42 protein-coding genes, 1 rRNA gene and 4 pseudogenes (1 of these 47 running past the window's edge) are annotated in these 57671 nt (G+C 61.2%); 27 read left to right on the top strand and 20 right to left on the bottom strand.

The genetic code is table 11. From position 1 onward, the window contains the following. The 4 genes and pseudogenes from VSR72_RS38255 to VSR72_RS38240 form a co-directional block, all read left to right on the top strand. Positions 1 to 235, top strand: a pseudogene (locus tag VSR72_RS38255) (transporter substrate-binding domain-containing protein) (its annotated part extends 58 nt beyond the left edge of the window); the annotation flags it as partial. Between the two features lie 79 nt (positions 236 to 314). Then, positions 315 to 1238: a LysR family transcriptional regulator gene (locus VSR72_RS38250; RefSeq protein WP_342957403.1), complete on the top strand. Its 924-nt coding sequence runs from the start codon at positions 315 to 317 to the stop codon at positions 1236 to 1238. A gap of 144 nt (positions 1239 to 1382) precedes the next feature. Next, positions 1383 to 1943, top strand: a complete 561-nt coding sequence (locus VSR72_RS38245) for a flavodoxin family protein (protein WP_342957402.1) — start codon at positions 1383 to 1385, stop codon at positions 1941 to 1943. Further along, the gene (locus VSR72_RS38240) at positions 1940 to 2239 is read left to right on the top strand and encodes a superoxide dismutase (RefSeq protein WP_342957401.1); all 300 of its coding nucleotides are present in this window, start codon (positions 1940 to 1942) and stop codon (positions 2237 to 2239) included. The genes VSR72_RS38245 and VSR72_RS38240 overlap by 4 nt, the downstream gene beginning before the upstream one ends. A 303-nt stretch (positions 2240 to 2542) precedes the next feature. Here VSR72_RS38240 and VSR72_RS38235 read toward each other — a convergent pair whose 3' ends face one another. After that, on the bottom strand, positions 2543 to 2794 hold the full coding sequence (locus VSR72_RS38235; RefSeq protein ID WP_342957400.1) for a hypothetical protein: 252 nt from the start codon (positions 2792 to 2794) through the stop codon (positions 2543 to 2545). Between the two features lie 85 nt (positions 2795 to 2879). Here VSR72_RS38235 and VSR72_RS38230 point away from each other — a divergent pair. Together VSR72_RS38230 and VSR72_RS38225 are read left to right on the top strand one after the other, a co-directional pair. After that, positions 2880 to 4324 (top strand): annotated as a pseudogene (locus VSR72_RS38230) (IS1182 family transposase). Between the two features lie 1273 nt (positions 4325 to 5597). Continuing rightward, positions 5598 to 6863: a leucine-rich repeat domain-containing protein gene (locus tag VSR72_RS38225; protein ID WP_342957399.1), complete on the top strand. Its 1266-nt coding sequence runs from the start codon at positions 5598 to 5600 to the stop codon at positions 6861 to 6863. A 159-nt stretch (positions 6864 to 7022) separates the two neighbouring features. Here VSR72_RS38225 and VSR72_RS38220 read toward each other — a convergent pair whose 3' ends face one another. Together VSR72_RS38220 and VSR72_RS38215 are read right to left on the bottom strand one after the other, a co-directional pair. Further along, positions 7023 to 7544: a hypothetical protein gene (locus VSR72_RS38220; RefSeq protein WP_342957398.1), complete on the bottom strand. Its 522-nt coding sequence runs from the start codon at positions 7542 to 7544 to the stop codon at positions 7023 to 7025. A gap of 64 nt (positions 7545 to 7608) precedes the next feature. Beyond that, positions 7609 to 8151: a hypothetical protein gene (locus VSR72_RS38215; RefSeq protein WP_342957397.1), complete on the bottom strand. Its 543-nt coding sequence runs from the start codon at positions 8149 to 8151 to the stop codon at positions 7609 to 7611. A 1305-nt stretch (positions 8152 to 9456) separates the two neighbouring features. On the opposite strand from VSR72_RS38215, the gene VSR72_RS38210 reads away from it, so the two are divergent. From VSR72_RS38210 to VSR72_RS38200, 3 genes are read left to right on the top strand one after another with little or no spacing between them, the layout of a single operon-like run. Beyond that, a complete protein-coding gene (locus VSR72_RS38210; RefSeq protein ID WP_342957396.1) occupies positions 9457 to 10659 on the top strand; it encodes a hypothetical protein in 1203 nt (400 codons plus the stop codon). Then, positions 10656 to 11789: a caspase family protein gene (locus VSR72_RS38205; protein ID WP_342957395.1), complete on the top strand. Its 1134-nt coding sequence runs from the start codon at positions 10656 to 10658 to the stop codon at positions 11787 to 11789. The genes VSR72_RS38210 and VSR72_RS38205 overlap by 4 nt, the downstream gene beginning before the upstream one ends. Further along, on the top strand, positions 11786 to 13309 hold the full coding sequence (locus VSR72_RS38200; protein ID WP_342957394.1) for a hypothetical protein: 1524 nt from the start codon (positions 11786 to 11788) through the stop codon (positions 13307 to 13309). The genes VSR72_RS38205 and VSR72_RS38200 overlap by 4 nt, the downstream gene beginning before the upstream one ends. A 10-nt stretch (positions 13310 to 13319) precedes the next feature. On the opposite strand, the gene VSR72_RS38195 is transcribed toward VSR72_RS38200, so the two are convergent. Next, positions 13320 to 17108 carry a hypothetical protein gene (locus VSR72_RS38195; RefSeq protein WP_342957393.1) on the bottom strand — a complete coding sequence of 1263 codons (3789 nt, stop codon included), beginning with the start codon at positions 17106 to 17108 and terminating at the stop codon, positions 13320 to 13322. A gap of 384 nt (positions 17109 to 17492) precedes the next feature. Here VSR72_RS38195 and VSR72_RS38190 point away from each other — a divergent pair, with 384 nt between their 5' ends. Further along, the gene (locus tag VSR72_RS38190; protein ID WP_342957423.1) at positions 17493 to 18206 is read left to right on the top strand and encodes a basic amino acid ABC transporter substrate-binding protein; all 714 of its coding nucleotides are present in this window, start codon (positions 17493 to 17495) and stop codon (positions 18204 to 18206) included. 102 nt (positions 18207 to 18308) lie between these two features. Next, complete coding sequence (locus VSR72_RS38185) at positions 18309 to 19091, top strand: amino acid ABC transporter permease (RefSeq protein ID WP_342957392.1); 783 nt, start codon at positions 18309 to 18311, stop codon at positions 19089 to 19091. A gap of 442 nt (positions 19092 to 19533) precedes the next feature. On the opposite strand, the gene katG is transcribed toward VSR72_RS38185, so the two are convergent. Beyond that, positions 19534 to 21714: a catalase/peroxidase HPI gene (gene katG, locus VSR72_RS38180; protein ID WP_342957391.1), complete on the bottom strand. Its 2181-nt coding sequence runs from the start codon at positions 21712 to 21714 to the stop codon at positions 19534 to 19536. A gap of 901 nt (positions 21715 to 22615) precedes the next feature. Here katG and VSR72_RS38175 point away from each other — a divergent pair. After that, positions 22616 to 24082 carry an amidohydrolase family protein gene (locus VSR72_RS38175; protein ID WP_342957390.1) on the top strand — a complete coding sequence of 489 codons (1467 nt, stop codon included), beginning with the start codon at positions 22616 to 22618 and terminating at the stop codon, positions 24080 to 24082. Between the two features lie 236 nt (positions 24083 to 24318). Here VSR72_RS38175 and VSR72_RS38170 read toward each other — a convergent pair whose 3' ends face one another. Next, complete coding sequence (locus VSR72_RS38170) at positions 24319 to 24630, bottom strand: hypothetical protein (protein ID WP_342957389.1); 312 nt, start codon at positions 24628 to 24630, stop codon at positions 24319 to 24321. 68 nt (positions 24631 to 24698) lie between these two features. On the opposite strand from VSR72_RS38170, the gene VSR72_RS38165 reads away from it, so the two are divergent. The 3 genes from VSR72_RS38165 to VSR72_RS38155 all read left to right on the top strand — a co-directional run bounded on the left by VSR72_RS38165 (position 24699) and on the right by VSR72_RS38155 (position 26130). Further along, positions 24699 to 25247, top strand: a complete 549-nt coding sequence (locus tag VSR72_RS38165; RefSeq protein WP_342957388.1) for a carboxymuconolactone decarboxylase family protein — start codon at positions 24699 to 24701, stop codon at positions 25245 to 25247. 240 nt (positions 25248 to 25487) lie between these two features. Then, a complete protein-coding gene (locus VSR72_RS38160) occupies positions 25488 to 25655 on the top strand; it encodes a hypothetical protein (RefSeq protein WP_342957387.1) in 168 nt (55 codons plus the stop codon). Positions 25656 to 25827: 172 nt separating this feature from the next. Next, positions 25828 to 26130: a hypothetical protein gene (locus VSR72_RS38155; protein ID WP_342957386.1), complete on the top strand. Its 303-nt coding sequence runs from the start codon at positions 25828 to 25830 to the stop codon at positions 26128 to 26130. Between the two features lie 171 nt (positions 26131 to 26301). Here the strand turns inward: VSR72_RS38155 and VSR72_RS38150 are convergent, their stop codons facing one another. Together VSR72_RS38150 and VSR72_RS38145 are read right to left on the bottom strand one after the other, a co-directional pair. Continuing rightward, on the bottom strand, positions 26302 to 26901 hold the full coding sequence (locus tag VSR72_RS38150; protein WP_342957385.1) for an NADPH-dependent F420 reductase: 600 nt from the start codon (positions 26899 to 26901) through the stop codon (positions 26302 to 26304). Between the two features lie 71 nt (positions 26902 to 26972). Then, positions 26973 to 27707 carry an SDR family oxidoreductase gene (locus VSR72_RS38145; protein WP_342957384.1) on the bottom strand — a complete coding sequence of 245 codons (735 nt, stop codon included), beginning with the start codon at positions 27705 to 27707 and terminating at the stop codon, positions 26973 to 26975. 106 nt (positions 27708 to 27813) lie between these two features. On the opposite strand from VSR72_RS38145, the gene VSR72_RS38140 reads away from it, so the two are divergent. Continuing rightward, the gene (locus VSR72_RS38140) at positions 27814 to 28779 is read left to right on the top strand and encodes a LysR family transcriptional regulator (protein ID WP_342957383.1); all 966 of its coding nucleotides are present in this window, start codon (positions 27814 to 27816) and stop codon (positions 28777 to 28779) included. Between the two features lie 7 nt (positions 28780 to 28786). Here the strand turns inward: VSR72_RS38140 and VSR72_RS38135 are convergent, their stop codons facing one another. Next, entirely contained in the window at positions 28787 to 29638 is an 852-nt protein-coding gene (locus tag VSR72_RS38135) for a hypothetical protein (RefSeq protein WP_342957382.1), read from the bottom strand. Positions 29639 to 30518: 880 nt separating this feature from the next. On the opposite strand from VSR72_RS38135, the gene VSR72_RS38130 reads away from it, so the two are divergent. After that, positions 30519 to 31118, top strand: coding sequence for a LemA family protein (locus VSR72_RS38130; protein ID WP_342957381.1), 600 nt, complete (start codon positions 30519 to 30521; stop codon positions 31116 to 31118). Between the two features lie 52 nt (positions 31119 to 31170). After that, positions 31171 to 33120 (top strand): M48 family metallopeptidase, encoded by a 1950-nt coding sequence (locus VSR72_RS38125; RefSeq protein ID WP_342957380.1) that lies wholly within the window; start codon positions 31171 to 31173, stop codon positions 33118 to 33120. A gap of 156 nt (positions 33121 to 33276) precedes the next feature. Here the strand turns inward: VSR72_RS38125 and VSR72_RS38120 are convergent, their stop codons facing one another. After that, positions 33277 to 34068 carry a hypothetical protein gene (locus tag VSR72_RS38120; protein ID WP_342957379.1) on the bottom strand — a complete coding sequence of 264 codons (792 nt, stop codon included), beginning with the start codon at positions 34066 to 34068 and terminating at the stop codon, positions 33277 to 33279. A 32-nt stretch (positions 34069 to 34100) separates the two neighbouring features. On the opposite strand from VSR72_RS38120, the gene VSR72_RS38115 reads away from it, so the two are divergent. The 3 genes from VSR72_RS38115 (at position 34101) to VSR72_RS38105 (ending at position 36498) form a co-directional block, all read left to right on the top strand. Then, positions 34101 to 34415 (top strand): hypothetical protein, encoded by a 315-nt coding sequence (locus VSR72_RS38115; RefSeq protein ID WP_342957378.1) that lies wholly within the window; start codon positions 34101 to 34103, stop codon positions 34413 to 34415. Positions 34416 to 34855: 440 nt separating this feature from the next. After that, entirely contained in the window at positions 34856 to 35467 is a 612-nt protein-coding gene (locus VSR72_RS38110; RefSeq protein ID WP_342957377.1) for a 3'-5' exonuclease, read from the top strand. A 335-nt stretch (positions 35468 to 35802) separates the two neighbouring features. Further along, positions 35803 to 36498, top strand: coding sequence for a response regulator transcription factor (locus tag VSR72_RS38105; RefSeq protein ID WP_342957376.1), 696 nt, complete (start codon positions 35803 to 35805; stop codon positions 36496 to 36498). A 79-nt stretch (positions 36499 to 36577) separates the two neighbouring features. Here VSR72_RS38105 and VSR72_RS38100 read toward each other — a convergent pair whose 3' ends face one another. The 4 genes from VSR72_RS38100 to VSR72_RS38085 form a co-directional block, all read right to left on the bottom strand. After that, positions 36578 to 41356: a GMC oxidoreductase gene (locus VSR72_RS38100; protein ID WP_342957375.1), complete on the bottom strand. Its 4779-nt coding sequence runs from the start codon at positions 41354 to 41356 to the stop codon at positions 36578 to 36580. A 28-nt stretch (positions 41357 to 41384) separates the two neighbouring features. Further along, a complete protein-coding gene (locus VSR72_RS38095; RefSeq protein WP_342957374.1) occupies positions 41385 to 44273 on the bottom strand; it encodes a hypothetical protein in 2889 nt (962 codons plus the stop codon). A gap of 962 nt (positions 44274 to 45235) precedes the next feature. Further along, positions 45236 to 45700 carry a (2Fe-2S)-binding protein gene (locus VSR72_RS38090; RefSeq protein WP_342957373.1) on the bottom strand — a complete coding sequence of 155 codons (465 nt, stop codon included), beginning with the start codon at positions 45698 to 45700 and terminating at the stop codon, positions 45236 to 45238. Beyond that, the gene (locus tag VSR72_RS38085; RefSeq protein ID WP_342957422.1) at positions 45601 to 48003 is read right to left on the bottom strand and encodes a molybdopterin cofactor-binding domain-containing protein; all 2403 of its coding nucleotides are present in this window, start codon (positions 48001 to 48003) and stop codon (positions 45601 to 45603) included. Before VSR72_RS38085 ends, VSR72_RS38090 begins: the two co-directional genes overlap by 100 nt. 332 nt (positions 48004 to 48335) lie before the next feature. Between VSR72_RS38085 and VSR72_RS38080 the strand changes: the two genes are divergently transcribed. Beyond that, the gene (locus VSR72_RS38080) at positions 48336 to 48833 is read left to right on the top strand and encodes a hypothetical protein (RefSeq protein ID WP_342957372.1); all 498 of its coding nucleotides are present in this window, start codon (positions 48336 to 48338) and stop codon (positions 48831 to 48833) included. A 761-nt stretch (positions 48834 to 49594) separates the two neighbouring features. On the opposite strand, the gene VSR72_RS38075 is transcribed toward VSR72_RS38080, so the two are convergent. After that, on the bottom strand, positions 49595 to 49837 hold the full coding sequence (locus VSR72_RS38075; protein ID WP_342957371.1) for a tyrosine-type recombinase/integrase: 243 nt from the start codon (positions 49835 to 49837) through the stop codon (positions 49595 to 49597). Positions 49838 to 50665: 828 nt separating this feature from the next. Between VSR72_RS38075 and VSR72_RS38070 the strand changes: the two genes are divergently transcribed. After that, entirely contained in the window at positions 50666 to 52210 is a 1545-nt protein-coding gene (locus VSR72_RS38070) for a methyl-accepting chemotaxis protein (protein WP_342957370.1), read from the top strand. Between the two features lie 46 nt (positions 52211 to 52256). Here VSR72_RS38070 and VSR72_RS38065 read toward each other — a convergent pair. The 3 genes and pseudogenes from VSR72_RS38065 to flhD all read right to left on the bottom strand — a co-directional run. Then, a pseudogene (locus tag VSR72_RS38065) lies at positions 52257 to 52373 on the bottom strand (SAM-dependent methyltransferase); the annotation flags it as partial. Between the two features lie 172 nt (positions 52374 to 52545). After that, complete coding sequence (flhC, locus tag VSR72_RS38060; RefSeq protein WP_342957421.1) at positions 52546 to 53151, bottom strand: flagellar transcriptional regulator FlhC; 606 nt, start codon at positions 53149 to 53151, stop codon at positions 52546 to 52548. 21 nt (positions 53152 to 53172) lie between these two features. Then, positions 53173 to 53490, bottom strand: coding sequence for a flagellar transcriptional regulator FlhD (flhD, locus tag VSR72_RS38055; RefSeq protein WP_342957369.1), 318 nt, complete (start codon positions 53488 to 53490; stop codon positions 53173 to 53175). Positions 53491 to 54067: 577 nt separating this feature from the next. Here flhD and VSR72_RS38050 point away from each other — a divergent pair. From VSR72_RS38050 to VSR72_RS38035, 4 genes are all read left to right on the top strand, one after another. After that, entirely contained in the window at positions 54068 to 54247 is a 180-nt protein-coding gene (locus VSR72_RS38050) for a hypothetical protein (RefSeq protein WP_342957368.1), read from the top strand. Positions 54248 to 54398: 151 nt separating this feature from the next. Next, positions 54399 to 55082 (top strand): hypothetical protein, encoded by a 684-nt coding sequence (locus VSR72_RS38045; protein WP_342957367.1) that lies wholly within the window; start codon positions 54399 to 54401, stop codon positions 55080 to 55082. 406 nt (positions 55083 to 55488) lie between these two features. Beyond that, positions 55489 to 55860, top strand: coding sequence for a YciI family protein (locus VSR72_RS38040; RefSeq protein ID WP_233889371.1), 372 nt, complete (start codon positions 55489 to 55491; stop codon positions 55858 to 55860). Continuing rightward, positions 55857 to 57125: a DUF6596 domain-containing protein gene (locus VSR72_RS38035; RefSeq protein ID WP_342957366.1), complete on the top strand. Its 1269-nt coding sequence runs from the start codon at positions 55857 to 55859 to the stop codon at positions 57123 to 57125. The genes VSR72_RS38040 and VSR72_RS38035 overlap by 4 nt, the downstream gene beginning before the upstream one ends. Positions 57126 to 57167: 42 nt before the next feature. Here the strand turns inward: VSR72_RS38035 and VSR72_RS38030 are convergent. Together VSR72_RS38030 and rrf are read right to left on the bottom strand one after the other, a co-directional pair. Beyond that, positions 57168 to 57281, bottom strand: a pseudogene (locus VSR72_RS38030) (LysR family transcriptional regulator); the annotation flags it as partial. 266 nt (positions 57282 to 57547) lie between these two features. Further along, positions 57548 to 57661: ribosomal RNA gene (rrf, locus tag VSR72_RS38025) — 5S ribosomal RNA — on the bottom strand. Positions 57662 to 57671 lie beyond the last annotated feature (10 nt).

The following is a 57671-nucleotide window of genomic DNA, read 5'->3' as shown; positions in this document are numbered from 1 at the left end:
TGGCGCAACTAGCGTGGACATTGACCTCGCGGAAGTGGTTCTGCGGGCAATCGGAGTCACCCGGATCGAGCATCGCCTGACGACGTTCAGTGAACTTTTGCGCGGCGTTGAAGCAGGCCGCTAGGATATGAATGTTCCGTTGTTCGTTACGCCTGTACGTCCCAATCTGGTCGCGTTCAGCGTGCCAGTATGGGCGATGGGGGACGGGTTTTTGATCAGGGCTGGAAATCCGAAAGTGCCCAACAGCTAGCCGCCCGAAAAGGACGGTGCGAAAGTTCCCCGCGTCGAGCCATGAATGAAGAGTCCAATACAAAATGAAGCCACTGGATCTGACGCGCTTCGATCTCAACCTTCTGGTTGTCCTTGAGGCGCTTTGGGCCGAAAGGCACGTCGGCCGCGCGGCCGAAAGATTGCATTTGTCCCAGTCCGCAACCAGCCACGCCTTGTCGAGGCTGCGTACAGCCTTTGATGATCAGCTTTTCATTCGTAACCCCCGCGGGATCGTGCCGACGCCGCTGACCGCGGAGTTAATGCCGAGAGTGGCTGCGGTGCTCGAGTCGGTGAGGCTCGTTGCCAGCCCACGTGGCCCGTTCGATCCAGGCCGTTTGCAGGCGACACTCTCGGTGGCGGCCACCGATCACGCCATATTGACCGTCATCGCCCCAGTTCTAGCGAGGATCCAGGCCGCTGCACCGGACGTCGTGCTGAAGCTCAGGCCGGCCGATATCGAATCCTCTTTGCGCATGCTGGACGCTGGCGAACTCGACATCGTGCTGGGGTCCGGCTCGTTCGCCCAGATCCCGCAGCGCTTCGATTGCCAGCTTGTCCACAAGGAGCGTTTCGTCGGCATCGCGCGCAAGGGTCACCCGGCCCTGATCAAGCGGGGCAAGAAACTGCACATGAATCTGGATGACTTCGCTCGACTGCCCCACATTCTGGTTTCGCCGCGCGGCGACACACGGGGTGCTGTCGACGATGCGCTGGAGAGCCTCGGACGTACCCGCAGCGTAAGCGTCACCTGCGCTAACTTTCTGGCTGTTCCGTTCATGGTCGGTGCTTCACACTCGATTGCCGTGGTTGCCGAGCGAATCGCATTGCGGATGCAGGAGACCGCGCAGTTGAGCCTGTTTGAATTGCCCCTGGCGCTACCGACCTGGGAGGTACTAGTTATCCGGGCCAGAGGGCGCGCGAACGAGCCGGCCGTCGAGTGGATCACAAACATGATGATCTCCGGCTAAGCATCGACTGCGGCCTGCCTCGGCCAGAGCGGCGCGGGATCATGAATCTCGTGCATCGACATGATGTGTAGATGCCATTGGATCGATTGTCGCGGTCCTCCTAGAGTTGGGTCGTCGATTATTCAACCTGCCAGGAGAATCCAGATGCTCATCACCATCATTTACGACAGTGGCTACGGCCACACAGCAAAACAGGCTCAGGCGGTCGCTGACGGCGTTCGGCGCGTGCCCGGAGTCGAAGCAACGTTGATCGCGGTTGCCGACGGCGACACCCCTTGGGAAACACTGGCGGCGAGTGATGCCATCATCTTCGGCTCGCCGACCTACAATGGCTCGCTCTCGTCCAGACTTAAGAAGTTTATGGAAGACTCCACGCGCCCCGCATGGCTTCCGCAAACCTGGCGCAACAAGATCGCAGCCGGTTTCACGAATTCCGGCGCAATGCACGGCGACAAGCTCGGCTCGCTCATCTCCATGGCCTTGTTTGCCGCCCAGCACGGCATGATCTGGGTTGGCCTGGATCTCTTCGCCAGCAACAACAAGAACGACATGAACCGGATTGGAGGCTGGCTCGGTGCCATGGCCCAATCGGATAACGAGTCGCCTGACGTGACCCCCATCGAAAGCGATTTGCTGACTGCCGCCCACCTTGGCCAGCGTGTGGCCGAAGTGGCAAGCCAGTTCAAGGCCGGAGCCGGGCGATGAGATTGCTTTGCCTCGACATTCCGTTGCCGGGTACCACTCTGGAAACGTACCAACCGCATCTTCAGGAAGAGACGCGTCATGCCTGGGAACTCTACAAATCTGGCTTTGTGCGCGACATTTACTTCCGCCACGATCGTCCCGGTGTCGCCATCATGGCAGAGAGTGATTCGGTCGATACCGCCAGGCGGATCCTAGCCGAGCTTCCATTCTCCAAGGTTGGCCTGATTGACTGGCAGGTTATTCCGCTCGGCGCGTTCGCTGGCTGGGAATCGCTTTTCGCGTCTGGAGACGCTTGAGCGGCAGCGCATCGTCCGAAGCGACGTCGACTCGTCAGCTTGGCGAGTCGGTCTCGTCTGGATGAGACGGGTGCTTTATTCAGCCGGCACTTGCAGCCGTCTCACTTCGATTTGGTTAGATGTGGCGGCGGAAATTTAGTGAACAATCGAAACGGCTATGGCCTGATCCGGCCATAGCGGCCAGCGAAAAGAAGTTGCCGGAGGCACAGTCCAGCATTCAAGGCGAGCGATCCATGTGGTTGAATGTCCGGTGTCGAGAAGCGGTAACGACCGCTCAGGGTCGAGGCTGTGTGAAAACACGAGCTAGGCGCTCGGCCCGAATTTGAGTTCGATGATGGGATCGGCAGAGGCCAATAGTGTGGCGACCTGTTCGGCCGCACTCGGGTCGAGCCCAAGATGCTCGCAGCCGAGGTATGCAACCGTATCCTCGGGCGACCAAGGGCCCAGCGAGGTCACGTAATCAGCGATCTCGTCTTGGATCTGTCGCCACGATTCATATCGGCGGCGCGAGAGAAGAATTCGATCACCTCGTGTATAGATCACATGGACATCCACGTGCGTTCTCGTCGATGAAAATGAGCCTTCATTCTCTCACGTGATCTCCTAAACTTCGGTCAGCACTTCAAGGGCGGAGGAACAATTGAAGCGATTCGTTGAAGGTGACGACCGGAAGCAGGTGACGTTGTTGCCCGAATGCCTGGACGATTTCGTTGCCGAGGACAACCCGGTCAGAATCGTCGAGGCCTTTGTCGAAGAACTGGCGCTAGAAGCGCTTGGATTCGTTGGCGTTACGCCATCGTCAACGGGCCGCCCCTCTTACCATCCGGCAGTGCTGCTGAAGATATACATCTACGGCTACTTGAACCGGATTTAATCGAGCCGGCGCCTGGAACGCGAATGCCAACGCAATATCGAGTTGATGTGGCTGACTGGCCGTCTGGCACCGGACTTCAAGACGATAGCCGACTTTCGACGGAACAACGGCGCGGGCATTCGCAACGTCTGTAGCAGGTTTGTCGTCTTATGCCGGGATCTCAAGCTGTTCTCTCAAGCGCTAGTCGCCATCGACGGAAGCAAGTTCAAGGCATCCAATACGCGTGACCGCAACTTTACGACTGGCAAGATCGATAAGCGTCAGCAGCAAATTGAGGAAAGTATCCAACGCTATTTGAGCGCGCTGGAAACGGCGGACCGGACCCAACCGCCCGAGGTGGAAGCAAAGACCACTCGACTGCGAGAGAAGATTGCTCAATTGCAAGGGCAAATGCGCCACCTCGAGCAGGTCAAGGAAGAGTTGAAGACACTACCTGATGGACAGATCTCATTGACTGATCCCGATGCTCGCTCCATGGCGACGAGCGGCCGTGGCTCGGGGATGGTGGGCTACAACGTGCAGGTAGCCGTAGATGCCAAACACCACCTCATCGTTGCCCATGAGGTCACAAATGCAGGTAGTGATCGTGCACAGCTCAGCCCGATGGCACAAGCTGCTCGTGATGCCATGGGCAGAACCAGATTGAAGGCTATCGCTGATCGAGGGTATTACAGCGGTCCGCAGATCAAGGCGTGCGAGGATGCAGGCATTGCAGCCATCCTGCCCAGGACCACGACGTCAAATGCAAAGGCTCATGGTCGCTTTGACAGGGCGGACTTCATCTACATTGCCCGGGATGACGAATACCTGTGCCCTGCCGGACAACGCGCTATTTACCGCTTTACCGGTCTGGAACATGGCATGTATCTGCGCCGCTATTGGAGCAGTGCCTGCATTGGTTGCGCAATGAAACCGCAATGTACGCCAAGCGATTACCGGCGGATACGCGCTGGGAACACGAATCAGTATTGGAAGCCGCGCAGCGAAGGCTGGACAGAATGCCGGATGCGATGACGACGCGAAGGCGGACTGTTGAGCACGTGTTTGGAACGTTCAAACACTGGATGGGCTACACGCACTTCCTGACTCGCCGGTTCGCCAATGTGAGTACCGAAATGAGCTTGCATGTGCTGGCATACAACCTCAAGCGCGTAATAGCGATACTGGGGTTCTCGAAAATGATGAGGGCCATGAGGCTGGTGGGTGCGTGAAGCACCCAAGGTTCCCTGTAAAAGCTAGACTCGGTCCGCAACGGGGCATCGAAATTACGCCACTGCTCCTGGCCTGCTGACGGGCTGCGACAATGCAGCACGGAATCTGCGTCCGCCGACTCCGCGTTTCGTGTTTCCACACAGGCTCGGTCGAGAGCACTCATACGACCGCGGCGACAGCTGCCATTCGTGGTCGAGCGAGTGTGGATGGCTGAAGAGTGCCCTGAAGCTGCCTGACGAACGGCGACATCTGAACGTCTGCACTGGCCGGCGGATTCAACCGGTCGATGCAACACAATGAGCGCTGCATGAGCAGCGGGAGTGTTGCAAATGAAACAGAGGCGCCGGTTCTACTACAGCGAGAACCAGAAAGCGTTGATGTGGGAGCGTTGGCGCGAGGCTCCGTCGCTTGGCGTGGGCCTGTAATATCCACCTGCAACACCCGCCCGCCACGCCCTCCCGCGAGGACCGGCGGGTTTCTGTTGGTGCTCCCAACCGGACAATTTGCCCTGGTCAATCAGTGACAGTTTCGGCCCGGAACTGAATACTCAGCGACACCATCGCTTAGCCGCTTCGCGGGGCGTGTCGGATACGACAGTCCCGTCGTGATGCCACCATTCGATCGCTATAGCTGCCTCGCTCTCCGAGCGAGCTGGCGACCACATTGCGAACGTCGTCTGCAACCTGATTCCACCACGGCGCCCCGTCTCCGTCGCTTGCGCGCGGATCAATCGCCTGGCGATAGATAGCCTTTTGCCCTATCAAGGGTGCTTTGCGTCCCGTTTTCAGTGGCAATAAATTTGTCAACACGTACGGGCTCTGATCGCATCACCACGGGGCTGGGCCTGTGCCAATATTATTGAGTTCTACGTCGCCGGAACATGAGCGCGAAAGTCAACCATGCTGCTCTTTCTAGACCCTGGGTACACTGGATACCTCCAGGCCGCGTCGATACTCATAGGTCTCTCACTCGTCGCTGGAGATGGAAGGCATGGGTGCCTCTTGCTGCTCACTGAAGATCACTCGACGTCATGGATGCAGCCTGGGAGTCCCCCTGATGATCGCAGTTCGCAACATCGCGGTAGCGCGTAAGCAGTCACTCAATTGAGTGATAAAGCTGCAGCGATGGACATCGCTTACGGATGGATGCGCGTTTGGCGCTCGCCAGCCTTCGTTGCGATCTTGTGCCATGGCGTGGGGTCGCAATTGACGGGGAATCGCGCCCTCGGTCTTCGTGTATAAATGAGGCTACTCAAGACAAACGGAGGCCACCGTGGCCGAAACCCCACCGTCCAACTCAAAGCCGGTTACCGAAGGCGCGCGCACTTCGGTCTCGCGTCCCGTCAGGCTTTGGGCCCTCTGCGGCGGCATCGGCCTTTTGCTCGTGAGCCTGTTGGTGGTCTTCGCCCCTGATCGGGAAAAACTGGATGAACGGGCGCTGAGCGGTCTGGGATTTTTCACGGCCGCGTGCGATGACGGTGGCGATTCAACTGCCACACCCGCGTCGGGATGCCTGGCATTGCGGGCAAAACCGACAGTGACAACGTCTCAGCTCGCCGCCGCGGTCACCCACCTAGCCAAACTTCATCTGAAACTCGAATTGAGTCTGGCGGGCAGTTCTGTTGATAACATCGACTCGCTGAAAGAGCTGGATGATGTGCAATCACTCGACCTCACGGGCACTCCGGTCTGGAACATCGACGTGCTGAAGGGAAAACGTTCCCTGAAAAGACTCGTGATACACCGCACCCAGGTCCAGAACATCGATGCGCTTCAAGAATCGACCGGTCTCCAATTGCTCAATCTCTGGGACACCCGCGTTTCGAATCTCGAAGCGCTGAGGGACTTGACTGAGTTGCGCCAACTCGATCTTCGGGATACGCAGGTTCGGGACCTCGAAGCGCTGGCGAAGCTACCTCGTCTGGAAGCACTCAAACTGGGTGGCGCGAGAAATGTCAGGGACATTGAGCCACTCGGTCAATTGACCACGTTGACAACACTCGATCTCAACGAGACGCAAGTCGAGCGCCTCGATCCTTTGAAGAATCTTCACGATCTTCAGGCGCTCTATCTCGCGAACACGTCTGTTCGGGACATCGATGTGCTGATGGGCATGCCACACCTGAAGACGCTCGTGCTCGACGGTTCCAAAGTCGAGAATATCGAGGCGATACGGGGATTGCGCGAGTTGGAAACACTCGTTCTTGCCCGCACGCAAGTCACGAACATCGACGCACTGAAAGGCCTGACTGGCCTGCAAAGGCTCAATCTCTCCGACACCCGCGTCGAGAACATTGATGCGCTGAGCGATCTTACTGCCCTTCGAACACTCAATCTCTTTCGCACCGACGTTCAAGACATCGACGCGCTGAAGAAACTGAAGGGGCTGCAAGAGCTCTATCTCGCGAACACACCAGTCAGAGACGTCGACGTACTGAAAGGCCTGACCGGGCTGCGGGAGCTCGTTCTCTATGGCACCAAGGCCCGGAACGTCGATGATCTCAAAGCGGCGTTACCAAATACTCGAGTTGTATGGTGACTCCGGGTCTGGCCCGCTCGCACGACTAACTGCCACTGGCCCTCCCTCCCCCGTGCCGCGTGCGGCTTCGGAAAAGACGACGACTTCGGTCGCCGTCACCTTGCCAGTTGCGCGGCGAGCCTTTTGCCCTGGAGACCGGTCGATCAGTACGGCACTGGACTACGACGGGCCGCCCGCGACCGCTTTGGCCCTGCGTGATGTGGTGCGCTCCAGTCTCATGTACAGGTTCGCTGCCACGATACCGAAGACGATGTGAACGAACACGCTCGCCAAATTGCGCGCTTCTGCGAACCACGGAAAAAGCCGTGTCATGCCGTAGAAATTAATAAGGTAAACGGCTACAGCGAATGCGCCACCCGCCAGTGAAGCCATCCCCATGCTCCAGTCCAGGTCGAACGACGCCATGACCAGACCGAGGGCAAGCGCGAATACGATGGCAAGGCCAAAATGCACCACAAAGGCCGCGAGCACGATGCCAGGCGAGAATGCTTGCGCCGATTGCAATGCGCCTCGTCCCAGAATGATCGCGGCGACCATGCGTGGGGGCTCCAGCAGACTGCCGCCAGTCGTCAGTGCCATCAGGACGACCCCTAACACCAGGAACACGGTGCCGGCAATGACGCCTGCCAGCACGGCGGCCCGACAGTCGAGTTGGCCGTGTGTGAAATGATGGAAATCCATGTGAAGTTGCACAATTTGTCTCCCGATTGATTCGGAGAAAATTTCAGCGAAAAACACCCTCAAATCAGGCGTGCTTCTCACTGAATTCGTTGAGCGGCACAGGCTGCTTGAGCGGATCGAAGTCGGCCCACCGCCCTTGTTGCCAGTTGCCGGTCGCGCGTTCGATCGCTGCGCCTCCCGCATCGCGCAGCACCCGTGCGGCGCTCAACAGGCTGTCCGGCGACACGTGTACGGCCACCAGCACGCCGGATTCACGGGTTTCTTCGTTGCTGGCTTCGCGCGTGCGCACCATCGCGCCGACCAATGAGCCGACATACGCACTCACCCCAATCGCGATCAGCGACACGATAAGTGGCGGCGAAAACACTGCGAAGACCCCGACGCCGACCAGGGCGCCAACCACTGCGCCAATCGTGACGCCTATCTCGGCACCCGCCGGCGCCTCCCTCGCGTTTGCATCGGTAATGGTTTCGAATCCATGCTGGCCGGACGGATTGACGAAGAACAGTGTGACGTCCTCCTCGACGAAACCGGCAGTGATGAGCCGTTGTGCCGCATCTTCAGCGGCGGGGAATGTCGTAAAGCGTGCTGCGACGATGAGTGACATGTGGCCTCCTTCCATCGTTGAGTGGTGGTTGCAGGCGTACCACCCCACCTCACCCGCGCCGACATATATGCATGCGATGGCACGCGCCGGGACTATGCCGAGTTGCCGAGATCGGGTTCCATACCGTCCACTCTGAACAGTCCGCTATGTACCACTACTCCTTGCGGCTGTGGCGCAAATTGCCGCTCGCGCGCGCAAAAGCGGTTGATTCACCGTGTCTCGTCGGTACGGCTGTCCTCTTCATTGTGCAAACGCGCAATCAGAATCACGATGGGTCAACCTCCTCTATTTGAGGTAGGTGCCTCGCCAGGTGTCGCGGTGCAGCGGAATGACTGTTCGTCGCTTGTACGTAACATCGAGCGGCATGATTTCTTCAGGACGACGCAATGTGACCGTTCAATGGCAGTCTGCTTGCACGCTCGTTCGTCCGTAGATGCCCTACGCATTCCCGGCGCCCTGTTCCGCTGGCTTATCGAACTGCGTGAAGTCCTTATTAATTCGTTCGCCGGCGTGGAGGTTTGTGATGAATCGTGCACATTGCCTGGCATATCCAGTCGACACCTCATGCGAGAACAATCAACCAGATCCTCAATGACGAGGTCACGCAGCCACAGCGTAGCCTTGCTTCGTACGACTCGCGTCGTGATAAAACGAAATAGGGCTTCGAATATTCCCGGCGTGTTGTGTGGTCCGCGAGAATGAGATGAGGTTGACCGCGCCGTCGAACGCACAAGCGTCGACGTCCGTCATCCCGCTGACAACGTGCTTTCACTTTGCAATCGCAACGTTTGCGAAAGAACGCGTGAAAAATGAGCGGAGTTCAGAGCAGAGGGGTCTGGGCGCGTTTTGATATTCCGACGTTTTGATAATAAATGATGTCTGCTCCTGTCTACGTTCTCGCGCCTGTTATCTGCCCTGATGCATCCGCGCGGCACCGCATAGGACGCGATGCCCCTGTCACATGGCAACGGACAAGCGTGATGGCGGCGGAACATGAACCGGTACGTGCGGAAGACCACAGACGAGCGCAGTGCTCATAGATTAAATCACTCGCAAAGATCACAAGAATCCGCTCACCACGCCCCGGCATCTCACATGCCGCCACGAACTCAAGGCCACAGTCGCGCATCGTATCGATGAAGACTGTCATCGCTGTTCGTAGCGTCGCCACCCGTTATCACAGCACATGTGAGCCCTTATATTTCGAGCCGCGATTGCCTAGACTGGGCTCAAGCGTTCAGCCCCATTGCGCCCAAATCGTGCACCGTTTCCACTGTTCAACCGATCTGCAGGGGAATAGCGAAGATGAACCAACTGGTCTATGTGCATGGCGTCGATGGTCCGCGTTCCGCCGCCGCGGACGACGCGCAATTCATCCAGTATGAAATGGCGCGCCTGGCCCGCAACCGATTGTTCCAGAACGAGGCGTTCGAAAAAGCGGTGACGATCAGCAATCCGCTCTGGAGTGTCCATGCCGCCCATCCCGCGTGGAATCTCGCCTGCGTTCCGGGACATGTGCTGAAGGCCGAAGCGGGCAGCGCGCCGCTCTCCATCGGCGGCATCCTGGGCGGTACGGCCGCGGCGTCCCCGCTCGAGCCCCCCGGCGATGCGCTCGCCCAGGCCGCCAGGAGCGATCTGGACGCCGTCGTGGGCTCGCTCTCATCCATCGCCATCGAGCAAGCTCAAGGCGTCGACCCCGCCGCCGTGGAAAACGCCGTGCGTTTCTGGAGCGCGGCGGCAACGGCGCTCGATAATCCCGACGCGCGCAGAAGCCTGACCACCGCGGCCGACGACAAGGAATTTCTCGACCGCTTGCAGGTTGCCGCGCATCCCTACCTGCAGAACCAGTCGCTCTCGTTCTTCGACAGCCTGCGCAGCGCGGCCACGCAGATCAAGGGCGCGACCACGGACCTCGTGAACAGTCCGGCCGTACTCGCGGTACGCGGCAAGCTCACCCCGGAACTGGCCATCTTCATTGGCGACGTGTTTACGTATCTCAAGGCGGGCATGGCGCGCGACGCTATCCGTGCGGAAATCCGCGGGTATCTGATCGCGGCGGCGAGCGCCGCGAACGCCGTGCACAGCCGGCTCGTCGTGTGCGGGCACAGCATGGGCGGGGTCATTTTGTACGATCTTTTGACGGACGTGCCCTTCGTGCAGGGGCTCACCGACGAGCTGGGCGCACCCTTCAAGATCGATCTCTTTGTCACCGTCGGTTCCCAGGTGGCATTGTTCGAAGAACTGAAGGTCTTCACGGCGTCGAGCGCCGGCTATAGCGCCAGTCAGGGCAACAAGGTGCCGAAGCCCGGCTGCGCGGAACGTTGGTGGAACGTCTATAACCGACTCGACGTGCTGTCGTTCCTGGCAAAGCCGGTCTTCGAAGACGTCGACGATCTCGAAGCGAACACCACGGCCGGCATAGCTGACGCCCACAGCGCCTACTTCACGAACCTCGTTTTCTACAAGCGGCTCAACGCGCGCATGAAAGCAGCGGGGCTGCTGCCATGACCCAGATCTTCCAGCGCGTGCCCACGACGCCGGTCGCGACGCACGCTTTCGTGATCGGCTGCGGCCGATTCCCCAAGCTCGGCGATGCCGCAACACGGCAATCGACCGTGGCCGGCGCGCGCGCGGTGGTCCGCTATCTGCTCGATCATCAGGACGAGTTGACCGCGCCGCTCGGCTCGATCGAATGCTTGCTGTCCGATCCGGATGCCGACGCCGGCGCCGATCAACTGGACATCGGCAAGTTCGCCAACGATCCACGCGCCGATGACGGCGTGGGCGCCGCCACGCGCACCAACGTCGAAGCCGCCGGCAAGGCGTGGCTTGCCCGTTGCCACCCCGGCGACACCATGTTCTTTTACATGTCGTCGCACGGCGTCGCCGAGCGCGATCTCACCGCGTCCGCACTGCTCGAAGACGTGCTCACCAATCCGTTCAACCAGTGGGACGCCTCGCTGAACGTTGCCGGCCTCGCGACCAATCTGCCGGTGATCGGCGCGGGCGCGTGCTGGATCTTTCTCGACGCGTGCCAGGAACTGGTCGATAGCGTGATGGACGAGTACGACGGTCTCGACGGCGTCGTACTGATCAAGGCGAGCATCAAGAAGATCATGGCAACGCGTGTGAGGTCGCTCGCGCTTGCGGGTTCGCGTTTCGGCCAGCTCGCCTGGGGCCCGGACAGCCGCGACCCGCCCTACTTCACGCAGGCCTTGCTGCGCAGCTTCGAAGCGTGCGTCGACCGTGACAGTACCGGCGCATGGGTCGTTACCGGCGAACGGTTGCTCAGCAACGTGCCAATCGTCGCGGACGCGGCCTTCGGCTATTCGACGCTGGCCGTGGAGGCGCTCGCGAAATTTGCGAACCAGGCAACGCTCGTCACCGTGCCGAACGCCCGCATTCCCGTAGTCGTGCGCACCGACAATCTCGCCGACATGGCGTATCTCACGCTGATCGAGGCGTCGGATGGCTTCACGTCCATAAAGTCCACGCCACTGCAAACGAACTGCTTTCTCGAAGTCGCGCCAACCGGCGCCGAGTTCGAGGCAACGCCCACCTTCAGTGGTGCACAGGCCTATCGCCCGGCGAAGTTTCACGCCAATCCCTGTGCCCAGATAGTCAGGTTACTGCCATGAACGATGAATCGGCGCGCACCGTCGTGATCCAGCCGCCGGGCCAGGGCGCTTACCGCATCACCGTCGTCGGCGCGCAGTCGCAAACGGTGAACCGCGTTTTTTCCGCGGCGGGCGAGCCCGTCGAGATCGCGCTCGGGCCGGACAGTTACAACGCCACCATCGAAAGCGCCAGCAGCGGCGGAACCACCTCCCAAGCGTTTACGGTGGAGCCGGCGGACGACGACGGCGCGTCCGCCTCGGTCCAGCTTGGCGCCGACCCGGACTTTGCGCCGAGCAGCGCGCTGGCCTCGCTGCCAAGACCGCACCGGAGCGGGCTACCGAGCGTACTGGGCGCGCTGGGCGATTTGACAGCGGAACAGAATTGGGCCGGGCTCCCGGGCGCCTCGCCGGAGAGTGCGCCCAGCCGCGGCTTGCCGGAAGGCGACTTGCCGCTCTCCTCGCCGGATCGCCCAACGCGATTTTTTCAGACGCCCGCGCCGTCGCCGGCCGACTTCGCGTTCCTGCCGCAAGCGGATCTGGAACAGCGCGCCTTCACGGTCAGCCTGTCAAGCGCAGATCTCGCGGACATGGCGCAGCCCGACATGGCCGAATGGCGTGCGGCGCAAGCGCAGATCGAAGTCGTGCAGTCCTGCGACAGCGAATTCATGTTGAAGCTCGTGGACGGCCACTGGCCGAGCCGCGCGGCGCTGCGTCTGACGATCGCCGTGGAAGGCCGTACGCCCTGGCGTGTCGGCGTGCCCGTGGTGGACGAAGGCGTCTGGCTGACGCTGCGACCCGCCATTGCTGCGGCGCGCCCCGATCTCGTCGTAACGATGCGCCCCGTGAACGAACTCACGGCCACGCTGATCGGCGCCGTGCAGCGCGCGTTACCGAGCGAGGTCGATTCGCTGCTCGTTGCGTCCGCGAGGGCAATCGCCGGCAACGATTGGCACAGCGGCAGCGCGGACACGGCGGCCGCACTCGAGGCGTTGATGACGCACGGCGCCGCGCCGTGGGCAAGTGTCGCGGCGGCGTTGCTCATGGTGCGCACCGGTCAGATCGCCGACGCGGCGCCGATCGCGCAAGCGCTGGGTTCCGAGTACGACTGGATCGCCGACGCCTTTATTGCCGCGGCGTGGGCCTTCGCTGCCGCCGCGGATAACGACGCGGATGGTGACTCGGCTAGCGACGCTGATCAAGGGAGCGACGACCCCGGCATCGCGGCGCACTGCCTCTCGCTGCTCGCGCATGCGCGCAGAATCGGACCACCCTGCCTCGCGGCCAGCAATACGCTGGCGCTTCAGATGCTCGCCTCCATGGCGATGAACGCCACGCGGGAAGCCGACGCCAAGGCGTGGCGCGAAGAACGCCGGCTTTGGACCACCCGAAGCCGGCGCGCGGTGCCCATCGGCGCCTTCTTCGGCTGGGAACTCGAAGCCGGTTCGCCGCCGCTCGAACTCCTGGCGTCGAGCGACAACATAATCGCGCATGGCAGCGTCACCGGCAAAGATCTGCGGTGCACGGTGGCAACGACGGCATAAGCGCACGCCATCATCCTGCGAGCGCGGCCGCGATGATCGACTTCATGAGGATGCCCTCGCGCCCCAGTGCGAGGCGCGCCATCAACGCACGAAAAGTCACGCCGTCTATCGACTCGACGATCGCGCACAGCGCGTCGAAATCGCTGGCCAGTACGGCGCTCGCCTGTCCACCGCCTTGGGCGAGGTGCTCTTTCAGCGTCGCCGCGTAGTACCCGGCACGATCGGGATCGTTGGCGGCCCGGATGAGCGCCGCGGCCAGGCGATGCGCCACGCCGATCTCGAACTCCGCGTCCGCGGGGAGATAGCGGTTGGCGAGATTGAAATGGCTGATGGCGATATGCCGCGCGTCGCCACCCTGGTATTTGTAGCGCAGCGCCCTGGCCTCGAATTCGCGCGCCTGCTTCATGTGCCTACGCTTCTGTTCGAGGGTGCCGAGCGCCGAATAAAGGTCACCGAGTTCGGCAACTGCATTTTCCGACTCGAACACGTTCTTGCATTCGAGAAGCATCGCGTACGCCTCGGCGTAGCGCCCCAGATCGATCAGCGGGCCATTGTCGTTGAATCGGTTGCGCGCCAATTCGAGCGGCAAGGCGCCACGCCGGCGATGGGCGGCGCGCGCCTTGCCGTTGTACTTCAGGGAAGCGCGCCACGCGGCGCGCGCGCGGGTCTCCCAGTCGAGCGCTTCGGTGCCCTCGTGGCTCATTGCCGCAGCGAGGCAAGCTCTGCCGTATTGAGACGCGGCGTCGCTCGCCGTATCGAAGATCACGTTGCGCACGTTCCAGTCCAGCATGACTTCCAGCGGCCCCGGCTTGCCCGCCGCGATCATTCGCCGGCGCAATTCGGGCAGGTGCGTCAACACCTCGCCGTACTGTGCCTTTTGCGCGAGCAACTGAAGCTGCTGCCCGAGCGCGGACAACTCGCTCCACGTGCCGGCCCCGGCCAGGCTCGCATAGCGGTGATGCAGCTTCGCATAAGCCCGCGCTTTCTCCATGTCTACGGACTGCCAGGCATTCGCAAGATCTTTGCACACCGACGCCGCCACCGCGAAGTTGTCCGCGCGCTCGGCCGCATCGAGCACGGCCTCCCAGCGCTCCACGGCTTCGCGCCAAAAGCCGGCCCGATCCAGCACGCTTGCCAGCAGAGTCTGGGTGATCAACGCCTTCGGTGTTTGCGCGGTGGCGGCCGCCATGCGCGTGACGACGGGAAGCAACATCGCGGTCGCGCGCGGCGAGTCGTCCACGCGCATCACCCGCTCGATCATCTGCGAGGCAAGATCCCATTCGCCATTGCGCAGCAGATAGGGAAACGCGGACCAGCCTGCAAGCGCGACCGTGGCGCCTGCATTCGCCACCCGCGCCGCTTTGTCCATGGTCACGCGCATGAGGTGATACCAGTAATTCACCATCACCTCGTCAACGCGTGTCTGGAATTGCACGCCCGCCTCGGCCCGCCCGGCGCGCGCCACCTCCGGGTGAATCGCGAAGGCGGCGGTGGCGCGTTGCCGCGCGGCGGCCCGCAGTTCGACGAGCCCGCAGCTTACTAGCCGTGCGATCGCCGCGCGCATGTCCACATGCTGTGCGCCGAGCGATGTCTCGCGCCAGAGCGCCGGCCAATTGGCTTCGACGACCGCGCTGCGCCGGTCGTCCGGCTCCATTGCGCAAAGCAGATGGAACACCGTTCTCACGGACTTCGAGAGCGCGCGAGACAGCGCGCGCGTCCAGCTATCGAGCTGATCGAGGAACGCCTGAACGTCGCGGTGGGGTTCGCCGCGAACCAGGTAAGCGTCGGCTGCGTCCGCATCGGCCTGCCCGGGACCGCCGATGTCTCGCAACCGCCGTGCGAGGCGTTCCGGCTCGGCGGCGAGCCGCTCCGCGAACTCGATCAGCTTCGGGTGGCCCTGGACCGCCCGCAAGGTATCGCGCAACAATTCGCGGCCGCGCGCGGCACGGACAGTGGGCGAACGGCCTTCGAGCAGCGCCCCCAGATTGGGTAGCTCGCGGATCAGCAGCAAGGTTTCGTCGAGCGGCAAGGCATGCACGGTCAGCAGAACGAAGGAAGCGGGCATGCCGGCGGGGACGATGCGGCTCGACATCGCCACGCGCGACGTACCGCCGTGATCGTGGAAGGCGCGCATCAGCATCGACCAACGCTGGTCACACCAATGACCACTGGCCGTCAATAGCGTTTCCACGTTGTCGATCACGATCAGAACGGCGCTCGTCTCCAGCGTTTGCCGAAGCACCGGCAGCCATTGGGCCAGCGCGGCCTCGCCCGCGACGGCATGAAGCATGGCGATGCCGGGCAACTGCGTTTCCATCGCGAGCGCGAGCGCGCTCAAGGTCATCGAAGCGTCGGCGTTCAATTCGGGCGCCCTGTACCAGACGACCCGTTCGAAGCGAGCCGCCCGGAGATGATGCCAGGCCAGCTCCACCACGCAGGCGGTCTTTCCCGCTCCCGCCATGCCGTGAAACAGCACGCCCCGGCTGGCGGCATGCTCCGCGAGCGCTTCGCTCGCTTGCGTCATCGCCCGCACGCGGCCAACGAAGTGCCGGGGCTCCGCCGCAAACGGCGGCACCGCAGGCACCGCATCGCGAGCCTCCGGACTCGCGTGCGGGTGCATGGCAAACCTCAAGTCGGCAGCGTGCCTGCCGAGCAACATCGGCATGGTCATGGATAACGGACGGTCCGGCGCAGAGCCGCTCCGGCCGAGCGCACGCAGCGCGTGTTCCGAAGCGATACGCGCGGCGCGCGGCAGCGCGTCGCCGCGTTCGAGGAGGCGCTGATAGAGCGCGTTGGTCAACAATGCGGCGTATTGATCGTCGACCGCGTAACGCGTGGCGAGCACGGCGCAGTTGAGGCCGCGCTCCAGCACCCACGCGGGCATTTGCGCGAGACCCTGATCGACGCGGCCGGCGGCCTGTGCATCGGCGTCGGATTCGCCAGGCGTGTCGGGTGCGCCAAGCCAGCTCAGCGTCGCCCCCACGCTCGCCGATGCCGAATGGCATGCAACGAGCACGACCAGCTTCAAACGCGCGCTGGCCACGCTCAGCATGCGCACGATTTCGTCGGGCGGCACGGGGTCCGGCGCCCCATCGGGCAGCTCGAGGAGCAGCGCGCCGCTCGTTCCGTGGCCGGCAAAGTGGACGATATCCCAGCCTCCATCCTCGCCCAGCAGTTGTTCCAGCCGTTTGCGCGTGACACCGTACTGTAGCGCCCGCAGTTCGATTGCGCGGCCTTGCGCAGCGAGCCGGCTCACGAGTGACTGCAGGTATTGCCGCTCGCCGCGGAGGTTGAGCGGACTGCCCGCGGGCGGCACGCTGAACAGCGCGAGAATGCGCAGCGACTCGCCAACCGCCGGCCCGTGCACGCCCCCCTCGCGCGCGACGTCGAAAACGAAGCTCACGCCACGCTGGCCGAGGGGTCGCCCGTTCGCATGCGCAAACTCGAGCGGCAACGCAAGCAATGGCGCGGCCGCGAGCGGCAAGACGACCCGGACCACCGCGTCCGGTTCGCCATGCGCAACGATATGCCCTGCGATTGCCGGCCCGAGAACGATCTCGCCTAGCCATGCGCCGAATGCATGTAGATGACGCTGCTCGTCTTCGTCGGCGGTGTCCGGCGCGCGATAGTAGTGAAGCCACGCGGGCAGGTTAAACAGCGCCTCGCGCCGCCAGTCGCCGTGCACGAGGATCACGGCGTGCGAAGCTAGCGTAGCGCCCTGGGCATCCTTGAGATGCCAACACCAGTGATCGGCGTCGGTGTAGACGCTAACCTCCAGAACAAGAGGCGGACGATGCATGACGAGGCGCTCCGCGCAGGCTGCAACGTGTGTCGTGCTGCCAGCATAGGTCATGCGCGGCGTTGCCGCTGTGGCGTAGACCGCAATTATTCTGCCAACGTTGAGACAATAACCGTCAACAAACGATCACGCCGTGAAAGCAGGCTAGGCGCCGGGAACCGGCGGTTACGGAGGCTAGGCGGCGGGCATTGACGCCGCCTCGCAAACTTGCGGCGCGACGTCAATGCGCCTGGTGTGGGCGAACAACGCGTGAGCGACCAGCTTTTTGCCTGGTAGGTTTTTTTGGGGTCGCTATATATACTTTTGCAACTTTTCTTGACTCGGGGCGACGCCGCTGTGAAAAAAATCATTCTCACCCTTGCTGCCTCGGTTGCAGCCTGCGCCATGTGGTCCGCCACTGCCCACGCAGAAGACCGCGAACTGGTTGTGGCTTCGAGCGCCACCTATACGCCGTTCGCGTTTCAAAACAAGGACAACCAGATCGTCGGCTTTGACATCGACATCATCGATGCGATCGCCAAGCAGGAGCATATGAAGTTGCGCATCGTGAACACGCCGTTCACGAGTATCTTTGCCTCGCTCAACAACGGGGATGTGGACCTGGTGATCTCCGGTGTCACGATCAACGATAAGCGTAAGCAGAGTTTTGACTTCTCGGCACCATATTTCGACGCACGCCAGTTGATTGCGGTGCCCAAGAGCAGTTCGGTGAAGTCACTGAAGGACCTGGATGGAAAGAAGGTCTCGGTGGTGAGCGGTTCCACAGCTGACGATGTCATGAGCCGTGAGGTTGGAAAGACCAACCCGAATATCCGCCGTTTCGAGAGCACGCCGCTCATAATTTCCGAACTGGCTTCGGGTGGTGTGGATGCGGCAATTGGCGACAACGGTGTGATTGCTTACCGTGTATCGCAGACTCCGGGCCTCAAGACTGTGGAAGACGCGAATTTCCCCAAGGAATACTACGGAATCGTAGTGCGAAAGGGCGACAAGGCCTTGCTTGACAAGATCAACGCCGGGTTGGCCGCGATCCGCGCCGACGGCACCTACAACGTGATCTATAAGAAGTGGTTCAACCAGGAATTCAAGCCGCAGTGATCGCCTGATCGGCTCGCGTGCGCCGGGCGCCGGGCGCCGCCCGCGCCGCGGCGCAGAATAGCCCCAGGCCGCTCTTCGGCCTCCCATCTTTTGAAAGCAAGCATGGACGACAGCAATCCGGTCTTGTGGTTTGGGTGGTTCCGCCCGGACATCCTGGTGGAGTACAGGCAACTCTTCTGGGAGGGCGCGTTGGTCACGGTCGGTACGACCGTCGCCTGCGTTGTTATGGGGTGCGCGCTCGGCCTCGTACTTGCACTGGCGCGGCTGGCTGATGCGAGACATGAGCCATGGCGGACGGCGAGCAAGTATCTGCTGCGCTGGCCATCGACGGCCTATGTGAGCTTCTTCCGTGGCACGCCTCTGTTCGTGCAGATCCTCCTGATGCATTTCGCGGTGATGCCGGTGTTCATCCATCCCGTGCATGGGCTGCTGATCAGCGGCGATCTCGCTCGTACCTTGAAGCAGAATCACGGGGCGCTGATCTCGGGCGTAGCGGCGCTAACCCTGAACTCCAGCGCGTATATCTCGGAAGTGTTTCGCGCAGGCATTCAGTCGATTGCGATCGGCCAGAGGCAGGCGGCACAGTCACTGGGCATGACGCATGGACAGATGATGCGTTACGTCGTGATCCCACAGGCGTTCCGGCGCATGCTGCCGCCGCTGGGCAACAACGTGATCTCGCTGCTCAAGGACACGTCGCTGATCTCGGCGATTGGTCTGGGTGAGATGGCCTATGCCGCGCGCACAGTGGCGGGCGCCTACGGCCGTTACTGGGAGCCATACCTGGCCATCGCCGCGGCGTACTGGCTGATGACATTGGCACTGACAATGGGCCTTCGCAGGCTCGAGGACCACCTGGCACGAACCGATCGCGTCGCAATATGATGAAGATGTGCATGCGAACAACTTTCCAGCAGCTTCAGGGCTCAGGGCGCTAAGCGACGGCCGGCCCTACGTGAGGCGACTCGAACTGCCAGGGGCGATATTTCGCCCCTGTAAGGTTGGTGCTCCGTGCAGGGGCAGCCGCTCGCGTCGGGCCTGCCTTCGACAATTTCAACGTCCGTCTGTCGAGACTCGTCGAACTGGTGCTCTCTGCCATGAAGCGCCATTCGCGCCGGTCTGAAGTCGGACATTTGGCCGGCGGCTTCTCCCGTTGCCCAACGCTCGCGTACCGATACCGCACGCTGAAGAGACTGCGCGTATGGGGGGCTGCGCGGCCGGCTGATCGCGTTTTGGACGCACCTGAAAAAAGCCGGAGGCGCAAACCTCCGGCTTTGCATACTGCTCGCGCGGCTCATGTCTGGCAGCCGCCCGCTGGCGTCTCCTGTCAGGCCAGGTCAAAGCGGTCAAGGTTCATCACCTTGACCCACGCGGACACGAAGTCGCTGACGAAACGGTCCTTGCTGTCGGCACTGCCGTACACCTCGGCCAGCGCGCGCAGGATCGAGTTCGAGCCGAACACGAGGTCCACGCGGGTGCCCGTCCACTTGAGCTGGCCCGTCTTGCGGTCATAGCCTTCGTAGATCTCGCCGGCCTGCTTCCACTCAGTACCCATGTCGAGCAGATTGACAAAGAAGTCGTTAGTGAGCGCGCCCGGTGTTTTCGTGAAGACACCGTGTTTGCTGTCGTCGGCGTTGATGTTGATAGCGCGCAGGCCACCGATCAGCGCGGTCATCTCCGGAGCCGTCAGGGTCAGCAGCTGGGCCTTGTCGATCAGCAATGCATCGGCCGGAACCGGCGACCTGGTCTTCTGGAAGTTGCGGAAGCCATCGGCCACGGGTTCAAGAACAGCCATCGCGACTGCATCGGTCTGCTCGGCGGTGGCGTCGACGCGGCCCGGCGCGAACGGCACCGTGAGCGTAAGCCCCCCTGCCTTTGCAGCCATTTCGATGCCGACGCTACCGGCCAGCACGATCACGTCGGCGAGCGACGCCTTGCCCGAAGCCTTCTGGATCTCTTCCAGCTTCGCCAGCGTGCCGGCAACGGGCTGGTTGACGGCCCACTCGTTCTGAGGCGCGAGCCGGATACGCGCGCCGTTGGCCCCGCCGCGCTTGTCCGAGCCACGGAAGGTCGAGGCCGAAGCCCACGCAGCCGCGACAAGCTCCGAAGCCGACAAGCCCGAAGCCGCGATCTTTGCCTTGAGATCGGCGATGTCGGCCTCGCCCGGATGGTGCGTCGCCGCGGGCAGCGGGTCTTGCCAGAGCAGGTCTTCACGCGGCACTTCCGGGCCGAGGTAGCGTGCCTTTGGGCCCATGTCGCGGTGAGTCAGCTTGAACCAGGCGCGCGCGAACGCCTCGGCAAGCGCCTGCGGATCGTCGAGAAAGCGCCGCGAGATCTTCTCGTACGCAGGGTCGAAGCGCAGCGACAGGTCGGTTGTGAGCATGGTCGGCTTGCGCTTGGGCGAATCGGGCCTCGGCCCGGGGATGACCGCGTCGGCATCCTTGGCGACCCACTGGATGGCGCCCGCCGGGCTCCTTTCCTGTTCCCACTCGTACTTGAAGAGATTTTCGAAGAAGGCATTGCTCCATTGCGCGGGCGTTTGTGTCCATGTGACCTCGATGCCGCTGCCGATCGCGTCGCCGCCCGTGCCCGACTTGTAGGTACTCGCCCAGCCAAGGCCCTGAAGTTCGACCGGAGCCGCTTCCGGAGCGGGGCCCACGTGGTCCGCCGGTCCCGCGCCGTGGGTCTTGCCGAACGAGTGACCGCCGGCGATCAGCGCGACGGTCTCTTCGTCGTTCATTGCCATGCGGGCGAAGGTCTCGCGGATGTCGACCGCAGCCGAAACCGGGTCGCCATTGCCGTCCGGGCCTTCGGGGTTCACGTAGATCAGCCCCATCTGTACAGCGGCGAGCGGATTATCGAGATCGCGCTTGCCCGAGTAACGGCTCTGCTTATTGTCCGGATCGTTGCTGAGCGCGAGCCAGGCCGTTTCACCGCCCCAGTACACGTCGTTGTCCGGCTCCCAGGTATCTTCGCGGCCGCCGCCGAAACCGAAGGTGCGGAAGCCCATGGTTTCGAGCGCGACGTTACCCGTCAGAACCAGCAGGTCGGCCCACGAAATTTTCTGGCCGTACTTCTGCTTGATCGGCCACAGCAGGCGTCGCGACTTGTCGATGTTGACGTTGTCGGGCCACGAGTTCAGTGGCGCGAAGCGCTGCTGGCCGCGGCCTGCGCCACCGCGCCCGTCGACCGTGCGATAGGTACCGGCGGCATGCCAGGCCATACGGATAAATTGCGGGCCGTAGTGACCGAAGTCGGCCGGCCACCATTCCTGCGAGTCGGTCATGAGCTTGCGCAGGTCGGCTTTGAGCGCTGCATAATCGAGTGTCTTGAACTCCTCGCGGTAGTTGAATTTCCGACCAAGCGGATCAGATCTGTCGGAATGTTGATTCAGAAGGTCAACGCGTAGCTGGTTGGGCCACCAATCCTGATTGGTCATGGTGCCAGCGACGACGCGTGTGGCAACGGATGCATCGCCCGAGAACGGGCATTGAGCTTCAGATGGCATCGTTCTCTCTCTAGGTCACGGTTGTTCAAAGGCCATGCCAGCACCACGACATGCAGGCGGGCACAACCCGCCAGCCCAGCATAGTCCATTCTTTCGACAAGCTTATTGAGATGCGCTATGGCGGCGATAGCCCTTGACACCGAAGTTGACGGTCGCCGAAGACTGCCGGATTTTCGCGGCGCCCGGGAAAACAGGTTGCGATTGCAGTGCAGCACAGACCCGACATGCCTGCCCGGATATTCCCGGCACCCAAGCCCGGCGTGACAGTCTGAAGCACCCCAAATGCGAGCATCGAGGCGTCGAGGAACCGAACGACGTCTGAGGGGCGGTTGCGGGCGTACACGTCTGGCAAAAGTCGGCCACAAACCGTCGCTCGCAAGCGTCGCCGCTCGGACATTCAGGCGTCGGCTCAGCTCCGTAAGCTGCCATCCAATTGTCGAAGACGAGCGCCCCTTCATCGGCCATAGCGGACATTGGGACACTTTAGTTGCTGCGTCAGCAAGGTAGCGGCTTGCCGACGGAAGGCACTGAGCAGCCGAAAGGCGGCTTCCTGCATCTGCGAACTCACACTCCCTACCCTTTGCCGCCACCCGGTCCATAAGGACGGCGAGGACCGTTTTCACTACTTCATCGGCCACTCACCCGGGGGGAGCGGCGAAATCCGTCATCGCACGCAGGACAGCAATTTGTGGGGACTCGTTTCGCTTCTCAGATGCGTCTCAACCCGCCAGGCCGCTACCTTTTACGCAAGCGATGGTTCGACGCTTTGAACGCACGAGCGTTAGTTGTTTGCCATACTTCCGTACGAATGTCATTACTGTCCGCTGGTTGTTCCCGTTACCTGTTCAAAGGCCGCAAGCAGCACTTCCTTGCATGGTGTTCAACTCAAGTGGGGGCGGATATGGCTTCCGGAAAGTACAGCGGCGTTAACCGAGCGAGCCAAACGTATTCCTGCTTCTGTAGCAAGGCGCTTGCCCAGTATGCGAATCGCCGCATCGACGCCGACCTGGCGCGACGCGGATTCCTGATCGGCATGGGCGCAACCATGCTAAGTGCCGTGCTCCCGGAACTCGTTCGGGCGCAGGGTGCGAGTCCCGCCGCCGCTGCGCCGCAGCCCGTCACGTTTACAAACTTCCGACTGTTCGACGGCAAGTCTGCCGGCCTGCGCGATGGGATGTTTCTCGTCGTCGAAGGAAGCCGCATCTCACAGCTGGGGCAAGGCCAGCCGCCCGCTGCCAGCGCGAACCGCACAATCGATTGTGGCGGCAAGGTGATCATGCCAGGGTTGATCGAGATGCACTGGCATGCCATGCTCGCCTCACTTCCGATCCAGACGATCTTGCAGGCCGACCTGGGCCTGGTGTATCTGGCTGCGAGTGCGGAAGCCCAGCGTACGTTGCTGCGTGGTTTCACGACGATACGCGATGTGGGCGGCCCGGCATTCGCGCTGAAACAGGCTATCGACGCAGGGATGATTCCTGGCCCGCGCATTTATCCGTCCGGCGCGATGATCACGACGACAGGTGGTCATGGCGATTTTCGCCCGCTCACGGACATCCCGCGTACGACGGGCGAAGTCAGTGCGCAGGAAAGGACTGGCGCGAATGCGATCGCCGATTCTGCGGACGAGGTGCGGTTACGCGTGCGCGAGCAGTTCCTGCAGGGCGCAACGCAGATCAAGATCGTGGGAGCCGGCGGCGTATCCACGCCGCGCAGTCCGCTCGACATGCTGACCTTCACAGAGCAGCAACTGCGAGCAGCCGTCGAAACCGCGAGCGATTGGGGGACCTATGTGGCCGTCCATGCGTACACGTCAGAAGCCGTGAAGCGAGCGGTGGCAGCAGGCGCGCAATGTATCGAACATGGTCATCTGATGGACGATCATGCAGCCGAGATCATGGCGAAGAACGGGACATGGTTAAGTACCCAGCCATTCGTGAACGAAGACGACGTCGGGCCGCTGGCGGGACCGATCCTCGACAAGTTCCGGGAGGTCATCGTGGGGACCAACAACATGTACAACCTCGCACGCAAGCATGGACTCAAGGTGGCGTTCGGGACCGACCTGATCTTCTCGCCGGCGGTGGCGGCACGCCAGGGTTTGATGATTGGCAATATGACGCGCTGGTATAACGGCTCCGAAATTTTGCAGATGGTAACGGGGCGAAACGGGGAGTTGCTTGCGCTCTCCGGCGAGCGCAACCCCTATCCCGCCAAACTGGGGGTGCTTGAGCGGGGCGCATGGGCCGATTTGCTGGTCGTCGGTGGCAACCCGCTCGACAATGTGGGACTGCTCGCCGATCCCGACAAGAACCTGAAGCTGATCATGAAGGATGGGCGCATCTATAAAGATGCCATGCAGACCTAGACCTGCCTCCACAGGTTGTTGACCAGGTGACGGCTTAGGCGACAGAGGCGGAATGCTGGCAACGCGGTTGGTCGTGTCCACCAAGATCCGGCCCTTCCAGCTGCCGACCGAAAACAACGCTGCCTGCACCTTGCGCTTCGACGGCGAAAAATGGAAGCGACGTTAAGATCCAGTCATGAAAACGACGTCCAAAGAAGGCGTTCGGTCCCATTGCGCAGTGAACTACGGCGTGGAGATCAGCCTGGGTGATCCACGATCAGGGCGGGCCACACGCCAACAAACCGTTCGCTAACGTATCTCGGAGTGCGCCTTTCCCCTATCCGCCACTTTTCAAGTTGATGACCGCACGCTTTCTCGTGAACGGTCGCCAGTTGGCGCGCTGCAATGATGCATTGCATGCGACGTAATTGCTCGAAATCGCCACGTATCGATAATTTCCGCTGCTTCCCGCAGACGACGAATCCGAGGCTCGGCACATCGCCCTGCTCGACGCGGCCCGCGCATGACTGGTCTCGCTTATTACCTGCCATGTAATTGGCGAGGCTCATGTCTCTCACTAAGGTGTGCTTGTCGCCTGATCGATCTCGGCGATACCGCCAACTCTCCAGGAAATATCGTGGCTCACTTCCCCATCTATACACTCGACTCCGCCCCTGAACAATCGAAGCCCGCGCTCAACGGGCTCGCCCACGCCTTCGGCATGGTGCCCAATATCGCTGGCGCAATTGCCGGCTCGCCGAAACTGATCAATGGCCTCGTCGGCCTGTTTCAGCAGGCGCATGGCGGCAACCTTTCCGAAGCGCACGTCCAGACGCTGCTGCTCACCAATGCGGTGACCAATGGCGCCACCTGGCCGGTCGCATTCCACTCGTTCCTCGGGCTCAAGGAAGGTCTGGGCGAGGCCGACGTGCAGGCGATCCGCGAACGCCGCCTCCCGCAGGACCCCGAGCTTGCGGCGCTGTCGCGACTCGCACGCACGCTGATCGAAAAGCGCGGCCAGGTCGACGATCACGACATCGCTGCGTTCACCGAGGCTGGCTTCGATCAGGCGCTCGTGCTCGACGTCATCCTCGTGATTGCCGCCTCGACGATCACAAACTACACCGCAAGCGTCACCCAGCCGCCTCTCGAAGAACTCTTCCAGCCCTACGCGTGGAAGGCTTGAAGTGAGTTTGAGCGGCGGGAGTACCACCTAGACCCGCCGCCGCAGAATGCCTTGTTCAAGCCCTTTCCCCGTTGGGAAAGGGTCTTTGATCTTCCGGTTTCTCTAAACCAGGGCATAGACCGACCAACCATGTGCGCAGGCTCGTGGCACGTGGCGGAAGACCTCACGCGATTCGCGTGGGGTAATCGTGCGCTCCGATGCCAGGCGGCAGAGGCGATCGTTAAAGGATAGGACTCAGTCATGAACGGCGAATCTTCGTTCTCCTACAAATCCATCTTTTCGTGTAACCGCGATGGAGGGCTGGACCGCACCCGGCTGAACGAAAGTGCCAACGATTTCTTCGGAACTGAGGATCTGCTATCACAGGCTTACGAAGATTCGGTGCATGTCGGAGTGATGGCCGACTGAGTCAAACCGCGCTCGCGCCTTCGACAAATCAGCGTCGCACACGTAGCATCGAAGATTTTCGATTACCCGTGAAGTAATTGAATCGCGCTCATGCGATCGCTATGCTTCGCCTACATCCTCGGCAAAGAGGAAAACGGACGATGCATTAGCTAGACAGGACGATCGGTCGATCATGGAAAAACGAAATCAGATATGCGAAACATTGCAACGCATCAGCGAGAAAATCGCCCTCGGTATCAAGTGGAAAGGTATTGCGCGGGCTGTCCGACTACGGTCTATACATTGGAGAGTTCAAGCGGGTGAACTTCACCATAAGGCGCTCTTTCATCCCCTGATAGCCGGAGCCGCGATCTATCTCACCGAGGTCATGGCGCGCGCCGACTCGGGTATCGGTGGCGCATTGATCGTGGCGACCGGTGGGCTCGCGTTTGAGATCTATCGCAAGCTCACGCGATGCAGTTCCCACGTCGAGTAATGCGTCGTGCGCAGCGTGGCAACCCGGCAACCGCGGGCGAAGCCGAAATTTGATTTCCACGGCCTCGCGCCTTCCACCTATTGCGTTGGCGATCTCGGCAGCCAACTTTCCCGGCGAACAGTTCGCGCCGACGCTGGCGCCCTCTGTCCTCTGCACGATTCCGGCCATTCATCAGCCGAAGTTGACCAAGTCCTTGAAGATCAGTTGACCCCAGCTATTCCCGCGTGCCTGGACGAGCAACCCACCTTCGGAAAGGCCGCCAAGTTGGATCGGCGAGAAACCGAGCTTTTCCGCAAGCATACCAATCTCTGCCGCGGCGCCGTCATCGTCGCTCGCCAGGAACACGACTCTTCGGCCGCCATTTACGGCCGGATTCCCGGCAAGGATGGCAGCGGCCAAATGATTGAAGCCCTTAACCAGTCTACCGCCTCTGAAGGCCTGCGCAACGAACCTGGAAGGAGGCAGTCCTCCCAATTCCTCCGGGATCACGCCGTAGGCATTGGTCACATCGACAATGGTCTTTCCCTGCCAGGTGGGAAGCGTCTTCGCGACATCCGGGTGCGACTCGAAACGGACAGCCAGTAAGATGACGTCTGCCTTGACGGCTTCCGCCAGTGTGGTGGGAATGATCTGCGGTCCGATCGCTGCGGCATCGGATGCAAAGCTTTCCGGGTCGCGAGTGGTTGCCACGGAAATCTCGATGCCGCTTCGGGCGAACGCCCTAGCAAGGGCCTGGCCAATCTTGCCGAAGCCGATCATTGCGTAACTCATATGTTTTCCTTTAGTTGAGCACCACTACAGCGCCCCTAATAATCGGATGGAGCGCCATAGGGCGCAGCGGGTCAAAGTTGCGCAAGGCCGCCGTCAACGGCAAGTTCGCTGGCGGTCATGAAGCTGCTGTCCGGCGACGCGAGAAAGGCAGCCGCCGCTCCAATCTCCGCCGGATCAGCCATGCGCTGGAGCGGCGTCATCGAGGCGAAGATTTTCTGGCCCTCCTCGCCAAGTGCTTGCTTCGCGAGGTCGGTCGCTGTTGCCCCAGGCGACAGCACGTTCACCCGGATGCCGGTGCCCTTCAGATCTTCCGCCCAGGTCCGCGCGAGGTTGCGCACGGCGGCCTTGCTCGCGCTGTAAGCGCTCATTGCCGGGGCTCCGGTGGAACCGGCGCTCGATCCGGTCAAAATGATCGAACCGCCTTCGCCCATCAGCGGTAGTGCCTTCTGGACCGTGAAAATCGTACCCTTCACATTGGTATCGAAGGCTTCGTCAATGTGCCCAGCGGTGATCTCGCCGAGCGGAAGCGGGCTTCCCGTTCCAGCGTTGGCGAAGACGATGTCGAGGGTTCCGCGCTCGGCCTTCACCGCCGCGTAGAGTCGATCGAGGTCGGTCTGATCGGTGACCGAGCCCTTCACCGCGCGGGCATTGGGCCCAAGTTCGGCCAAAACGGCGTCGAGCGCTTCCTGCCGGCGGCCAAAGATGAAGACGAAGGCGCCTTCTTGGATAAAGCGCATTGCCGCAGCGCGGCCGATGCCGGTGGCGCCGCCGGTAATCACAGCAGTCTTTCCATTCAATCTGTTCATGTCATGCATCCTTCGAAACGAAAACAAGAAACCCGATTCTGGCGCGCTTGATTTATGAAGACAATTGACGAAATATGCATATATACCATCTACTCTTTAGATACCCATGCTCGATAACGTCACCATCAACCAGCTTCGGACCTTCGTTGCCGTGTGCGACTACGGAAGCTTTTCCGGAGCCGCACAGGAGCTCAGACGTGCGCAGTCGGCGATCAGTCATGCGATCAAGGCGCTGGAGAGCGCTTTTGATGTTGTGCTGTTCGAGCGCAATACCCGAAAAGCGACGCTAACGGCGGCGGGCCGCAGCCTCCTGCCTGATGCTCGTGGGGTGATCTCACGCACCGAGGAGATGAAGACGCGCGCAGCGTCGATTGCTGAAGCCGGCGTACCACAAGCCTCGATTGCCGTGGATACCTACTTTCCGCGCGCACACCTCATTGAATGCCTGCGCAGCCTGCAAGCGGACTTTCCAACGGTTGCAATTAACCTGCGCATGACGACCATGCAGGGCGGCGAGCGCCTGGTTCTCGAAGGCACGTGCGCATTGGCAGTGACGATCACCGACGTGCCGGAGCAGAGCACGGGGACCATCGAGCGGCAGCATTTATGTGAAGCACAAATGGTGACTGTCTGTGCGCCATCTCATGCGCTTGCCGCCATTACGGGACCGATTTCGCGGGAGGAATTTGGCCGGCATATCCAGCTTGTCGTGACCGACAATCAGCCCGATGCAGAAAAAACGCAGCAGGGGGTTGTCGGTGAACGCCAGTGGTGGGTGAATGACCTTGGAGCGAAACACGATCTGCTCAGGGGAGGCTTATGCTGGGGGCACATGCCGCGTCATTTGGTTGCGGAAGACCTCGAGAATGGAACACTTGTCGAACTCCAAAGGCGCGCATGGCACATGCGTCCTCTCACGTTCATGATCTCGCAGCGGCGCGGGTACTCGCTTTCCGAATGCGAGATACTGCTTGTTGAGCTTCTTGGCAATCCTCAGCGCGGCCCGAAGACTGCCGGGCAGCGCTCCGTCTCACGCAAAGGCAAGAAAAGCCAGAAGCCCCGCCGTGCGTGAGCGAGAATCAGGACGGCATCGAGAATATTCCGAGGCCTTCTATTGCGGCAGCTTGGGGCCAGACTTGAGCGCCGGACGTCGACACCCGCAGCCCGACCGCCTTTTCCAGCGGAGCGGGCGAGACGGCGCTCTGCCCACGATAGGGCTCGTCGAGAATCACGATCAGCGCGACAACCATGCCGATGACCGCCATATGAAGCGCGATGATCGCCATGGTGACCGGCGTGAGCGCGAAGCGGCCGTTCATGGCCATGGCGCCCGCGATGACCGCCCAAATGACCCACCAGAAGATTCGCGGCACAGTGTGCGTGGCGCTTTCGAGCCGCAACTGGCGCATGTCCTCGATCTCGCGCAGCGACGTTTCGAGCAGTTCGGCCCTCACGGGCACCTGGGCCGCCACGCGCTCCGTCGCTTCGATCAACTGGTTGAGCGCCGCGCCCGTGCGCGGCGAAAGCTCGGGGCGCGCTGCGGCGAGCGCGCGCCAGTCGTCGCCGGTCACGCTGCTCACATAGCGCCGCAACGCCTCGCGCGCGGCATCGGAATTGGCGCCGCCGATCGTGCGCAACTGCCGGTCGAGCCGCGAGACGAAAGACGCTTCGCGCAGCGTCTGGTCCTCGGCCTTGTCGACGTTCGAGCGAACATCGGAAAGCACATGAGCGAGCACGAACACGATGAGTGCGAGCAGGCTGCCATGCACGACGTCGGCCACGGTGCCCCGCAGATCTTCGCGGCCCGACCGCTTGAGCATCAATCTCACGATGGCCGCGATGGCGAGCGCGACCAGCGCGGTTGAAATCGCCGCGGTGGCGACGATGGCGAAATCGGGAAGCTGCGCGACGAGGTCGATCATCCAGATCATCGTGGCTCCGCACCGGCTAATGGGGAGGAATTGCGACGTTTTCAAACGAATTGCGCAATACCATGCCTCGTCATTCTAGAGAATGTTAGGCACTTCGGGACGGACCTGGTATCCCGGCTGGATGACAAAACGCAAGTCGTACCCAACGGATGTATCGGATGAAGAGTGGCGCTTCGGCGAGCGTAGAAGTTGCGTATGAAAATGCATGCGAAGCCCGGCAACTTGTTGTTTTTTTGACTTTCGCTTTGAGCGGGGAATGCGGCCGACGTCGATCGACAGATTGACTGTGACGCTTTACTGCGAAAGTCCGGTCTCACAAAAGTTCTTATTTTCCGGTCTTCTTGACTAAAATATTCTAACGAAACCAATGTTCGTATTCCTAATCAATGAGTTCATTACAGTACACACATCGATTGCGTCCCTCGCAGACGAACATGATCGCCAAGACTTGTCGACAGAGTTTGGTTCTCTGATTCCGGTCGAGCACGATCCCGGCGAGCACCGCGATCGCCGGATAATTACGTTCGCAGTATCTGAATTAGCCATGGCAGGACTCGGCTATAAATAGCAAGTATAGGTTCGATGGGATCCGTGGACAGGTTGAAGCCGGTGTGTGACTGCTGTCGTGCGACGCGAAAGTCGCCCTGCCCGCTCCGCGTCGGCCACGATCAGCGGAGCCACGAGGAATTGCTGCTCCTGCAGTGAATGTGCATGCATCCATCAGAAGTTTCCAGGAGGTGGTAGATTCGCGTCACGGATCCCGACGAACTGGGTAAACGCCGAGTCCGGCAAATCGCACGCGACCACGGCTGGACAAGTCTTGTGTCAGTCGTCGCGCGATGGACCAAACCTGCAGTCCTCTCGGCGGAGGTCACGGCGAATGAGTCCCGTCATCATCACCCTGCTTGTGCTCCTTGGCATCGGGTTGCTGCTCGCGCTCTGGCTCATGGGCACCTACAACGGATTGGTGGTCGCCCGGAACCGCTTCGCGAACGCCTTCGCCCAGATCGACGTGCAACTCAAACGCCGCTACGACCTGATTCCGAACCTGGTCGAAGCCGTCAAGGGCTACATGAGCCACGAGAGGGAGACGCTCGACGCCGTCATCAAGGCGCGCAACAGCGCGATGGCGGCCGAGCAGAAAGTCGCCGCCAACCCCAGCGACCCGGCAGCCATAAGTGGGCTCAACCAGGCCGAGGCCCAGCTGGGCGGCACCTTGGGCCGGCTTTTTGCCCTGTCCGAGGCGTACCCGGACCTCAAGGCCAACCAGAACATGCTCGCCCTGCAGGAGGAGCTGACCTCGACCGAGAACAAGCTGGGATTCGCCCGGCAAGCGTTCAACGACGCCGCTACCGAGTACAACATCCGGCGCGAGGTCTTCCCGGCTGTCATGGTGGCCGGCATGTTCGGTTTCAGGGAGGCCGCGTTGCTCGAAACCGCAGAGGCCGAACGCGCAGTGCCCAAGGTGTCGTTCCGGTAACCCGGAATCGCCACGGCTCTGCGCGCTTCATGCTCCCAAAGCCACGCCGACCATGGCCACCCACTTCTTTCAGCAGCAGGATTCGGCACGACGCAAGACCTTCGAGCTGGTGGTCTATTTTGTCCTGGCGATCGTGATCCTGATCGCCCTGGTGTACGCGCTGCTGGTGGTGTTCAGCATGTATGACGCCCACGAACCAGTGTCCTGGTGGCAGCCGGAGTTGCTCCTGCTTGCGGCGCCGGGGGTGGGCGTCGTGGTCGGCGGTGCCAGCGCGTTCAAGGTGAAACAGCTCGCGTCCGGCGGCCAGGCCGTGGCCCTGATGCTGGGCGGCGTAGAGGTGCCCGGCATGACCACCGACGCGCGGCAGAAGCGGCTGCTCAACGTCGTCGAGGAGATGGCCCTCGCCGCGGGCGTGCCGGTGCCGCCCGTTTATGTTCTGAATGAGCCCGGCATCAATGCCTTCGCGGCCGGCTACGCCCCGGGCGATGCCGTGGTCGCCGTCTCCCAGGGCTGCCTCGACTACCTGACGCGCGACGAACTGCAGGGCGTCGTGGCGCACGAGTTCAGTCACATACTCAACGGCGACATGCGGCTCAACATCCGGCTGATCGGCCTGATCTTCGGGATCATGGTGTTGTCCATCATCGGACGCAGCCTGATGTTCGCATCCCGCGGGCGCTCATCGGGCAGGCAGGATTCCCGAGGTGGCATGGTCCTGCTGGGCCTGGGCGTGTTCGTGCTGGGCCTGGTGGGAGCGTTCTTCGGCCGGCTGATCATGGCGGCGGTGTCCCGGCAGCGCGAGTACCTGGCCGACGCCAGCGCCGTCCAGTTCACGCGCAACCCCGACGGCATTGGCGGCGCGCTCAAGAAGATCGGCGGGCTGGCCGAGGGATCGCGCATTGAGAACCCTCAGGCTGCCGAGGCCGGTCACATGTTTTTCGCCAACGCCTTCGCCGGCAAGGGGTTCGCCGGACTGCTGGCCACCCATCCGCCCCTCGTCGAGCGCATCCGCCGGCTCGATCCCCAGTTCGATGGCCAGTTCCAGGAGGTCCGGCCGGTCAGCGTCGATCGGGAAGAACTCGAAGGTCCCCGCTCCAGCCGCGTCCCGCCGTTCGCCGGGATGCCGACCTTACCGGGGCTGCCGCAGGTTCCGTTGCCGGTCCTGGGGTTCGCCGACGATGCGGCGTCCCGGGTCGGACAGGTCGATCCGGAAGCGATCAGCTACGCCCAGGCGCTGCACGATGGCATGCCCGACGTGCTCCGGATCGCAGCCCGGGAGCCGTTTAGTGCTCGCGCCCTGGTCTACGCCCTTCTCATGGATCGGCGGGCGAACCTGCGGGAACTCCAGCTGACCCGGCTGAAGGCCGGTGCTGAGCCGCAGGACTTCGCCGAAACCTTGCGGCTGGTCGCCCCTGCCCAGGCTCTGCCGGACACGCATCGGCTACCCCTCATGGACCTGGCCCTGCCAGCCCTGCGGCAGATGTCGCCCCAGCAGCACCGGGCCTTCCGCGCCCAGGTTGAGATGCTCATAGTTGCCGACCAGTGGCTGAGCCTGTTCGAGTACACGCTCCGCTGCGTGCTGCATCGCCATCTCGACGCCCAGTTCCTGCCTCAGCGTCAGGCGCGACCAGTGAACGGCTCACCGCAAAAACTGGCGCGGCCGCTCGCGACGGTGTTGGCGCTACTGGCCTGGGAAGGCCAGCCGGAACCCGACCAGGCCACCGTTGCCTTCGATACGGCCATGCGCAGCTATCTTGGCGGCAACCACACCTACCGCTTGCCGCCCCGCGCGGAATGCTCCCTCACTGGGTTCGACGTGGCGCTGCAAACGCTCAATCAATCCGTCCCGGCCATCAAGCGCCGGATCGTCGTCGCCTGCGCGGCCTGCATCGTGGCGGACCAGCAAGTCACCGTCCGTGAAGCGGAGCTGCTTCGCGCCATTTGCGATACGCTCGACTGCCCTCTACCGCCGCTCGTCGTGGGAGAAACGCAAGGACAATGAGCGACATTGCCGGCAGGCGGTCACCGACCGATGCTACCGGCAGAATGAACTTGCGTAGTGGTCCCGAGTGCTGCAAGCATCCCAGCGACTGCGTTCGGCGCCCGCCCATCGTGGCTCGTTGGGGACTGTCCTCGACGAGTTGACTGGGCCGCCGCATCAACGCGGCGCACCGGAACGATCGGAGCCGCCGCTCGTCCGTAACGGCCCAATCCCCACGACTCGACGCGGCGCTGCGTTCGCGACCAGAACCAGTGCCGCGCCAGCCAATCCACTTGCCACATGTTTGAGCGCATGACCGGCAATCATGTGATGCGACAACTCCCACACCTGCCAGTCCAGGGTTTCGAAAATCTTCGCGATCCCGTAGAAGACAACCACGAGCGTCCAGGCAAAAACGCCATCCACTTTGCGCCCGAGCGTCATGCCGACGATTGCCGCGAGCCCGCCGAATTGCAGAATCGCGTAAGGCCACAAGCTATTGAAGGCGAGCCAGTAGCCGATTGTGCCGAGTGACACGACGACCATGATCAGCATCTGCGCCCAGCCGACGCGCTGGGCGGTCGCCGAGGTCCACAGCATCGCGAGAATGCCGGCGAAGACAATCGTCATCGGAAAGCGATCCCAGACTAGCGTCGCATCGGACGGCGCCGCGTGATACCACGCCGAGCCAAACGCCGTCAGCACCAGGCCGAGCGCGGCAACGAACATGCCGGGAAATTGCGCCGGCGGGCACCGCGAATGCCGTCTCACCCAGCCGAGATTGAGAATGCCAGCGGCCAGAATACTGAGATTCGACAGCACGTCTGACGCATTGGGTAGCGACCCGAGCGAGCGTTCGTCGGCGAAGTGATGATAGGACAGCGGCTGCGCAAGTGGCCATACCAGCTGAAACGCTGCGCCCAACAGGAAAAGCACGACACTACCAAGCAGCAAGCGGGAAATCTTCACGGTGCCTGATTCCATAATCGGCGAAGCGCTCAATGAACGCTAACGTCGTGCAGACCGACATGCCCGCATTGGCCCCGTTCAAGTTCACGAAGCCGGTTCGTCTCATCGGGGAAACGGATCAATACAACAGGACCACTCTGCAGGCACGACCGATGACGCTGCGGACATTGTATTCCGCTTGCACAAATGTACAGCAGGAAGGTCCTGAAGCGTACGCTGCGGTTCACGTCGAACAGCACGATTTCACTGCCATTCTCTGCAGGCATTCATATAGCGACGACATCACAGCGGGCTGTGCTGACCGCAAAGTCGGTCACGGACTGGAAGGTAAGGAGTTCTATGCTTAAAATTTTGGGGATTTTCGATCCGGTCACGTCCGTCACAAACATTGAGCATGATCACTTTTGTACGACTCTGGACGGCGCCTCGGCGGTTTGGGAATACATTTCGGTTGTCACCGCAGCAGCCGAAATTGGCGACACGACTCGGAGAGCCATGGACGGGTAGATGGACGAGACGAACCATCTCCGCGCCGTCAAACGGCATCTACGTTAGGCTTCGGACCTTCAAAAATTGTTCGCCGTGTAGCAGGCAAGTTGACACATTTAATGCGGTCACATTCAGGTTGACATTTTTATTGTGTTTTCAGCGACAATAAATGTGTCAACACATACGGCACTGAGCACGTCGCCGCAAGGCTGAGCCGGCGACAGAATTATCGAGTTCTACGCCAGGCTTGGGGAAGCGTGCGGAGTACGGCTTCAACTGATTAGTGAACGAAAGAAACATGCAAACCGTTGCGGTACTCGACTTCGAAACAACCGGGCTTTCGCCGAATCTGGGCGACCGCGCTACCGAGATTGCCGTCATCCTCCTGCGTGACGGCCAGATTGTGGATCGTTACCAGAGCTTGATGAACGCAGGGCGGCGCATCCCGTCCGATGTCGTTGCTCTCACCGGCATCACGAACGACATGATCGCATCGGCTCCTCCTGTATCGAAAGTCATGAGGGAATCTGCAGCGTTTGTTGGAAACCATCCCGTCGTTGCCCACAACGCCGGTTTCGACAAGCGGTTTTGGCAGGCAGAACTGGGGCTTCTTGGAGTGCCAGCGGAGCATTCATTTGCTTGCACGATGCTCGTCGCCAGGCGGATCTACCCAGGCGCCCAGAGTCACCGCCTGGCTAGCTTGGCGGAGATGCTCCGGTTACCGAAATCGGGTCGTGCTCACCGCGCGATGGTTGACGCTGAGGTCGCCGGCCATCTCTGGTGCCGATTGCAGCACGACATCGCTCAAACTTACGGGCTCAAGCGAATCGATCACGCCCTCATGGCTCAATTGCAGAAAACCAGCAAGGCGAAGGTGGCGACATTTCTCGGTTCGCGGTCTAACGACTGAGCTCACAGCGCCGAACAACCTGGACCGCCCCGGCGCGCGCCACTGCTGCGTTGCGGGTTCTCGCTCTGGCTCGCACGAGCGTGAACGTGTTTCGCCATCCGACGCGAAGCACAAAGTGTTCGGCAAACCTCTCGAGTCGGGATGTCGCGTGCGCATGACGGTGTCCCTCATCGTCCGAACTGCGGCGGCTCCATCCTGCGCGTCCCGGGACTCGCGCAAACCCCGCCATGGCGGGGGATAAGCGCCCAGAAGGCGGCATCAGAAGCGTCCCTCGATTTGGGGGGCTAGCAATCTGGAGGGATACGGATACGATGCAATCGACTGGAGAGGCGCCCATGGACAACCTGTATTTCCGCCACGTACTGCTTGTAGAGGACGAAGGTTTGAGACGAATCGCGATGAAGAGCCTGATTCTGACCTCAGAACCGACGCTCGACATCGACGAGGCCGGCTCATATGCCGCCGCTATCGAGCGGCTGCAGAACAAGGCTTACGACCTGGTTTTTCTCGACTACCAGATCGGCGGCGATCACACCGGGCTAGACTTGATGCGCTGGCTGCAGGAAAACGAGCGTGCTGCGCATGTGGTCATGCTGTCCGCGCAGGACGACCGCGAGACCGTACTGGACTGCATCAAGAATGGCGCCGGCGGCTTCATCTCGAAGGCCAGCGAGAAAGGCGGTGCCGTGTTCAGGGATGCACTGCAGACGATCCTGAATGGACGGCTTTTTCTGCCGAACAGCGTGCTCGGCAAAGGCGGCCATACCCCGCATTCCCCGGGCCCGAGCAAGGGAATTCCGATCGACTCGCTGAACCTGACGCCGCGCCTCGCGCAAGCCTTGGGTTTTCTCCTGCAATGCATGTCAAACAAGGCCATCGCGCGAAAGATGGATATCACGGAGAACACCGCGGAGGAGTACATCAGCTATCTGCTGAGCCGCTTCAACGTGTCGCGGCGCACGTTCCTGATCGTGGAAATGGCGCGGCGCGGCGTTGAGATTCCCACCGTCGCGAACGCTCCAGCGGTCTAATTCGCCCGGGTCGGAGAAAATCGTGTTGACCGCACCCGGATCGTCGGCCATCAGTGAACTCCTGGCGTTCGTGTCGATTTCAAGCGCGAGTAGTGAAAACGTTCATGCCCGCGCAATAGCCCAACTCGCGATACGCTTCCCACTGGCTATCGGTAAAGAACTGGTCCGCAGTGGTTTGCTGGGGAAAATCACTGTAGTTTTTTGCGTAGGTGCACACATCGGTGGGCGCGCCGATGCCAACGCTCGGCTTGACGTACAACATCCAGCTTGGGCGGCGGTCGGGCTCGTTGGAATAGGTGATACAGGCGAGCGCGGCGCCACGAGATCCATCGCGCTTCAGCTCGGAAAACGCTCCAATGGCTTCTGGATCAAACGATGCCTTGACCCAGTCTGGCACGTGCGGCTCATCCGTCCCGCGCTCAAAGGCACTCCATCCAGCTTCGCCTGATTGATGACTCGCACGCACCGGGCGCGGATCGAGCCAGGTGATCGTCGCGCAGAAGTCGTAGCGCACCTGCCTCGTCAGCAGTGCGAGCGATTCACAGCGGTAGTCCGGGTCCGCGGCTGCGTCGACAGCGACGATGAAGGGCAGTCTGCGGCGAATCAGCTCGTAGATGCCCGTGTTGTCGAAGTGGCCGCCATCGCTCAGATACCACAGCTTCGCGGAAGGTCCCTCGAAATAGGCACGCCATTCGTCAAGCAGCTTGGCCTGCAGTGTGAAGATGATCGAGGGCAGTGACTTGATCACGCGCCAGCCGCCGCGCCGATATTGTCCCGGCCGTCCGCCTGCTGGAATACCGCTGTTCCACCAGTAGCCGATCCGGACATTCAGCAGGCCAAGCAACAGCGATTCCGCGAGCTTCGTGTTGCGGCCGAGACCGGTCGATGCTGCCGCGCCCGAAATCGCCATCCACTGGCCAAGGCTGAGCCGTTCGATATCGACCTGCGCGCCGCTGGATTTTACGAAGGCGTGAAACGCGTTGGGATCGGGCTCCACTCGCACCGCGGTGACAGGCGCGAAGCGCGCGGGAGTCGTCGCGTCGCGCGCGCCCCAGAGGGCGTGAAAGCGTCTGCCCGCGCTGATGCCGGCGGGCCCCACACACATCGGCATACCCTTGTCGTCGCGCAATTGATTGCCGGAGAGCGGGTCGACCGTGTTATTCAGGCACGAGCAGACCAAATGCAGCGGGCCACCATGTCTTTCGGGATGGTAATCGTCGAACATGACGTCGTCGCCCAGATCGCTCACACCCACCGGAACAGGCTTGCTGGTGCCTGGCGGATTCACGCGGGCATCGTTGGACGCCCCCAGATAGGTCCGCACCAGCTTCTGCGCGTAGCTCTGCTGCAGGGAGGACAAGTTGAGAAAGAGCAGCACGCGGCCCTTCACCGCTGAAATGAACAACGCGGCAATCACGCAGTAGCGCGCAGTCGTCGGATCGAGGCCGAAGGCCAGATAAACGAGCACGTCGAGGAACAGGAACAGCACGAATGCCAGCGCAAAGGCGAAGAGCGCAAGCAGCACCTCTTTCACGAGGCCGCTGCCGAGAGTCGTTCCCGCTTCTGGCGCTGGCGTCGTGGCCGTTTTCGCCTGACGCTTCAACACGCTCGCCGCAATCCCGCGTAGCAGAACCAAAAGCGGCGCGACGCCAGCAAGGGACCAGGTCATCGCACGAAACCCGCATGCCGGAAGGAATTGCGCGAGCGTATCGACCACCACGAATAGCGCGGTCACGACGAAACCGAACAGCGCCACGCCGAGCAGCCGGGTCAGCCGGTTGCGTATCACGATGGTTCCGCCCTCGGGCTGCGCCGTGCCGGGATCAAGCGGCGGCGCACTGGCGCCGGATGACACGGGTTTGGCGACTAGCAATCCGGCCGCCTGCTGCTCGAACCACGCGAGCAGAAGCACACCGAGCGCGAGGGCGCTCCAGCCTCCGATGTCGGGCAGTGTCAGTCCATAGATCGCACACCCGATCATCGCGAGCCACAGGGCGAAGGGCAACCACGAGCGCCACTCCCATTTCGGGCGCCGCCTCATGGTGAGCCAATAGCCGATGGAAGGCGGCAATATGCCGATCACGAGGAACCACAGCGGCAACCGCCACCAGGCCGACAGCGTAACGCCGTACCATTGCGGCGGCGCGCTCTCGCACACAAGCGAAACGACGCTGACCTTCGAACAGTCGAGCGCGAACCAGTGCAGCGCGCCCAGCACGCCAAACAACAGCGCACCGATCCATACATGCACCGCCGCGAGGTTGCGCAGGATGACTACGATGTCGAACAACACGTCGTGACGGCCGCCACCCACGAGATATTGCGCGTTGTAACGCAGCCACTGGATGGTCGATGAGCCCAGATTCGTGAGCGTGCGCTCGACGCGGTCCGCGGGTATCTGGCGCTCCTGGTCCGGCATCTCCGTAAACAGCTTGCCGAGAAATGACGCTATATAGCCGCCCCCCGAAACAGAGGACATGAAGTCGATGTCGCGCAGGCGTCGCCGGCTCGCGAGCGCCTGAAGAACGCCTAGACAGAAGGTGGCGCTGCGCACGCCGCCGCCCGACAACGCGAGTCCGACCGTGTCCTCCGGCAATCGCGCGCGATCCGCATTGGCCGGCTCCTCCCATGCAGGCCGGGCAGAGTCCCGGCGCTTGCGCACCGCCTTCGCTTCGACGCTCTCGAACTCGCTCGGGTAGTTCTCCGAGTCGGCCAGCAGCACGTCGGCGGCCTTCTCGCTGATCATGAAGGTAGGAGTCACGATGAAGTAGCCCGGAATGGTCGGAAAGACCGATGTGTCGACGATGCGCAGACCCTCCACCCCATGCACGCGGAACTTGCTGTCCACCACGGCATACCGGTCCTGGAGGTCGCGTGGATTCTTGCACCACGGATCGTAGCCAATCCGGCAGGTGCCGCATGCGTGATGCCCCCACGCTTCGTCCTTGATCCACTGACGCAGCGTTGGCGAGCAATCGGGTTTATCCACGCCCGGCTGGACCTCGCAGCTGAACGCGCTAACGTGGCCATTGATCTCGCGGATGCGCTTGATCGCGTCGCACAGGGAATCCACGTCGCTCGTGCAGTCTTGCGCGCCCTCGCTTGTGTCGTCGAACGAGTGAAAGTTGATTTCCGGCGTCTGGAACGGATCACCACTGAGCAAGCGAACCGTGCCGTTGTTGTTGTTCGTGTAAGCCTTGAGAATGACCCAGCTCCATAAATTACGCGTCCTTTCGCTCGACGTCATGCTCCGGCACAACAACTGCTGCGAATAGTCCCAGTAGTAGCCCCGAAACGCGACCGGCAGCCCGAAGATGAACAGATCCGGGTCGCTGCGCAAACGGGCACCGTTCGCGGACGACATCATCATCGCGAGCGCGCCGCCGTTGGTCGAGTAAAGGCCAGTCTGGTCGGCGAGCCACTGGAGCAGCATGGGGTCTTTGGCGTCGCCTGGGTCGAAGGTCACGCCGTCAAGCGTGGAAAACGGCTCGCTCGCCTCGCTGATCACGCTGACTTCATAGCGGTCCTGAAGATTGCGGCCGACGCCCGGGAGATGGACGACCGGCCCGAGAAGCGCTCCGTCGCGGTCGCGCGGTCCGTCAACTTTGCCCTTCAAATCCTCCGAGTCACCAATCCCGCTCAGCATGAGCAGTTGCGGCGTGTTGAATGCGCCACCGCACACAATCACTTCGCGCCGGGCGAACACTTGTTGCGTGACGGGCGTCCCGTCCTTGCCGGCGTACTTCGGGCTGGCCGCATAGAGGTAAGGACCGATGCGGACTTCCACGCCAATCGCGCGCGGTATGCCGCTCTCGCTCTTCTCGAACACGATCCGCGTAGCATGCGCGGGGTTCAGGATCACGAGCCGGTCGGGGAATTCGGCCATGACGTTGAGCAGATGGTCGCGCAGACCGCAACGGCGCTTGCCGTCGGTGCCGATCGAGATCAGCGAAACGTGGGCGCGGCTCTGGATGTCCGGCGAGCGGACATTGGGGTCGAGGAACTGCAGAATCTGAAACCGGGCGAGCGCGCGACCGAACATCGAGGCCGCGTTGCGATTCGCCAGCGAGGCGAACAGCACGTCCTTGAGCACGCCGACAAAGGTGCGGTCGCCTCGAACGATGGCGGCGATCACGAACGGGTCGATGAAACTCGTCTTTTGCCAGCCCGCGGAACCGTGGCCGCCGGGATCGAGCTGGCCGCGCGGATCGAGCCAGCGCGCGGTCCATTCCAGAAACCTGAACAGGAGCCCCAGCGTTTTGCCAGCGAAGGTCCGGTAGACCGAGTAGTAAAGACAATTCTCGATCTTGGCGAAGTAGCCCTGCATGTTCTGCGAACGCCACGAATCGTCGCCGGTGTATTCGGCGATGCGATCCCAATCGGCATCGTTCGGGCGAATGATGATCATTGCGTGGTGCGACGTGCAACCGCCAATGGCCGCCGCGCGCGGGTAGAAGATGCCGCCCTGCCCTTGCCCATCCGTTGCCGCGCAAGGGTCCTTCGCGACGTCATATTTCGGATCGACTTGCTGTCGCGCCGTACTCGTGTAGTGGCGCACCGAGAATTCCCAGCTCATGTCCGGGTCTTCGGTCGCGCTGGCATGGAAGGCGGGCACCGCGTACACCTGGCGCATCTGCTGCTGCGCGAGATCGGGAGCGCCCCGCGTCATCGGCTGAGCCCGCGCATCGGGCTGCGCGACGGCGGGGTCGTTGCCTGCTTCGATCAGCAGAACGCGGCGCCCGTTGAGCGCAAGCCGCGCGGCGAGCGGGCCGCCGCCCGCGCCCGATCCCACGATCACGTAATCGAACGGCGTGGTTTGCGGATTCCTGGCTTGCCACAGCGGGTCATCGGGGTTCATCGCGGCTCCCGTGGACGAAATTGACAAGTCAGAGCGTTTCGAGGAAAGCCTTCAATTGCCGCTTTTCGTCGTCGGTAAGCGACTCGCCGAACCAGTGCCCCCGGTCCAGCACGAAGTCGGGACACTTGCTCGCTTTGAGCAGCGCCGGGCCGGCCTCCTGCTGGAATTCGTCGAGCGCCTTGAAGCTGCCATCCTTCGGGTCGTCGCGACGCACCCGCAGCACCCCGCGCGTGAGCCCGGCCACCGCATCGAGGAGATCGAGCGTGGGCGCGTCGGGGTTGATGTTCATGAGGAGATTCACCGGCGTGCCGCGCGGAATGGGACCGACGTTAATGCCAATCAGGCGGCCGTCGAGGAAGGCCTTCCCCACGCCGCCAATAACGACGAAAACCACGGCACTCACTGCGAAGAACGCACGCGCCCAACGCCGCGCATTGGGGAAGCGGAAGAACGCGGCCGCAAGCCCCAACACGACGAGAGGAATGACCCATAGCCATGGGTAGATCGCGGCCACGCCCGAGACGTGCAGCAGCGTCGCGAGCACCGCCACGAGCAACGCGAGCAGACCACCTGCGAGGCGCGGTTGCCCCACGAAAATCAGCACGACGGCGATCAGTGCCAGCACTCCCCAAACGTAAATGAACAGGAAAGGCGTCAAGCGCTCGCCGAGAACACCCGTGATAAGCGGCTTGATGAACCTCGGCGCAAAGTCGATATATGAATCCTTCGTCGTCCTGTAAATAAAGCCGACGTCCCTGAAGCCCGGTTGATCGGCTACGCCTGCCGCCGCGAACGACCGGCGAAAGTCCCCGCGCAGCGCGCTGCATTCCAGGCTCTGGTCAGCAGGGTTGTCGCGACAGAACGCCTCCTTTTGCGCGGGATAGAAGTTCACGCGCTGCGCCGCGCCATGCGCGAGCGTGCCAATGACAGCGCGCTTGCCATTGTTAAGCAGCTTGTCGATGGCGTCGTCGTACGCCTCCAGCCGGCCCTCCACCGAAGGATCGCGGTTATAGATGCCGAGTGCATTGTTATGTAGCAATGGCGCGGTCGCCCAGACGCTCACGAGCGAGGCCGGCCGGTAATAGCCCGGACCGCCGCCAGGCGGCGCATATTCGTCGTTGTTCCCCCACTTGTCGACGGCGCTCGTCTTGCTGAACGGATTGAAGAAGTGAACCAGCCCCACCGCAGGCAGGGACTTGTACGTTTCCGAAGAGAAGTTGTCCCAAACCTGGCCGCGCATGCCATTGGTGCCCACGGCGCGCTGCGAATTGCTGCCGACGAGGGTGATTGGCACACGCACATCCGTCGAGAGATAGTTATTCTTCTCGAAGAAGTCCTGCCCTCCGTCCGGCTGTGCCACGATGTACTTCTGAAGCCGGTCCACATAGGCGAGCCACGGCTTGCTCAGCTTGAACGCTTCCCAGTCGGCAAAGTCCATGGGCAGCGTAATTCCGCCCTGGTTGTCCGCGCTCGCGGTGCGCCATTCGCGCGAAAATGTGATTTGCAGGTCTGGCGGCTGCCTGCTCGAATGGCAGATCGCGCAATTGCGGATGAACACCTCGCGGCCTTTGCCGCTATCTTCCTTGTTGGCATTGATCCGTGCGAGCCCCTCCGCGGTCGAGGCCAGTTTCATCGGCTGGGATATCGTGGCGCCGGATTGCGTGACATGAGTGAAGAAGTCCTCCAACTCTTGCACGCGAAAGTGCTCGGTCGTATTCCAGTAGACCGACCTGGCCCGGATGGTCGCAATATCGAACGGCCGCTGCGGCGCGAATCCGACGATCGTGTTCTGCACCCTGCGCCATTGCTCCGAATAAGCACCGATGTTGAGATACACCCGCAATAGCGCGCCTTCGATGCCGATGCTGTCCGCGCCGTCGAGCAACACACGCGGCGTGTGCCGCGGATCCAGCGTGAAAAGCGGTTTGTCCTCGATCCCGCGCATCATCAGGTTGCTCTTGCTTTGCTCCTCCGGCGGATTGGCGGCAGCGCGGGCAAGGCGCGCGTTCACTTCAAAGATCGCGTTGATCGTGTTCGGATTGTTGATGTGGTCCGTAGCCACGAGCGACGTGTCGATGGTCCCCGGCTGCTGGCTCGCGACGAACTGCCAGAGGAAACTATCCGGCGTCTTCAGGTTCGTGAAGGCATTCGAGGGTAGCCAGTACTGGTTACCAATCATGCTCGACATCTCCCCCCACTCGGGATGCTCCGTACTTTGCGGCGACACGAGCGGATGCGGACCGACATGACAGAACGAGCACGCCATGCTCACGCGAAATGGCCTTACGAGCAAAGGGTCCGCGTGAAAGTCGGCGTCCTTGGGATCGGTCGAGTAGTATCTCGCGCCCTTATCGCTGACGACCTGCTCCTTCCAGTGCTCGCGTGCTTTCTCGGCGGCTGGCGACTTGCCAAAGAAGTCCGGATTCGGAAATAGCCGCAGCCCCACGACGCCGGAAGGATAGCCGTAGACGAGCGGGTCGACGCCATCGTCGCCGAGTTGAGCGATTGCCTGGTCATACAGCGCCGGGTCGCCGACGTCGAAAAATGTCTGGTGATCGTGCGCCGCGTCCTTGGGCATGATCACACGCTCGACAGGTTTTCCGTCCGCGCCGACGTCATTCTCCGGCGAGCGCATTTTGATCTTGTCGCCGTCGGGTCCGTCGATATAAAGACCCAGCCCGGTCATCGGCGCGTCGCGCTCCACCATGCCAGGCTGATTGATCAGCCCGCCGTCCCTGAAACGATGTGCCCTGTTCTTCGAATTCAGCAGGACAAGAAAGTCCGCGATGCCGTACCCGTTCTCCTGGACCCAGCCCCAAAACGCTTCATTGCCCTCGCCCCACAGCATCCAGGTGTTCTGCCCCATGATGGCTGAGCGAGCGCCCTTCGGAACGGTGTGCCCGTCGAACCAGTCCATTGGTCGCGGCTTGGGGTCGTCACCGACGACGACCTTGTCGACCTCGCTGAAAATGTTTCGCGTTTCTGTCGGGAAGCACTGTTCGTTACGCGGAAACAGAAGTACGCCGCCTGCCGTTTTCGTGGCCCTGGCTTCGTCGGGTGGAGCGCCCTTTTCGACCTCGCCCTCGGGCGGGGCATTTTTGTCGAGCGTTGGTGCGATCGACGCAGCCGGATAGCGTTTGATCGCATTCTCCAGCCCGGTCGTATCAGCCTCACACGTTGCGTTAGCCGCAGATGCAACGTGTTTGCACGCCGCCGGCTTTGTCGCCGCTGGCGCGCAGCTCGACGCCGCGCACGCCGCCGGAGCCGATGCAGACGTTCCAGCGGCATGCACCGCTCTCCATGCCAAAAGGCAAGAAGCGACCATTAGCGCACCCACTAGCGCGGGCTGCAAAACACGATGCTGCTTCGCCAGCACAGGTCGTTCGCTTCGGGAACTGCATAGTGAACGCATGAACGCGCCTCCCCTGCAGGTGCGAAACCCAAGGCGCGATGGCTTCAGTGTTGCTCCCGCAAAGCGAGGTGCCGTGGCGCGGCGCGGCCGGCACCCTCCGGCCGCACTCTCGAAACGCTCAATACCGCAGCCCGATGGCGGACAGTCTGGCTCGCTCGTGTACTGGCGTCACCTAGATACGTTGTCCGACCGTGAAGGAGAATATAGGCGACGCCTATCGAATGTCAATTATGTTCCACTGGTTTGGAATCCTTCTCATTAATCAATTCTCATCAAATCCACGCACTATCGCTGAAAACCCAACATTTACGCCAATGCGCAAAGCATATTCGTTGTTGAGACACCAGGGCAATCTGTTCGCCCGGCCAATTGCAGCCGCAGCGACCAGGTACCTCGAATTGCCTTGCGAATACGGGAGCGCCGGTGATTCAGCGAGATTCATCCCCGGCGCTTTCTTACGCGCCCACTCACGGCTGCAGCGACTCGGCCGCCCGGTGGATTGCCCTGCGAATCCGGGGAAACGTGCCGCAGCGGCATTCGATGCCCTGCATCGCATCGTTGATTTCGCGGTCAGTCGGATGACGATGACAATAAAGCAACGCCGTTGCGGCAACCAGTTGCGCGCTTTGACAATAGCCGCACTGCACGACATCGCATTCGATCCATGCCTTCTTTAATGCACGAGCTTCCGGACTCTCCAGTCCTTCAATCGTGACGACTTCCGCCTTGTCGATGGCGCATATGGGTATCTGGCAAGACCGAAAAGCTACGTTATCGATCAAGACCGTGCAGGCACCGCAAACGCCAATACCGCAGCCGAATTTGGTTCCCGTCAGTTTTGGTTCGATTTCGCATCGGAGTGCCCAGAGCAGGGGAGTTTCGGGGGCAGAATGCATGACAACGGTTTTTCCGTTGATACGGACTGACACCATGCATCACCTCCGGAAGGCGCTGGCGGATCAAGAAGCGGGAGCTGCCGAACCCGGTTCCCGGTGAGTGCGAAAAGTGCATTCGCTACGGCAGGCGCAATGGGCGGCGTACCCGCTTCGCCAACGCCTTGTGGTTCAGTACCACATTGAAGCACTTTTGTGCAGATCTCAGGACAGGTCGACATATTGATGAGTGGAAATTCGGAAAAATACTTCTGCTGAACCTGGCCGTTCACGATGCTGATACGTTGATGCAAGGCGGCGGAAAGCCCGAAAATAATGCCGCTCTCCATTTGTTGCTCGACGAGATTCGGATTGATTGCGACGCCGCAATCGATCACGCAGTAGACGCGCGTCACCCGAAATGTGTCGCCAAGCCGCTCCACCTCCGCAACCTGCGCCACCACGCTGCCAAACGCTTCGTGCATTGCCATGCCTCTGGCCGTTGTTCCATCACCCTTCGTTGGGCTCTGCCAACTGGAAAAATCCATGAGTGTTCGCAGTACATAGGCGTGTCGCTTGTGTTCCGGCTTCGTCAGCATGTCAAGCCGAAACTGAAAGGGATCCTTGTGTGCGGCTACCGCCATCTCGTCGATAAAGCTCTCGACAAAGAACGCATGAAGCGAATGCCCAACCGAGCGCCAGTTACCCACGGGTATCGGCAGCGTCACCGTGTTGTGCGTGACCGCAATGTTCGGGCACTCGTACGGCTGATCGAACGCGCCTTCTGCGTTCGTGGTGTCGGTGAGCACCTCTGCGGCCAACGCTGGGATGCCGAACGCTCGAGGCAGCGCTTGTGCACTGATCGACTGGCTGGCCGACTGGTTCTTCCACGCAATCAGTTTGCCGTCTTTATCGAGCGCCCCGGAGAATTGCGACACGCACGCGGGGCGATAGAAGTCGTGCGTCGTATCTTGTGCGCGTGGCCAGATTGTCTGCACGGGACGTCCGTTGGCATGGCGCGCGATTGCCACCGCCTGCACGATATAGTCAACCTCGAGTCGACGGCCAAATCCGCCGCCGATCAAGCACTGATGCACCTGCACATTGTCTTCTTTCAGACCGAGGAACTTTGCCACAGCCTTGCGCGCCGCCATCGGGATCTGCGTGGATACCCAAACCGACGCTTCGCAGTCGTTCACCTGGGCAGTACAGTTGATGGGTTCCAGCGCTGCATGCGCGAGGTACGGCGCCTCATACTGCATTTTCAGCGGCTTTGACTGCTTCAATGTCGTTTCGACGTCGCCGGTCGAATAGAAGTACTGGGGCTGAGCGCCACCTTCGATCGCCTTGACCAAGGCTACGCTGATGTCTGCATCGCTGAGGTATTTTGACGGACCATGGTCCCACGTGTACGACAACTGGCAGAGCGTGCGCATGGCGATGTACGGGTTGTCGGCAATGACTGCGACTCCGCCGGTACCGCCGTGGTAGGGATCAACTGTGAAGATGTCGTGAATACCCTCGGTGTTCTTCACGTTCGAACTATCGTGTCCGGTTGCGATTCCGCCGAGTGTTGGACACATCTTGACGCTCGCGTATAGCAGGCCTTCTGGCAGCGCGTCGATTCCGAACCGCGCCGATCCGTCGATTTTCGAAGGCGCCTCTATCCGGTTGCGCCGCTGGCCGATAATCGTGAACTTCGATCTATCCTTGAGCGTGACGTGCGTGGGCGGATGCTCGAGCTTCGCCTTGTCGATAAGCTCGCCAAATGTAGCCGAATTTTTCGAACCCCAGACAATATGGCCCGCGCGTGCATCGCATTCGTCAACCGGCGCCCCCCACGCCTTCGCCGCCGCGCTGCAAAGCATCGCGCGAGCGGAAGCGCCAGCCTCGCGCATCGGTTCCCATAGATCGGCAATGCTCGTCGAACCGCCCGTCACCATCGTGCCGCCTAAAAGCGTTAGAAGCCGCGCAAGATCCTCTTCGCCCTTCGCCTGCCAGCTGTGATCCTCGGGGCGAAGAGGAAGCGCGCGCGCGAGGCTTACGCGGTTTTTATAAAGCGACTCTATGGGAGCATCGGCGAGCCGGACCTGGGACCAGTCCGCTCCGAGTTCATCTGCCAGCAGCATCGCAGCGCCGGTGTGGATGCCCTGCCCCATCTCGGCCTTGCTCATGACTATCGTGACGTTGTTGGCGCGATCGATCATTAGCCAGCCGTTGAGCTTCACGTTGGTACCGGACGTCCCGATCGTGCTCCCGGTGCATATTTCGTCACGCGCTTGCGATACCGACCATCCGATCGCGAGCACGCTCATCCCCGCCAAACTCGCACCGCCGACAAGAAAGGTTCTCCGCGTCAACATGGCATCGTCCACCGAATGTTCTTACCGCGCATTGAGGTCGGCGAGGGCCGAAGCCCGGAATTCTCCCTGCATCTTGCACCGTTATCGGTTGCGATACGAGTTGCGAGAAGCTGCATAAAAACCTGCACTTCTCTCCTTGTTGAATCACCTATATTAGTCACTGGGCGTGGCGATTGCGAATCCGAAGTACGGTATGAATTTGTAGCGATCGCTGAAAACGGAATACTCAGCAGGAGATCAAGTGAAGGTATGCAAACAGGAGAAAAACTCTCCTCGCGCAGCCTTGAGCAAGCCACTCACTGGCAGGTGGTAAATGCTGATCGCTGAAATCCATGCGCTGCTTGCCGGAATATCCGCCCCGTGGAAGAGCGTGCAGCCTGCTTTATCACCTGCTCGCGCTCTCGGAATGTTCCTCGCCCGATACCGGCGTCAGTCTGAAAAATATCGAGCTGATCGAAAACTATCTCTACTCGCTCGCACCTTTGACTTCCGACTGGACGCAACCCGATATAGCCGTACTTGCCAACCAGTATCGTCCCGCCCGGCGTACCGGGCATCAACAGCACGCGGACATGGCGTTTTCGCGGCTCGGCATAGCACGAAATGGCGATACAGAAGCGCAATACGATGCGGCAATTCGCTGCTTCGTGCCGCACGTCAAGCGTAAGGTCGTGAATAAGATCAAAGATAAGACCGAGGAAAGTTTCGAGAACGAGCCCGAACCTGTCCGTGTATTAGAACCGCACCTGCGACAACTACCCGTGAATCATCTTGCGAGGGCCGTGATGTTGCGGCTGAATGGCGGCGAATACGTGCGCCTCTTTCTGTAGCGCCATCAGGATCTCAAGGGTCTGGGCATACAGGACGAGGCCAGCAACACGCGCGAACGTCTCGCGCGAGCGCCCAGTCGACGCAATCTGCTCTGAGCACACAAACACAGTTTCTCGGGCGTCCCCCGCAATCACCGTGTCCTGAAGGAGCCGCAACTGATGGATGATCCGAGCGAGGAATATGAATTCCTCACTCTTTTGCGAAAGAGGCACTAATAAGCCCTCGAGGTCGTCAATAGATTGACGCAGCCGCGATAAAATCGTCCGATCCATTCTCGCCTTCTCCTTACTCACTTCCTCATTCCATGCCGACTCTGGCAGAGAGTCACAAGGATTAGCAGCGCGCCCACGCAATTTCTTCTCAGCTGGCAGTGAAGATTGTCCAGGATGTTCTGATCTACAAACTCCCCAGCTTTTGCGCCGGCGAGTCCGAGAACGGCCGCACCTGCTAATGCAGCGGCGACGATCGGCCCTCCCGGCATCGTCGGTAGACTAGATGAAAACTCCGTTGGCGCGCGTTTGTCCGATGTCTTAGCGGCTCCTGCGCCGCCGGGAATTGCTCCCGCTGCCAGCCCGACCGTTGTACCCACTTTCTTCGATTGGCATAGTCCCCTCTTCTCAATATCCCCATTTCCGCGGTTGGTCGATACAAGAAGTACCACTGGCCAATCTGCGAAAACCGTTGTCGCCTCTTGTCCAACCCTTCTTTATCGGCATTTGCGTGCGAGTCTGTAGATCCAAACGACGAACCTGGTCCAAGTTTATGCAAAACGCATTCCATAGGATAGGTTGATTGCTGCGACAGCCTCATGTAGCTCTCGCTGCGATACATCCAGGTATGGAGCAACGTGATCGAGATGCGAATGGCCCAAAAGGATCTGAACGGTTTCCAGCGTGTGGCTTTGCGCTACGAGGCGGCTGGCAAACGTCCTTCGGCCACTGTGGCTGCTATAGCCTGCTCCGAGTCCGGCTGCGCGGTACAGGCTGGTGACGTAGCTCTGCAACTATCGGCAGCGAGGTATTCAACGATGTTGCCCTCGCAGTTCACGCGTCGCGTCACGCTCAGCTCGAACGCACTTCCCTTCTGAGTAGGGAAGAAACGGGTGCAGGCATCAAGCCGCGGTATTCGCTGCGATCCAACGACACTCCATGACCACGGCGTATCTCCGTTCGACATAACGATCGAAAGCCTCGATCATCTTCGGATGAGAAAGGAACACACAGCGCGGACGACATCCCTTTGTCACCCGTCCCGGCAATGCAGCTTCCTCCTGCCGGGCGCCCCGGCGCGAGAGCATGTGATGTACCTCGACGCGCGCAATCTCTGTCACACGCATGCCACATGTGACGCCGAGCAGGAGGATCAACGTGCGCGCTCGGGGAAGCGGCTAGTCGCCTCCGTAATGCGTAATAGGTGCCGAAACTTTGCGGGAGTGAGTACTTTGGCGTGTCTAGATTCCATGGTTTCCTTCCTCGGAAAAATCCGGGATGCCGCCAACGTACCAGCGCCTCGTTTTGTGCCGCCGTTGCACCGGTCATCGCGTTTTGATCCACGATGCCCGCAAGACTTCCACCAGCCAGCGTAGCCAGCGCCATTACCGCCGCCATTCATCGCCCCCCGTCACTCGCGCCGATTTTTAGGCAAAGTTTGCCGCCCCTCCCGTTTGGCCCGTTCAACTTCAAAGCCGGCAATACGCAGTTACCCCGATGCGCCCCGGCTCAGGTAACGCTCCACATCGCCGTAAACCACAGGTATCCGCCGGGTAACTCGCGCATCCATCGCGACACTTCTGCACGTGAACCACCGGGCGGCCAGTGATGGAGAAGGCAGAGTGAACCGATTTAGCTTGAACACCAAACTGTGGCTCGCACTTTTGATTACCTGGCTTGGTCTGGTGGGCCTCGGCGGCTGGGCCGCCTGGCAGTCTCGTTCAACCATGCTTGCGGAGCGAAAGGCGGCGGTACAGAACGTCGTCGACAGTGCATATGGCATCGTGGCCGACTACGCAAAACTCGTTGAACAACACCAACTGACGCTCGACCAGGCCAAGCAGCAGGCAATGGCGCGACTCTCGGCGATGCGCTATTCCGGCAATGGCTATATGATCATCACGACCGCGACGCCGGTCGTCATCATGCACCCGACGCTCCCGGACCTGCGCAACAAGGATGTCTCCAACTACGCGGATCCCGACGGCAAGCTCCTGTTCGTCGCAATGGTGAAGCTCGCGCAGTCGCAAGGTGAAGGCTACGTCAACTACATGGGGCGGCTGCCCAGCAAAACCGAACACGTCCCTAAAATCAGCTTCGTCAAGCGCTTCGATGCATGGGACTGGTACCTGATATCGGGCGTATATGTAAACGATATCGACGAGGCTTTCCACACCAATCTCTTACGCTATCTGATTACCATTCTCGCGATCGGGAGCGTTAGCACGGTCGCGCTCGTGCTGATTATTCGCAATGTGAAGCGCAGTCTCGGCGGAGAACCATCCTATGCGGCGCTCGTGGCGGAAACCATCGCGACCGGCGATCTCTCGCGCCCCGTCACGCTGGGTCGTGAAGATCAGACGAGCATGCTGTTCGCGATGCAGCGCATGCAAAGCCGGCTGACCGACGCGATCCGCCGCATTCGAGGTGGCACCGAAACAATCACGGTCGCGGCGGGGCAAATCGCTTCGGGCAATCTGGATCTTTCCTCGCGGACCGAAGAACAGGCGGCGTCGCTCGGCGAAACCGCGGCGAGCATGGAGCAGTTGACTGCCACCGTCAAACAGAACGCGGACAACGCACTGCAGGCGAACCAGATGGCGCGTAACGCGACACAGCTCGCGGGCCAGGGCGGAGAGGTCGTCCAACGCGTTGTCGAGAATATGCAGAGCATCGCACAGAGTTCGGCACGCGTGGTCGATATCATTTCGGTTATCGAAAGCATCGCATTCCAAACCAACATCCTGGCATTGAATGCGGCTGTCGAAGCAGCGCGCGCCGGGGAAGAGGGACGCGGGTTTGCCGTCGTCGCGGGCGAAGTACGCAATCTCGCGCGACGCAGCGCGGATGCCGCGAAAGAGATCAAGAGCCTGATCGAAGATTCGGTCGATCGCGTGGGACAGGGCAAGGAGCTCGTCGAACAGGCGGGCGGAACGATGCTTTCGCTGGTCGAGGCCGTCAAGCGCGTCAACGACATCATCAGCGAGATTTCAGCCGCCTCCGACGAACAGAGTCGCGGCATAGAGCAAGTCAATATTGCCATTGCGCAGATGGACCAAACCACTCAGCAAAACGCGGCAATGGTCGAGCAAGCGGCGGCCGCCGCACAGTCGATGCAGGAACAGGCGCGGATGCTTCGCGACGTCGTGAACACGTTCCAGTTGTAGCGCACGGCTAGTTGATGGTGCCAGACGGCGCCTGCTCTCCATCAACTCACGAAACGACGACCGTAAATTCGATCCCTGATTCAAAATCAGGTGTCGAGGTCGAGAAGCGCGGATCGTTCTCGAGGTAGTGCCTATATGGCCTAACTACGTCCTCGGCTGTGTACCCAGTTGTGCAGAAATCTTCCTGTTTCCTCCGAGGCAGTCATGATAGCGGCGTGCCTTGCGAAGATTCGAAATCTTCGCTGGATCGCCGTAGACCGTAGTGAAATTGTCACTACTCAACCCTGGCGACCACGTGCCAAAGCGCGGTCGTGTTGACACTACTGAATAAATCTTCAGGCTGCCTCGACAACGACTTCGGTTTCCGCTTCGCTCGCCTCGTCGTTCGTGGCCGCTGCAAAAGCCTGCACGGCCGCGCGTGCCGCCGCTTTGCGCGTCTTGCCCGCGCGCGACGGCGGTTGGCACACGCCGCACACCACTCCCTTCTGCAAGTCGTGCTTGTGTGCGACGAATTTGCCCGTGCAGCGGCAGCAGGCCGTCAGTTGCAGCATCTCAGCTTCAAAGAAGCGCACAAGGGTCCACGCGCGCGTGAGATCCAGCACCGGTTCGGCTTCGTTGTGCGTACAGTGCTGCAGATACAGGCGATATCCTTTGGTGAGCGCATCGAGGTGCGAACAGCTCGCTTCCTTCCGGAGAAACAAATACGTGTTGAAGAACAGCGACGCGTGGATATTTGGAAGCCACGGCATGTACCAGTCCGCCGAGAACGGCAGCATACCCTTCGGTGGCGACGCGCCGCGCATTTCGCGGTAAAGGCGAATCAAACGCTCGCGCGGGAGTGTCAACTCGCTCTCGAGCACCTGCATGCGTGCCCCGAGTTCGATGAGTGCGATGGCGCGAAACACTTCCTGTGCGTCTTCGGTAACGCTTTTTCTGGTCATCGTATTCATGACGGACCGATCTTAGACCAAGAGTTCGACGGGGTGGCCTGCCATCACGATGGCGGCATGAGTGGATACGACCTCGATGTGCTTCGAGGGCTGCGTGAGCGCGGACAGCAGCATCCGATCGTTGAAACGGAAGGCGCACACCAAATGGTCCGATGAGGCGAGCTTCACGACCTGGGCGAGCGACAGGCCGATCAGAAGGTCGGCAACCTCGGCAGACAAGCCGAGGCGGAACATGCCGATTGCCCGGTCCTCGCGCAACATGCGCTGCGCCAGCACGAGATAAGAGAGATTGACTTCGCGAATGCTTTCCTGAATGTCGAGAGTATTCATGGATATGAGCCTTGATCGCTGAACAGCAGCGACTACGCTAGACGCCAATCTCGCTTCACCGGCAAACATCGCATTTGATGCGGCCTGATTGGCACAGTCGTATACCGATGAATCAAGCGTTTAGTCGATGTTGGTTATTTCCAGACTAGTCCGCTCCCCGCCATCTGGTCAATATGTATACGAATTGTTTTAATCAATCGCTTGCTGTTGCCGGTGAAAGGTCGTTATCGGAATACACTATTTCTGGCACGGATTTTTCTTTCTCCGCGGCGTTTGCACCCTTCTTCTGGTGTCATCAAGCGTGGCTCCATCGCACTTCCCCGTCCTTCCGAACTGAGCCAGCAAACACCTTTCCAACGCTCCTGAATTTCCGGAATGCCCCCGTTCAGGAAGGTCGCTGTCAGGAGAGTTGCTGCCTGGCAAGCCGCACTTCGCCGATACCAGTACCTCATCGGCCCAAGTGGACACAATTCCGCTTCATCGGGCCGTAAAGCGTTGAACGTCCTTGCGCGCTTAATATCAAGCCAACCAGCACAACACTCAGGATAACTATATAAACAGATCTATGAGGTCTTGAATGCAGCGGCGCGATCAACTTGAGGCAGATGCAGCGCTCGTTGCTTACCTGAAGTCCGTGGTTCCCACCGGCGGACTGACGCTGCGCTTCACCTGCGCGGTCGTCGAGCTACTGGCCAACGATACACAGAGCCGGGTCGAGCTGCACATCGCCGGCGCGAAGATCATCTGGCTCTGGTAAGCCGACAGGGAATGCACCCCTTTTTTTGCTTCAAAAGCGCTTGCCGGTCTCTGATGCCTAATAGGTATAATCGCCGCCCGGGTGGCGCAAAAATCAAACAAGGGGACATGTCGTGCGCGCGACAATGGCAGCGGTAATGGCAGTTGCGGCAATGAGTGTGACGACGGCGGCCGCGGCCGCCGTCGAGTATCGAGAACAATCGACGCCGCCGGATGTGTGTCACGGCGCGGTCGCGAAACGGACCGAGGCAACAGGTCAGATCGCGGTCGGCGCGGCTGCGGGCAACGCGTGTGTTTGCCAGCCTGCGAGCGCCGGACCGCGCGCCGCGGCAGCCCGCCCTGCACCGCCATCGGGCGATCATAAAGCCCAGGATGACGACGGAGCGCTCAAGGCGGGGGCAGCGATGCTCGGGCTTTGGCCGAAAGACTCGGGGAACCATACCGGTCACGTCGTGACCGGGCAGATTGTCCGCAACGTTCGGCACGAGCCGGTTGCTGCCGCACACGCGCCGGAGAGTGGATCGCATCACGCGTTTAGCTATGACCGTCGCGCAAACGTTTGGCATGCGCCGAGTACTGTCGCGCGAACGACAACGGACGCGCCGCCGCATCGCACGTCAGCCGGCAACAGCAAGGACAACACCCGGCACAAGCCGGTCGCTGGCGCGCGCCTGGCGGCAAAGATACCGCCGCACGGTGACGGCTCGCGACGTTCGCTCTCAACTGCCGCCGGTCATCCGGTGCCGCATCATCGCCTCGTCGTCGAGACGAAGCCGATGCAACCGAAGGTGCTGCCGAACTCGCCACGACGGGAATTGCCGCCGATTCTCAGTTGATACTGCATATAAACTGCGCAGAGATTCGCTCTCTGCGCTTCGTTTCGCGCAGCGGCACGTCGTGCGACATTCCCGCCAATCGATCTGTTCAGGGCATGACGCACCGAGAAATCACCTGGCGTTCTCCGAGAGGTGTTCCTGCAGATACGTTCGGAAAGCTCCGTTCATGCGCGTGCGCCGCACCTTCGCTCGTTGCCAGAGCGCGTTTCGCCGAATGACGCTGCGTGCATGCGAACTCTGACAGGCCGTTAGTTGCGTTGAATTGTCGACTTTTGCCGCTTCCGCTCGCCATCTGCCCTCCGCGATAATTTTTTGATGCGCCTTGTCCGTCAGCATGACGTGCGAGCGTCATTATGATGGCGGCACGATGTAATTCATCCGCCTCAACCCCATGACGGAGGCTCAAATGGAATACCTCTTGATGATCTATTCGCAAGAAAACGGCTGGAACCAGATGACCGACAGTGAGCGACAGCAAGGCGTCGCCGCCTATCACGCGTACACCGAATCGCTGCAGAAAGCGGGCGCGCTGGTGGGTGCCAACCGGTTGCAGCACACGAATACGGCTACGACCGTGCGGCTGGTCGACGGCAAGCCGCAAGTACTCGACGGACCGTATTCCGATTCGAAGGAGCAGCTCGCGGGCTACTACCTGATCGACGTGCCCAACCTGGATGCGGCGATGGCGTGGGCGTCGCGGTGTCCCGGCGCGGCTCACGGCATCATGGAAGTGCGCCCGGTCTGGACCGCTCCGTACGATGCGCCATCTGCTGCATGAGCCAGTCCGGCGGCGGCCGTCACGCTGACGCCGCCGCACATTCCGTTGCCGAGGCAGTCGCGCGCCGCAGTTATGGCAAGCTCGTCGCGCTGTTGGCGATGCGCACGCGCGACGTCGCCGCGGCCGAGGACGCACTCGCCGACGCGTTTGCGGCGGCGCTCACGGACTGGCCGGTGCACGGCTGCCCCGCGAGCCCCGAAGCCTGGCTGATGACCGTCGCGCGCCGCCGGGCGATAGATGGCGCACGCCATCGCCATGTCGGCGACGTAGTGGTGAACCAGCTCGCGATCCTCGCGGATGAGATCGACGAGTGTGAACCCGGCGCGTTGCCCGACCGGCGGCTCGCGCTGCTCTTTGCATGCACGCACCCTGCACTCGAGGCCGCGATTCGCACGCCGCTGATGCTGCAGGTCGTGCTGGGCCTGGAAGCGAAGACGATCGCATCCGCGTTTCTGATGTCTCCCGCCGCCATGAGCAAGCGCCTCGTGCGCGCGAAGACCAAGATCCGCGAAGCGGGCATTCCGTTCAGCGTGCCCGAGCGTGAGGAACTGCCCAGCCGGCTCGACTCAGTGCTTGAAGCTGTCTATGCGGCATATGCGGAGGGTTGGACGGACCCGGTCGGCGGCGATACCGAACGGCGCGATCTAGCCGACGAGGCGCTGTATCTCGCACAATTGCTCGTCGAACTGCTGCCCGAGGAACCGGAGACGCTGGGTCTCCTTGCGCTGATGCTGTTTGCGCAGGCGCGGCGCGATGCCCGACGCGATGCGGCCGGCGATTACGTGCCATTGTCGGCTCAGGACCCGTCAACATGGAACGCACCGATGATCGACGCGGCCAACGCACTGCTGCGGCGCGCGAACGCGTTTAATTCAATCGGTCGCTTTCAACTCGAGGCCGCGTTGCAGTCGGCGCATGTGCATCGCTGCCGATCGCATTGCCCGAACTGGGACGAGATCGTGCAACTCTACGATGGGCTGCTCGCCATAGCAGCTTCGCCCGTGATCGCGGTGAACCGCGCACTAGCACTGGCGGAACGCGACGGCGCACAGGCGGCGCTCGACGCGCTCGCGCCGTATGTGGATGATCCGCGGCTGACTGACTACCAGCCATACTGGGCCGCACGCGCCAATCTGCTCGCGCGTGCCGGCGCTACGACCGAAGCGCTTGATGCGTACGATCTTGCGATCGGCCTCGAGCGCGATCCGGCCGTGCGCCGGTTCCTGCAGCGCAAGAAACTGGAGCTTGCATCGGCGAGCAGCTAGCGGCCATTCACCCGAGACGCCCGGACGTCGGCAAACGACGCGCAAGCAGGACGGCGACGCCGCCAATGCCAGCTGCTGAAAAGGCGGCCCTATCGGGACCGCGATCATGTCTTGCGCAAGATGCTCCCGATGACGTATCCCCGCATCGCAACCTGCCAGGGCAGTTGCTGCTTACATCGCAGGTCGTTCCAGTGACTACTCCGGAGTCGTTTGAGGCTGCCGGCGTCGCGTCAGGATCTCGAAATCTGCGCCACATTTGCCTGGCATTCCTCAATGAACCGAAAAAAATCTATACCGTGTGACGAAGCGTGCGTGGAACTACCGCGTGCGGAAGCACGAATGCCATGATTTACGAAGCGTAAACGCCAGAACCCCGGTTCTCTTTCGGAGAGACCGGGGTTCTGGACGTTACAGCATAGGGAGCCTGACGATTACCTACTTTCACACGGGCAATCCGCACTATCATCGGCGTGGAGCTGTTTCACGGTCCTGTTCGGGATGGGAAGGGGTGGGACCAGCTCGCTATGGTCATCAGGCATGACGGGT

Origin of the sequence: Paraburkholderia sp. JHI869 (assembly GCF_038900775.1) — a bacterium.
GTDB lineage: Bacteria > Pseudomonadota > Gammaproteobacteria > Burkholderiales > Burkholderiaceae > Paraburkholderia.
The sequence above is the reverse complement of the archived record's forward strand: the minus strand, read 5'-3'. Positions and strand labels throughout refer to the sequence as shown.

Bases quoted from the DNA above. Each gene is read 5' to 3' on its own strand.
- VSR72_RS38250 (WP_342957403.1), top strand. From the start codon at position 315: ATGAAGCCACTGGATCTGACGCGCTTCGATCTCAACCTTCTGGTTGTC.
- VSR72_RS38245 (WP_342957402.1), top strand. From the start codon at position 1,383: ATGCTCATCACCATCATTTACGACAGTGGCTACGGCCACACAGCAAAA.
- VSR72_RS38240 (WP_342957401.1), top strand. From the start codon at position 1,940: ATGAGATTGCTTTGCCTCGACATTCCGTTGCCGGGTACCACTCTGGAA.
- VSR72_RS38220 (WP_342957398.1), bottom strand. From the start codon at position 7,544: ATGGATTTCCATCATTTCACACACGGCCAACTCGACTGTCGGGCCGCC.
- VSR72_RS38215 (WP_342957397.1), bottom strand. From the start codon at position 8,151: ATGTCACTCATCGTCGCAGCACGCTTTACGACATTCCCCGCCGCTGAA.
- VSR72_RS38210 (WP_342957396.1), top strand. From the start codon at position 9,457: ATGAACCAACTGGTCTATGTGCATGGCGTCGATGGTCCGCGTTCCGCC.
- VSR72_RS38205 (WP_342957395.1), top strand. From the start codon at position 10,656: ATGACCCAGATCTTCCAGCGCGTGCCCACGACGCCGGTCGCGACGCAC.
- VSR72_RS38200 (WP_342957394.1), top strand. From the start codon at position 11,786: ATGAACGATGAATCGGCGCGCACCGTCGTGATCCAGCCGCCGGGCCAG.
- VSR72_RS38195 (WP_342957393.1), bottom strand. From the start codon at position 17,108: ATGCATCGTCCGCCTCTTGTTCTGGAGGTTAGCGTCTACACCGACGCC.
- VSR72_RS38190 (WP_342957423.1), top strand. From the start codon at position 17,493: ATGTGGTCCGCCACTGCCCACGCAGAAGACCGCGAACTGGTTGTGGCT.
- VSR72_RS38185 (WP_342957392.1), top strand. From the start codon at position 18,309: ATGGACGACAGCAATCCGGTCTTGTGGTTTGGGTGGTTCCGCCCGGAC.
- katG (WP_342957391.1), bottom strand. From the start codon at position 21,714: ATGCCATCTGAAGCTCAATGCCCGTTCTCGGGCGATGCATCCGTTGCC.
- VSR72_RS38175 (WP_342957390.1), top strand. From the start codon at position 22,616: ATGGCTTCCGGAAAGTACAGCGGCGTTAACCGAGCGAGCCAAACGTAT.
- VSR72_RS38170 (WP_342957389.1), bottom strand. From the start codon at position 24,630: ATGAGCCTCGCCAATTACATGGCAGGTAATAAGCGAGACCAGTCATGC.
- VSR72_RS38160 (WP_342957387.1), top strand. From the start codon at position 25,488: ATGAACGGCGAATCTTCGTTCTCCTACAAATCCATCTTTTCGTGTAAC.
- VSR72_RS38155 (WP_342957386.1), top strand. From the start codon at position 25,828: ATGGAAAAACGAAATCAGATATGCGAAACATTGCAACGCATCAGCGAG.
- VSR72_RS38150 (WP_342957385.1), bottom strand. From the start codon at position 26,901: ATGAGTTACGCAATGATCGGCTTCGGCAAGATTGGCCAGGCCCTTGCT.
- VSR72_RS38145 (WP_342957384.1), bottom strand. From the start codon at position 27,707: ATGAACAGATTGAATGGAAAGACTGCTGTGATTACCGGCGGCGCCACC.
- VSR72_RS38140 (WP_342957383.1), top strand. From the start codon at position 27,814: ATGCTCGATAACGTCACCATCAACCAGCTTCGGACCTTCGTTGCCGTG.
- VSR72_RS38135 (WP_342957382.1), bottom strand. From the start codon at position 29,638: ATGATCTGGATGATCGACCTCGTCGCGCAGCTTCCCGATTTCGCCATC.
- VSR72_RS38130 (WP_342957381.1), top strand. From the start codon at position 30,519: ATGAGTCCCGTCATCATCACCCTGCTTGTGCTCCTTGGCATCGGGTTG.
- VSR72_RS38125 (WP_342957380.1), top strand. From the start codon at position 31,171: ATGGCCACCCACTTCTTTCAGCAGCAGGATTCGGCACGACGCAAGACC.
- VSR72_RS38115 (WP_342957378.1), top strand. From the start codon at position 34,101: ATGAACGCTAACGTCGTGCAGACCGACATGCCCGCATTGGCCCCGTTC.
- VSR72_RS38110 (WP_342957377.1), top strand. From the start codon at position 34,856: ATGCAAACCGTTGCGGTACTCGACTTCGAAACAACCGGGCTTTCGCCG.
- VSR72_RS38105 (WP_342957376.1), top strand. From the start codon at position 35,803: ATGGACAACCTGTATTTCCGCCACGTACTGCTTGTAGAGGACGAAGGT.
- VSR72_RS38100 (WP_342957375.1), bottom strand. From the start codon at position 41,356: ATGAACCCCGATGACCCGCTGTGGCAAGCCAGGAATCCGCAAACCACG.
- VSR72_RS38095 (WP_342957374.1), bottom strand. From the start codon at position 44,273: ATGGACTGGTTCGACGGGCACACCGTTCCGAAGGGCGCTCGCTCAGCC.
- VSR72_RS38090 (WP_342957373.1), bottom strand. From the start codon at position 45,700: ATGGTGTCAGTCCGTATCAACGGAAAAACCGTTGTCATGCATTCTGCC.
- VSR72_RS38085 (WP_342957422.1), bottom strand. From the start codon at position 48,003: ATGTTGACGCGGAGAACCTTTCTTGTCGGCGGTGCGAGTTTGGCGGGG.
- VSR72_RS38080 (WP_342957372.1), top strand. From the start codon at position 48,336: ATGCGCTGCTTGCCGGAATATCCGCCCCGTGGAAGAGCGTGCAGCCTG.
- flhC (WP_342957421.1), bottom strand. From the start codon at position 53,151: ATGACCAGAAAAAGCGTTACCGAAGACGCACAGGAAGTGTTTCGCGCC.
- flhD (WP_342957369.1), bottom strand. From the start codon at position 53,490: ATGAATACTCTCGACATTCAGGAAAGCATTCGCGAAGTCAATCTCTCT.
- VSR72_RS38050 (WP_342957368.1), top strand. From the start codon at position 54,068: ATGCAGCGGCGCGATCAACTTGAGGCAGATGCAGCGCTCGTTGCTTAC.
- VSR72_RS38045 (WP_342957367.1), top strand. From the start codon at position 54,399: ATGAGTGTGACGACGGCGGCCGCGGCCGCCGTCGAGTATCGAGAACAA.
- VSR72_RS38040 (WP_233889371.1), top strand. From the start codon at position 55,489: ATGGAATACCTCTTGATGATCTATTCGCAAGAAAACGGCTGGAACCAG.
- VSR72_RS38035 (WP_342957366.1), top strand. From the start codon at position 55,857: ATGAGCCAGTCCGGCGGCGGCCGTCACGCTGACGCCGCCGCACATTCC.